This window comes from Chelatococcus caeni, from assembly GCF_014196925.1.
Lineage (GTDB): Bacteria > Pseudomonadota > Alphaproteobacteria > Rhizobiales > Beijerinckiaceae > Chelatococcus_A > Chelatococcus_A caeni.
The window spans coordinates 54,221-109,026 of sequence record NZ_JACIEN010000003.1 but is presented as its reverse complement, the minus strand read 5'-3'; the positions used below and the strand labels follow the sequence as shown (position 1 = coordinate 109,026).

Annotated in this window: 59 protein-coding genes and 1 tRNA gene (2 of these 60 running past the window's edge); 52 read left to right on the top strand and 8 right to left on the bottom strand. The window is 67.8% G+C overall.

Annotated features, from left to right (window positions below; translation table 11 throughout):
• The 38 genes from rpoC to GGR16_RS13205 all read left to right on the top strand — a co-directional run.
• Positions 1 to 3,241, top strand: the 3' portion of a protein-coding gene (gene rpoC, locus GGR16_RS13390) for a DNA-directed RNA polymerase subunit beta' (RefSeq protein WP_183316946.1). The gene continues 953 nt to the left of window position 1, outside the view; only the last 3,241 of its 4,194 coding nucleotides appear in the window; the start codon falls outside the window, past its left edge; its stop codon occupies positions 3,239 to 3,241.
• 538 nt (positions 3,242 to 3,779) lie between these two features.
• The gene (rpsL, locus tag GGR16_RS13385) at positions 3,780 to 4,151 is read left to right on the top strand and encodes a 30S ribosomal protein S12 (RefSeq protein WP_019400023.1); all 372 of its coding nucleotides are present in this window, start codon (positions 3,780 to 3,782) and stop codon (positions 4,149 to 4,151) included.
• Positions 4,152 to 4,190: 39 nt separating this feature from the next.
• Positions 4,191 to 4,661: a 30S ribosomal protein S7 gene (gene rpsG / locus GGR16_RS13380; RefSeq protein WP_019400022.1), complete on the top strand. Its 471-nt coding sequence runs from the start codon at positions 4,191 to 4,193 to the stop codon at positions 4,659 to 4,661.
• Between the two features lie 29 nt (positions 4,662 to 4,690).
• Complete coding sequence (gene fusA / locus GGR16_RS13375) at positions 4,691 to 6,766, top strand: elongation factor G (RefSeq protein ID WP_019400021.1); 2,076 nt, start codon at positions 4,691 to 4,693, stop codon at positions 6,764 to 6,766.
• Positions 6,767 to 6,822: 56 nt separating this feature from the next.
• Positions 6,823 to 8,013 (top strand): elongation factor Tu, encoded by a 1,191-nt coding sequence (gene tuf, locus GGR16_RS13370; RefSeq protein WP_053193117.1) that lies wholly within the window; start codon positions 6,823 to 6,825, stop codon positions 8,011 to 8,013.
• A 70-nt stretch (positions 8,014 to 8,083) separates the two neighbouring features.
• On the top strand, positions 8,084 to 8,392 hold the full coding sequence (gene rpsJ, locus GGR16_RS13365; protein ID WP_019403824.1) for a 30S ribosomal protein S10: 309 nt from the start codon (positions 8,084 to 8,086) through the stop codon (positions 8,390 to 8,392).
• A 46-nt stretch (positions 8,393 to 8,438) separates the two neighbouring features.
• The gene (gene rplC / locus GGR16_RS13360) at positions 8,439 to 9,161 is read left to right on the top strand and encodes a 50S ribosomal protein L3 (RefSeq protein ID WP_019403823.1); all 723 of its coding nucleotides are present in this window, start codon (positions 8,439 to 8,441) and stop codon (positions 9,159 to 9,161) included.
• Positions 9,161 to 9,781: a 50S ribosomal protein L4 gene (rplD, locus tag GGR16_RS13355; RefSeq protein ID WP_019403822.1), complete on the top strand. Its 621-nt coding sequence runs from the start codon at positions 9,161 to 9,163 to the stop codon at positions 9,779 to 9,781. Before rplC ends, rplD begins: the two co-directional genes overlap by 1 nt.
• The gene (locus tag GGR16_RS13350) at positions 9,778 to 10,074 is read left to right on the top strand and encodes a 50S ribosomal protein L23 (protein ID WP_019403821.1); all 297 of its coding nucleotides are present in this window, start codon (positions 9,778 to 9,780) and stop codon (positions 10,072 to 10,074) included. The genes rplD and GGR16_RS13350 overlap by 4 nt, the downstream gene beginning before the upstream one ends.
• A 20-nt stretch (positions 10,075 to 10,094) precedes the next feature.
• Positions 10,095 to 10,934 carry a 50S ribosomal protein L2 gene (rplB, locus tag GGR16_RS13345; RefSeq protein ID WP_183316945.1) on the top strand — a complete coding sequence of 280 codons (840 nt, stop codon included), beginning with the start codon at positions 10,095 to 10,097 and terminating at the stop codon, positions 10,932 to 10,934.
• 10 nt (positions 10,935 to 10,944) lie between these two features.
• The gene (gene rpsS / locus GGR16_RS13340) at positions 10,945 to 11,223 is read left to right on the top strand and encodes a 30S ribosomal protein S19 (protein ID WP_019403819.1); all 279 of its coding nucleotides are present in this window, start codon (positions 10,945 to 10,947) and stop codon (positions 11,221 to 11,223) included.
• Between the two features lie 3 nt (positions 11,224 to 11,226).
• Positions 11,227 to 11,607 carry a 50S ribosomal protein L22 gene (gene rplV / locus GGR16_RS13335; RefSeq protein ID WP_019403818.1) on the top strand — a complete coding sequence of 127 codons (381 nt, stop codon included), beginning with the start codon at positions 11,227 to 11,229 and terminating at the stop codon, positions 11,605 to 11,607.
• Between the two features lie 10 nt (positions 11,608 to 11,617).
• Complete coding sequence (rpsC, locus tag GGR16_RS13330; RefSeq protein ID WP_019403817.1) at positions 11,618 to 12,325, top strand: 30S ribosomal protein S3; 708 nt, start codon at positions 11,618 to 11,620, stop codon at positions 12,323 to 12,325.
• 27 nt (positions 12,326 to 12,352) lie between these two features.
• Entirely contained in the window at positions 12,353 to 12,766 is a 414-nt protein-coding gene (rplP, locus tag GGR16_RS13325) for a 50S ribosomal protein L16 (protein WP_019403816.1), read from the top strand.
• Between the two features lie 11 nt (positions 12,767 to 12,777).
• Complete coding sequence (gene rpmC / locus GGR16_RS13320) at positions 12,778 to 12,990, top strand: 50S ribosomal protein L29 (RefSeq protein WP_019403815.1); 213 nt, start codon at positions 12,778 to 12,780, stop codon at positions 12,988 to 12,990.
• A gap of 10 nt (positions 12,991 to 13,000) precedes the next feature.
• Entirely contained in the window at positions 13,001 to 13,243 is a 243-nt protein-coding gene (rpsQ, locus tag GGR16_RS13315; protein ID WP_019403814.1) for a 30S ribosomal protein S17, read from the top strand.
• Positions 13,244 to 13,462: 219 nt separating this feature from the next.
• Positions 13,463 to 13,831: a 50S ribosomal protein L14 gene (gene rplN / locus GGR16_RS13310; RefSeq protein WP_019403813.1), complete on the top strand. Its 369-nt coding sequence runs from the start codon at positions 13,463 to 13,465 to the stop codon at positions 13,829 to 13,831.
• Complete coding sequence (gene rplX / locus GGR16_RS13305; protein ID WP_019403812.1) at positions 13,831 to 14,148, top strand: 50S ribosomal protein L24; 318 nt, start codon at positions 13,831 to 13,833, stop codon at positions 14,146 to 14,148. The genes rplN and rplX overlap by 1 nt, the downstream gene beginning before the upstream one ends.
• Positions 14,141 to 14,713: a 50S ribosomal protein L5 gene (gene rplE, locus GGR16_RS13300; protein WP_019403811.1), complete on the top strand. Its 573-nt coding sequence runs from the start codon at positions 14,141 to 14,143 to the stop codon at positions 14,711 to 14,713. The genes rplX and rplE overlap by 8 nt, the downstream gene beginning before the upstream one ends.
• A 37-nt stretch (positions 14,714 to 14,750) precedes the next feature.
• Positions 14,751 to 15,056: a 30S ribosomal protein S14 gene (rpsN, locus tag GGR16_RS13295; RefSeq protein ID WP_019403810.1), complete on the top strand. Its 306-nt coding sequence runs from the start codon at positions 14,751 to 14,753 to the stop codon at positions 15,054 to 15,056.
• A 12-nt stretch (positions 15,057 to 15,068) separates the two neighbouring features.
• The gene (gene rpsH / locus GGR16_RS13290) at positions 15,069 to 15,467 is read left to right on the top strand and encodes a 30S ribosomal protein S8 (protein ID WP_019403809.1); all 399 of its coding nucleotides are present in this window, start codon (positions 15,069 to 15,071) and stop codon (positions 15,465 to 15,467) included.
• Between the two features lie 36 nt (positions 15,468 to 15,503).
• Positions 15,504 to 16,037, top strand: coding sequence for a 50S ribosomal protein L6 (gene rplF / locus GGR16_RS13285; protein ID WP_026015418.1), 534 nt, complete (start codon positions 15,504 to 15,506; stop codon positions 16,035 to 16,037).
• A 12-nt stretch (positions 16,038 to 16,049) separates the two neighbouring features.
• The gene (rplR, locus tag GGR16_RS13280; RefSeq protein WP_183316944.1) at positions 16,050 to 16,412 is read left to right on the top strand and encodes a 50S ribosomal protein L18; all 363 of its coding nucleotides are present in this window, start codon (positions 16,050 to 16,052) and stop codon (positions 16,410 to 16,412) included.
• Between the two features lie 233 nt (positions 16,413 to 16,645).
• Entirely contained in the window at positions 16,646 to 17,209 is a 564-nt protein-coding gene (gene rpsE / locus GGR16_RS13275; RefSeq protein ID WP_019403806.1) for a 30S ribosomal protein S5, read from the top strand.
• A 14-nt stretch (positions 17,210 to 17,223) separates the two neighbouring features.
• Entirely contained in the window at positions 17,224 to 17,424 is a 201-nt protein-coding gene (rpmD, locus tag GGR16_RS13270) for a 50S ribosomal protein L30 (protein ID WP_183316943.1), read from the top strand.
• Positions 17,425 to 17,437: 13 nt separating this feature from the next.
• Entirely contained in the window at positions 17,438 to 17,914 is a 477-nt protein-coding gene (gene rplO / locus GGR16_RS13265; RefSeq protein ID WP_183316942.1) for a 50S ribosomal protein L15, read from the top strand.
• A gap of 87 nt (positions 17,915 to 18,001) precedes the next feature.
• Positions 18,002 to 19,336, top strand: a complete 1,335-nt coding sequence (secY, locus tag GGR16_RS13260) for a preprotein translocase subunit SecY (protein ID WP_183316941.1) — start codon at positions 18,002 to 18,004, stop codon at positions 19,334 to 19,336.
• Entirely contained in the window at positions 19,333 to 19,917 is a 585-nt protein-coding gene (locus GGR16_RS13255) for an adenylate kinase (protein WP_019403802.1), read from the top strand. Before secY ends, GGR16_RS13255 begins: the two co-directional genes overlap by 4 nt.
• Positions 19,918 to 20,110: 193 nt before the next feature.
• Positions 20,111 to 20,479, top strand: coding sequence for a 30S ribosomal protein S13 (rpsM, locus tag GGR16_RS13250; protein ID WP_019403801.1), 369 nt, complete (start codon positions 20,111 to 20,113; stop codon positions 20,477 to 20,479).
• A 99-nt stretch (positions 20,480 to 20,578) separates the two neighbouring features.
• A complete protein-coding gene (gene rpsK, locus GGR16_RS13245; RefSeq protein ID WP_019403800.1) occupies positions 20,579 to 20,968 on the top strand; it encodes a 30S ribosomal protein S11 in 390 nt (129 codons plus the stop codon).
• A 95-nt stretch (positions 20,969 to 21,063) separates the two neighbouring features.
• Positions 21,064 to 22,080 carry a DNA-directed RNA polymerase subunit alpha gene (locus GGR16_RS13240; protein ID WP_019403799.1) on the top strand — a complete coding sequence of 339 codons (1,017 nt, stop codon included), beginning with the start codon at positions 21,064 to 21,066 and terminating at the stop codon, positions 22,078 to 22,080.
• 128 nt (positions 22,081 to 22,208) lie between these two features.
• Entirely contained in the window at positions 22,209 to 22,634 is a 426-nt protein-coding gene (gene rplQ / locus GGR16_RS13235; protein ID WP_019403798.1) for a 50S ribosomal protein L17, read from the top strand.
• Positions 22,635 to 22,827: 193 nt separating this feature from the next.
• Positions 22,828 to 24,231 (top strand): DegQ family serine endoprotease, encoded by a 1,404-nt coding sequence (locus GGR16_RS13230; protein WP_019403797.1) that lies wholly within the window; start codon positions 22,828 to 22,830, stop codon positions 24,229 to 24,231.
• A gap of 9 nt (positions 24,232 to 24,240) precedes the next feature.
• Entirely contained in the window at positions 24,241 to 25,548 is a 1,308-nt protein-coding gene (locus tag GGR16_RS13225; protein ID WP_183316940.1) for a replication-associated recombination protein A, read from the top strand.
• Between the two features lie 73 nt (positions 25,549 to 25,621).
• Positions 25,622 to 26,905 carry an RluA family pseudouridine synthase gene (locus GGR16_RS13220; protein WP_183316939.1) on the top strand — a complete coding sequence of 428 codons (1,284 nt, stop codon included), beginning with the start codon at positions 25,622 to 25,624 and terminating at the stop codon, positions 26,903 to 26,905.
• A gap of 2 nt (positions 26,906 to 26,907) precedes the next feature.
• Positions 26,908 to 27,588 carry an HAD-IA family hydrolase gene (locus GGR16_RS13215; protein ID WP_183316938.1) on the top strand — a complete coding sequence of 227 codons (681 nt, stop codon included), beginning with the start codon at positions 26,908 to 26,910 and terminating at the stop codon, positions 27,586 to 27,588.
• 98 nt (positions 27,589 to 27,686) lie between these two features.
• Positions 27,687 to 28,478 carry an ATP12 family chaperone protein gene (locus tag GGR16_RS13210; protein WP_183316937.1) on the top strand — a complete coding sequence of 264 codons (792 nt, stop codon included), beginning with the start codon at positions 27,687 to 27,689 and terminating at the stop codon, positions 28,476 to 28,478.
• A 381-nt stretch (positions 28,479 to 28,859) separates the two neighbouring features.
• The gene (locus GGR16_RS13205) at positions 28,860 to 30,392 is read left to right on the top strand and encodes an acyl-CoA carboxylase subunit beta (RefSeq protein ID WP_183316936.1); all 1,533 of its coding nucleotides are present in this window, start codon (positions 28,860 to 28,862) and stop codon (positions 30,390 to 30,392) included.
• A 155-nt stretch (positions 30,393 to 30,547) separates the two neighbouring features.
• On the opposite strand, the gene GGR16_RS13200 is transcribed toward GGR16_RS13205, so the two are convergent.
• The 3 genes from GGR16_RS13200 to GGR16_RS13190 all read right to left on the bottom strand — a co-directional run bounded on the left by GGR16_RS13200 (position 30,548) and on the right by GGR16_RS13190 (position 33,567).
• Positions 30,548 to 31,753, bottom strand: coding sequence for a dipeptidase (locus tag GGR16_RS13200; protein WP_183316935.1), 1,206 nt, complete (start codon positions 31,751 to 31,753; stop codon positions 30,548 to 30,550).
• Between the two features lie 216 nt (positions 31,754 to 31,969).
• Entirely contained in the window at positions 31,970 to 32,575 is a 606-nt protein-coding gene (locus GGR16_RS13195; protein ID WP_183316934.1) for an alpha/beta hydrolase, read from the bottom strand.
• A 62-nt stretch (positions 32,576 to 32,637) separates the two neighbouring features.
• On the bottom strand, positions 32,638 to 33,567 hold the full coding sequence (locus GGR16_RS13190; RefSeq protein ID WP_183316933.1) for a ring-cleaving dioxygenase: 930 nt from the start codon (positions 33,565 to 33,567) through the stop codon (positions 32,638 to 32,640).
• 291 nt (positions 33,568 to 33,858) lie between these two features.
• Between GGR16_RS13190 and GGR16_RS13185 the strand changes: the two genes are divergently transcribed.
• From GGR16_RS13185 to GGR16_RS13175, 3 genes are all read left to right on the top strand, one after another.
• On the top strand, positions 33,859 to 34,314 hold the full coding sequence (locus tag GGR16_RS13185; RefSeq protein WP_183316932.1) for a hypothetical protein: 456 nt from the start codon (positions 33,859 to 33,861) through the stop codon (positions 34,312 to 34,314).
• 59 nt (positions 34,315 to 34,373) lie between these two features.
• Positions 34,374 to 35,663, top strand: coding sequence for an MgtC/SapB family protein (locus GGR16_RS13180; protein ID WP_183316931.1), 1,290 nt, complete (start codon positions 34,374 to 34,376; stop codon positions 35,661 to 35,663).
• 82 nt (positions 35,664 to 35,745) lie between these two features.
• Positions 35,746 to 37,749 (top strand): acetyl-CoA carboxylase biotin carboxylase subunit, encoded by a 2,004-nt coding sequence (locus tag GGR16_RS13175; RefSeq protein WP_183316930.1) that lies wholly within the window; start codon positions 35,746 to 35,748, stop codon positions 37,747 to 37,749.
• Between the two features lie 39 nt (positions 37,750 to 37,788).
• On the opposite strand, the gene GGR16_RS13170 is transcribed toward GGR16_RS13175, so the two are convergent.
• Entirely contained in the window at positions 37,789 to 39,189 is a 1,401-nt protein-coding gene (locus GGR16_RS13170) for a TIGR03808 family TAT-translocated repetitive protein (protein ID WP_183316929.1), read from the bottom strand.
• A 155-nt stretch (positions 39,190 to 39,344) separates the two neighbouring features.
• On the opposite strand from GGR16_RS13170, the gene GGR16_RS13165 reads away from it, so the two are divergent.
• Entirely contained in the window at positions 39,345 to 39,647 is a 303-nt protein-coding gene (locus tag GGR16_RS13165) for an acylphosphatase (protein ID WP_055457984.1), read from the top strand.
• 12 nt (positions 39,648 to 39,659) lie between these two features.
• Here GGR16_RS13165 and GGR16_RS13160 read toward each other — a convergent pair whose 3' ends face one another.
• Positions 39,660 to 40,238, bottom strand: coding sequence for a TlpA family protein disulfide reductase (locus GGR16_RS13160; RefSeq protein ID WP_183316928.1), 579 nt, complete (start codon positions 40,236 to 40,238; stop codon positions 39,660 to 39,662).
• Positions 40,239 to 40,374: 136 nt separating this feature from the next.
• On the opposite strand from GGR16_RS13160, the gene speB reads away from it, so the two are divergent.
• Both speB and argC read left to right on the top strand, forming a co-directional pair.
• Positions 40,375 to 41,337, top strand: a complete 963-nt coding sequence (gene speB, locus GGR16_RS13155) for an agmatinase (RefSeq protein WP_063187961.1) — start codon at positions 40,375 to 40,377, stop codon at positions 41,335 to 41,337.
• 571 nt (positions 41,338 to 41,908) lie between these two features.
• Positions 41,909 to 42,886 (top strand): N-acetyl-gamma-glutamyl-phosphate reductase, encoded by a 978-nt coding sequence (gene argC / locus GGR16_RS13150; RefSeq protein ID WP_019402973.1) that lies wholly within the window; start codon positions 41,909 to 41,911, stop codon positions 42,884 to 42,886.
• A 61-nt stretch (positions 42,887 to 42,947) separates the two neighbouring features.
• Here argC and GGR16_RS13145 read toward each other — a convergent pair whose 3' ends face one another.
• On the bottom strand, positions 42,948 to 43,796 hold the full coding sequence (locus tag GGR16_RS13145; protein WP_183316926.1) for a fumarylacetoacetate hydrolase family protein: 849 nt from the start codon (positions 43,794 to 43,796) through the stop codon (positions 42,948 to 42,950).
• Positions 43,797 to 44,232: 436 nt separating this feature from the next.
• Here GGR16_RS13145 and GGR16_RS13140 point away from each other — a divergent pair, with 436 nt between their 5' ends.
• Positions 44,233 to 45,540: an OmpP1/FadL family transporter gene (locus GGR16_RS13140; RefSeq protein ID WP_246373069.1), complete on the top strand. Its 1,308-nt coding sequence runs from the start codon at positions 44,233 to 44,235 to the stop codon at positions 45,538 to 45,540.
• Between the two features lie 118 nt (positions 45,541 to 45,658).
• On the opposite strand, the gene GGR16_RS13135 is transcribed toward GGR16_RS13140, so the two are convergent.
• Positions 45,659 to 47,461: a PHA/PHB synthase family protein gene (locus tag GGR16_RS13135; protein WP_019402976.1), complete on the bottom strand. Its 1,803-nt coding sequence runs from the start codon at positions 47,459 to 47,461 to the stop codon at positions 45,659 to 45,661.
• Positions 47,462 to 47,632: 171 nt separating this feature from the next.
• Between GGR16_RS13135 and GGR16_RS13130 the strand changes: the two genes are divergently transcribed.
• The 7 genes from GGR16_RS13130 to GGR16_RS13100 all read left to right on the top strand — a co-directional run bounded on the left by GGR16_RS13130 (position 47,633) and on the right by GGR16_RS13100 (position 54,440).
• Positions 47,633 to 47,995 carry a hypothetical protein gene (locus GGR16_RS13130; RefSeq protein ID WP_156332651.1) on the top strand — a complete coding sequence of 121 codons (363 nt, stop codon included), beginning with the start codon at positions 47,633 to 47,635 and terminating at the stop codon, positions 47,993 to 47,995.
• A 120-nt stretch (positions 47,996 to 48,115) separates the two neighbouring features.
• Entirely contained in the window at positions 48,116 to 49,333 is a 1,218-nt protein-coding gene (locus GGR16_RS13125) for an LL-diaminopimelate aminotransferase (RefSeq protein WP_019402978.1), read from the top strand.
• A 54-nt stretch (positions 49,334 to 49,387) separates the two neighbouring features.
• On the top strand, positions 49,388 to 50,710 hold the full coding sequence (locus GGR16_RS13120; protein WP_019402979.1) for a homoserine dehydrogenase: 1,323 nt from the start codon (positions 49,388 to 49,390) through the stop codon (positions 50,708 to 50,710).
• A gap of 107 nt (positions 50,711 to 50,817) precedes the next feature.
• A complete protein-coding gene (glpX, locus tag GGR16_RS13115) occupies positions 50,818 to 51,813 on the top strand; it encodes a class II fructose-bisphosphatase (RefSeq protein WP_019402980.1) in 996 nt (331 codons plus the stop codon).
• A gap of 48 nt (positions 51,814 to 51,861) precedes the next feature.
• Positions 51,862 to 52,317, top strand: coding sequence for a GNAT family N-acetyltransferase (locus tag GGR16_RS13110; RefSeq protein WP_183316924.1), 456 nt, complete (start codon positions 51,862 to 51,864; stop codon positions 52,315 to 52,317).
• 194 nt (positions 52,318 to 52,511) lie between these two features.
• The gene (gene recJ, locus GGR16_RS13105; protein ID WP_246373103.1) at positions 52,512 to 54,278 is read left to right on the top strand and encodes a single-stranded-DNA-specific exonuclease RecJ; all 1,767 of its coding nucleotides are present in this window, start codon (positions 52,512 to 52,514) and stop codon (positions 54,276 to 54,278) included.
• A gap of 86 nt (positions 54,279 to 54,364) precedes the next feature.
• Positions 54,365 to 54,440 (top strand) — tRNA-Glu (locus GGR16_RS13100).
• Between the two features lie 294 nt (positions 54,441 to 54,734).
• Here the strand turns inward: GGR16_RS13100 and GGR16_RS13095 are convergent.
• On the bottom strand, positions 54,735 to 54,806 hold the 3' portion of the coding sequence (locus tag GGR16_RS13095; RefSeq protein ID WP_019402985.1) for a metallophosphoesterase family protein. Its footprint extends 1,224 nt past the window's final position; the window shows 72 of its 1,296 coding nt (coding positions 1,225-1,296); the start codon falls outside the window, past its right edge — the gene reads right to left on this strand; it ends in the stop codon at positions 54,735 to 54,737.

Here is a 54,806-nt window from a genome sequence, read left to right as displayed (position 1 = left end):
CACGGGTGCCAACAAGCGCCCGCTGAAGTCGCTCGCCGACATGCTGAAGGGCAAGCAGGGCCGCTTCCGCCAGAACCTGCTCGGCAAGCGCGTCGACTATTCCGGCCGCTCGGTGATCGTCGTCGGTCCGGAGCTCAAGCTGCACCAGTGCGGCCTGCCGAAGAAGATGGCGCTCGAACTGTTCAAGCCGTTCATCTATGCGCGGCTCGACGCCAAGGGCCTCTCGGCCACGGTGAAGCAGGCGAAGAAGCTCGTCGAGAAGGAGAAGCCCGAGGTCTGGGACATCCTCGACGAGGTGATCCGCGAGCATCCCGTGATGCTCAACCGCGCGCCGACGCTGCACCGCCTCGGCATCCAGGCCTTCGAGCCGACCCTCATCGAGGGCAAGGCCATCCAGCTGCATCCGCTCGTCTGCGCGGCGTTCAACGCCGACTTCGACGGTGACCAGATGGCGGTGCACGTGCCTCTCTCGCTGGAAGCCCAGCTCGAGGCGCGCGTGCTGATGATGTCGACGAACAACATCCTGCACCCGGCCAACGGTCAGCCGATCATCGTGCCGTCGCAGGACATCGTTCTCGGCCTCTACTACCTCTCGATCCTGGCCGAGGGCGAGCCGGGCGAGGGCAAGGTGTTCGCCGACATGGGCGAGCTCGAGCACGCGCTCGCGGCCAAGGTCGTCACCCTGCACTCGAAGATCAAGTACCGCTGGACGGGCGTGGCCGAGGACGGCTCCACCTATTCCAAGGTCTACGAGACGACGCCGGGCCGCGTGATCCTGTCGCGCGTCCTGCCCAGGCACCCCGCCGTTCCCTTCGACGTCGTGAACAAGCTCATGACGAAGAAGGAGATCTCGAACATGATCGACACCGTCTACCGCAACTGCGGGCAGAAGGAATCGGTCATCTTCTGCGATCGCATCATGGGCCTCGGCTTCTACCACGCGTTCAAGGCCGGCATCTCGTTCGGCAAGGACGACATGGTGGTGCCCGAGAACAAGTGGTCGATCGTCGACGAGACGCGCGCGCTCGTGAAGGACTACGAGCAGCAGTATCAGGACGGTCTCATCACCCAGGGCGAGAAGTACAACAAGGTGGTCGACGCCTGGGCCAAGTGCTCGGATCGCCTCGCCGGCGAGATGATGGCGCGCATCTCGGCCGTGCAGAAGGACGAGAGCGGCCGCGACAAGCCGGTGAACTCCATCTACATGATGGCCCACTCCGGCGCCCGCGGCTCGCCGGCGCAGATGAAGCAGCTCGCGGCCATGCGCGGCCTGATGGCCAAGCCCTCCGGCGAGATCATCGAGAGCCCGATCATCTCGAACTTCAAGGAAGGCCTCGACGTGCTCGAGTACTTCAACTCGACGCACGGCGCCCGCAAGGGCCTTGCCGACACGGCGCTCAAGACGGCGAACTCGGGTTATCTCACTCGCCGTCTCGTCGACGTGGCGCAGGATGCGGTCATCCGCGAGCCGGACTGCGGCACCGACAAGGGCATCCGCATGCGGGCCATCGTCGATGCCGGCCAGATCGTCGCTTCGCTCGCCTCGCGCATCCTCGGCCGCACGGCGGCGGAGGATCTCGTGGACACGGACGGCAAGGTCATCGTGCCGGCCGGCACCATGATCGAGGAATGGCACATCGAGCCGATCACCGCCGCCGGCATCCAGGAGGTGAAGATCCGCTCGGTGCTGACCTGCGAGGCCAAGAACGGCGTCTGCGCCACCTGCTACGGGCGTGACCTCGCGCGCGGCACGCCGGTGAACTACGGCGAGGCCGTCGGCGTCATCGCGGCGCAGTCGATCGGCGAGCCGGGCACGCAGCTCACGATGCGCACGTTCCACATCGGCGGCGCCGCGCAGATCGCCGACCAGTCCTTCGTCGAGTCCAACTTCGAGGGCACGGTCAAGATCCGCAACCGCAACGTGGCGCGCAACTCGGACGGCGACCTCATCGCCATGGGCCGCAACCTCGCCGTGCTCATCGTCGGGCCGGACGGGCAGGAGCGGGCGGTGCACCGCATCCAGTACGGCGCGCGCCTCAAGGTCGACGAGGGCGACACCATCAAGCGCGGCCAGCGCATCGCCGAGTGGGATCCCTACACCCGGCCGATCCTGACCGAGGTCGATGGTGTGGTCGGCTTCGAGGACCTCGTCGAGGGCGCCTCGATGTCGGAGCAGATCGACGAGTCGACCGGCATCGCCAAGCGCGTCGTCATCGACTGGCGCGGCTCGGCCCGCACGTCGGACCTCCGGCCCGCCATCGTCATCCACGACGAGAACGGCAAGATCGCCAAGCTCGCCCGTGGCGGCGAGGCCCGTTCGCTGCTCGCGGTCGAGGCCATCATCGGCGTCGACCCGGGGGCGAAGGTCAAGGCCGGCGACGTGCTCGCCCGTATCCCGATGGAGAGCGCCAAGACGCGCGACATCACCGGCGGTCTGCCGCGGGTGGCGGAGCTGTTCGAGGCGCGCCGGCCGAAGGATGCGGCGATCATCGCCGAGAAGTCCGGCACGATCCAGTTCGGGCGCGACTACAAGAACAAGCGCCGCCTGACGCTGATCCCGCATGACGGCTCGGATTCGGTCGAGTACCTCATCCCGAAGGGCAAGCACATCCACCTTCAGGATGGCGACGTGGTGGAGGTCGGCGACTTCATCGTCGACGGCAACCCGGCGCCGCACGACATCCTCGCCATCAAGGGCGTCGAGGAACTGGCCGCCTATCTCGTCAACGAGATCCAGGAGGTGTACCGCCTGCAGGGCGTGAACATCAACGACAAGCACATCGAGGTGATCGTTCGCCAGATGCTGCAGAAGGTCGAGATCCAGGAGGCGGGCGACAGCGAGTTCCTGCAGGGCGAGCAGGTCGACCGGCTGGAGATGGAGGAGGCGAACGAGACGCTCGTCGCCGAAGGCAAGAAGCCGGCTTCTGGCACGCCGGTCCTGCTCGGCATCACCAAGGCGAGCCTGCAGACCCGCTCGTTCATCTCCGCCGCCTCCTTCCAGGAGACGACGCGCGTCCTCACGGAGGCCGCCGTCAACGGCAAGACGGACACGCTCGAGGGTCTCAAGGAGAACGTCATCGTCGGCTCGCTCATCCCGGCCGGCACCGGGGCGGTGGCCGCCCGCCTGCGCGAGATCGCGCAGCGTCGCGACGAGCTGATCCTGGCGCAGAAGGCGAACGAATCCGGCCAGGCCGCCGCGGCGGCCGTGGGCGGGGAGTTGCCGCCGGCTGCGGCCGAGTAAGGCGCTTCGCCAACGACAAGGAAAGGGCCGCCCCGCCGGGCGGCCCTTTCGCTTTTTCGGATATGTCGCGGATGCCCGCCTCCGGTTCCCGAATGTTGCCGGGGGAGGGCGCCGCCTTGGCAGATCGTGCGAGGCAGCCGCAGCGGGCGCTCGCCAGCCGGAAATCGAAGGCTGCAAACGAGAAAGACATTGACGAAGGGCGACTCAAAGGTTAAAACCCGCCCACTTCCGGCAGGCCGTAGGTCTCTCTGTCGGGGCAACAGCCCTGACCTTTAGGTCCTAAACGCTGTCGAATTCAGCACCGACTGGCAGCAAGTCAGGCTTGTAGAGTCAGATCAGGAGCATGACCGCGGCCCGCCGTGGTCCTCTGCGGGCTAACGCGCCGGAGGCATTCCGCCGAAGGCGCGGATTTGTTTTGCTTGCGGCCGAGCGTTCGCGCTTGCCGCATCAACGGGAAGGTCGCACGGCTTCTTTCGGTGCTGTGCGGTTGGAGCAGTCTAGGCAAGCGGCCGGAAGGCCGAAGCGAAGAGAGCGAAGCATGCCGACGATCAGCCAGCTGATCCGCAAGCCGCGGACGGCGCAGAAGAGCCGGAACAAGGTTCCTGCACTCGAGGCCTGCCCGCAGAAGCGGGGTGTGTGCACGCGCGTCTACACGACGACGCCGAAGAAGCCGAACTCGGCTCTGCGTAAGGTTGCCAAGGTGCGCCTGACGAACGGTTTCGAGGTCATCGGCTACATCCCGGGCGAGGGTCACAACCTCCAGGAGCACTCCGTGGTCATGATCCGCGGCGGCCGCGTCAAGGATCTTCCGGGTGTGCGCTACCACGTTCTGCGCGGTGTCCTCGACACCCAGGGCGTCAAGAACCGTAAGCAGCGCCGTTCGAAGTACGGTGCCAAGCGTCCGAAGTAATTCGGGCGCTTTCCGAAATTTCAAGGCGGAGCGGAGCATATGTCCCGTCGTCACAGTGCCGAGAAGCGCGAGATCATCCCGGACGCCAAGTTCGGTGACGTGGTCCTCACGAAGTTCATGAACTCCGTGATGCGCGATGGCAAGAAATCGGCTGCCGAGGCCATCGTCTACGGCGCGTTCGACATCATCGAGCAGAAGATGAAGGCTGATCCTCTCGAGGTCTTCCGTCAGGCGCTCGACAACGTGTCGCCGGCCATCGAGGTGCGGTCCCGCCGCGTCGGCGGCGCCACCTACCAGGTGCCCGTCGAGGTGCGTTCGGAGCGCCGTCAGGCGCTCGCCATCCGCTGGCTGATCCAGGCCGCGCGTTCGCGCAACGACCGCACCATGGTCGACCGCCTGTCGGCCGAACTCATCGATGCCGCGAACAACCGCGGCAGCGCAGTGAAGAAGCGCGAAGACACGCACCGCATGGCGGAAGCGAACCGCGCCTTCTCGCACTACCGCTGGTAATCGGCGCAAGATCGGACGGAGCTCGTACAATGCCCCGCAGTCATGCCATCGAGAACTACCGCAATTTCGGCATCATGGCCCACATCGATGCCGGAAAGACGACGACGACCGAGCGGATTCTCTACTACACCGGCAAGAGCCACAAGATCGGCGAAGTCCATGACGGCGCAGCCACCATGGACTGGATGACGCAGGAGCAGGAGCGCGGCATCACCATCACGTCGGCCGCGACGACCTGCTTCTGGCGCGAGAACCGTCTGAACATCATCGACACGCCCGGCCACGTCGACTTCACCATCGAGGTGGAGCGTTCGCTGCGCGTGCTCGACGGCGCTGTGTGCGTGCTCGACGGCAGCCAGGGCGTGGAGCCGCAGACCGAGACGGTGTGGCGCCAGGCCGACAAGTACGACGTGCCGCGCATCGTGTTCGTCAACAAGATGGACAAGGTGGGCGCCGACCTCTACCGCTGCGTCGATTCCATCATCGACCGCGTCGCCGGCAAGCCGGTCTGCCTGCAGCTGCCGATCGGCTCCGAGGGCGGCTTCAAGGGCGTCGTCGACCTCGTCGCCATGAAGGCTCTCGTCTGGGAAGACGACGTCCTCGGCGCGAAGTTCAACGTCACCGACATCCCGGCCGATCTCGCCGACAAGGCTGCCGAGTACCGCACCAAGCTGGTCGAGGCCGCCGTCGAGCTCGACGACGACGCCATGGGCGCCTATCTCGAGGGGCAGGAGCCGGACGAGGCCACCCTGCGCAAGCTGATCCGCATGGCGGTGCAGCAGCGCGCCTTCCACCCGGTGCTGTGCGGCACGGCCTTCAAGAACAAGGGCGTGCAGCCCCTGCTCGACGCGGTCGTCGACTACCTGCCGTCGCCGCTCGACCGCGGCGCGATCAAGGGCATCGACGTCAACACGGAAGAGCCGATCGAGCGCAAGCCGTCGGACGACGAGCCGTTCTCCATGCTCGCCTTCAAGATCATGGACGACCCCTTCGTCGGCACCATCACCTTCTGCCGCGTCTATTCGGGCAAGGTGGAATCGGGCTCCTCGATCGTCAACTCGACGCGCGAGAAGAAGGAGCGCGTCGGCCGCATGCTCCTGATGCACGCGAACAACCGCGAGGACATCAAGGAAGCCTATGCCGGTGACATCGTGGCGCTCGCGGGCCTCAAGGAAGTCCGCACCGGCGACACGCTGTGCGACCCGCTGAAGCCCGTCATCCTCGAGAAGATGGAATTCCCGGCGCCGGTCATCGAGATCGCCATCGAGCCGAAGTCGAAGGCTGATCAGGAGAAGCTCGGCATCGCGCTGTCCAAGCTCGCCGCCGAGGACCCGTCCTTCCAGGTGTCGACGGACCAGGAGTCCGGCCAGACCATCCTCAAGGGCATGGGCGAGCTCCACCTCGACATCAAGGTCGACATCCTGCGCCGCACCTACAAGGTCGACGCCAATGTCGGCGCGCCGCAGGTGGCCTATCGCGAGCGCATCTCCAAGCGCGTCGAGGTGGACTACACGCACAAGAAGCAGACCGGCGGTTCGGGCCAGTTCGCGCGCGTCAAGATCGTCGCCGAGCCGACCGAGGCGGGCACGGGCTACGCGTTCGAGTCCAAGATCATCGGCGGCGTGGTGCCGAAGGAGTACATCCCGGGTGTCGAGAAGGGCCTCGAGTCCGTCCTCGGCGCGGGCGTGCTCGCCGGCTTCCCGGTCGTCGACCTCAAGGTCGAGCTGATCGACGGCGCCTACCACGAGGTCGACTCCTCGGCGCTCGCCTTCGAGATCGCGGCCCGCGCCGCGCTGCGCGAGGCGCTGCAGAAGGGCGGTGCCGTCCTCCTCGAGCCGATCATGAAGGTCGAGGTGGTGACGCCGGAGGACTACACCGGTTCGGTCATCGGCGACCTCAACTCCCGCCGTGGCCAGATCCAGGGCCAGGACATGCGCGGCAACGCCGTTGTCGTGAATGCCATGGTGCCGCTGGCCAACATGTTCGGTTACGTGAACACGCTGCGCTCGATGAGCCAGGGTCGCGCGACCTACACGATGCAGTTCGACCACTACGAGCAAGTGCCGCAAGCGGTCGCCGCCGAGGTTCAGGCCAAGTACGCCTGAACCTGAAACGAGAACGAGACACGACTGACGTCGAGTTCCTTTGAAGGAGCCCTACGATGGCGAAGGAAAAGTTTGAGCGCACGAAGCCGCACTGCAACATCGGGACGATTGGTCACGTTGACCATGGCAAGACGTCTCTGACGGCGGCGATCACGAAGGTTCTTGCGGAGAAGGGCGGGGCGTCGTTCACGGCGTACGACCAGATCGACAAGGCGCCGGAGGAGAAGGCGCGCGGCATCACGATCTCGACGTCGCACGTCGAGTACGAGACGGACAAGCGCCACTACGCGCACGTGGACTGCCCCGGCCACGCGGACTACGTGAAGAACATGATCACGGGCGCGGCGCAGATGGACGGCGCGATCCTGGTGGTGTCTTCGGCGGACGGCCCGATGCCGCAGACGCGCGAGCACATCCTGCTTGCGCGCCAGGTGGGCGTGCCGGCGCTCGTCGTGTTCATGAACAAGGTCGACATGGTGGACGACCCCGAGCTTCTCGACCTTGTCGAGCTCGAGGTGCGCGAGCTTCTGTCGAAGTACGACTTCCCCGGCGACGACATTCCGATCGTCAAGGGCTCGGCGCTGTGCGCGCTCGAGGACCGCAGCCCGGAGATCGGGCGCGACGCGGTGCTGCAGCTGATGGACGCGGTTGACGCGTACATTCCGCAGCCGGAGCGTCCGAAGGACCAGCCGTTCCTGATGCCGGTCGAGGACGTGTTCTCGATCTCGGGCCGCGGCACGGTGGTGACGGGTCGCGTCGAGCGCGGCGTGGTCAAGGTCGGCGAGGAAGTCGAGATCGTTGGTCTGCGTCCGACGCAGAAGACGACGGTGACGGGCGTCGAGATGTTCCGCAAGCTGCTCGACCAGGGCGAGGCGGGCGACAACATCGGCGCGCTGCTGCGCGGCACGAAGCGCGAGGACGTCGAGCGCGGCCAGGTGCTGTGCAAGCCGGGCTCGGTGAAGCCGCACACGAAGTTCAAGGCCGAGGCGTACATCCTGACGAAGGAAGAGGGTGGCCGCCACACGCCGTTCTTCAACAACTACCGTCCGCAGTTCTACTTCCGCACGACGGACGTGACGGGGATGGTGAAGCTGCCCGAGGGCACCGAGATGGTGATGCCGGGCGACAACGTGGCGATGGAGGTCGAGCTGATCGTCCCGATCGCCATGGAGGAGAAGCTGCGCTTCGCCATCCGCGAGGGTGGCCGCACGGTCGGCGCCGGCGTCGTCGCCTCCATCATCGAGTAAGCAAGGCACAAGGCCGCGCGCCGCATCACGCGGCGCCGGTCTTCTTCGGGGTCGGCCCAAGGGGTCTGTTATGAACGGTCAGAATATTCGAATCCGCCTGAAGGCGTTCGACCATGGCATTCTCGACGCGTCGACGCGCGAGATCGTGTCGACCGCGAAGCGGACGGGCGCGGAGGTCCGGGGCCCTATCCCGCTGCCGACGCGCATCAAGAAGTTCACGGTCAACCGCTCGCCGCACATCGACAAGAAGTCGCGCGAGCAGTTCGAGATGCGCACGCACATGCGTGTCCTCGACATCGTTGAGCCGACTCCGCAGACGGTCGATGCGCTGATGAAGCTCGACCTCGCCGCGGGCGTCGATGTGGAAATCAGGCTCTGATGGGCTTTTGCCCATCAGCCTCGGGAACGCCTTAGAGGATACGCTCATGCGCTCTGGCGTCATTGCAAAGAAGGTCGGCATGACCCGCGTCTTCACGGACGCCGGGGAACATGTTCCGGTCACGGTCCTGAAGGTCGACAATTGCCAGGTTGTCGCGCACCGGACGATGGAAAAGAACGGCTACACCGCGCTGCAGGTCGGCGTCGGCACGGCCAAGGTCAAGAACGTGTCGAAGGCCGAGCGCGGCCGTTTCGCGGCTGCCGAAGTGGAGCCGAAGAAGCGTCTCGCCGAGTTCCGGGTCGACCCGCAGCACGTCATCCCCGTGGGCGCCGAGATCACGGCTGACCACTTCGTCGTCGGCCAGTTCGTAGACGTGACGGGCGTGACGACCGGCAAGGGCTTCGCCGGCGGCATGAAGCGCTGGAACTTCGGTGGTCTGCGCGCCTCGCACGGCGTGTCGATCTCGCACCGCTCCATCGGTTCGACCGGCGGCCGCCAGGATCCGGGCAAGACCTTCAAGAACAAGAAGATGCCCGGCCATCTCGGCAGCGAGCGCGTCACGACCCAGAACCTGCGCGTCGTCCAGACGGACGTCGAGCGCGGTCTGATCCTGGTGCAGGGCGCGGTCCCCGGCGTTGCCGGCGGCTGGATCATGGTTCGCGACGCGGTCAAGCGCGCGCTGCCGAAGGACGCCCCGGTTCCGGGCGCGTTCCGCGAGCGCGGCAACGGCGAGGCCGCTGCGGCGATCGAAGGTGAGGAGCGCGCGTGATGAAGCTCGACGTGACGACGCTCGACGGCGGCAAGGCCGGCTCGATCGAGCTCAACGAGGCGATCTTCGGCCTTGAGCCGCGGGCCGACCTCATCCACCGTTACGTGCGCTGGCAGCTGGCGAAGCGCCAGGCCGGCACGCACAAGACGCTCGGCCGCTCCGAGATCAGCCGGACGACCAAGAAGCTCTACCGTCAGAAGGGCACGGGCAACGCCCGTCACGGCGCGGCTTCCGCGCCCCAGTTCCGCGGCGGTGGCAAGGCCTTCGGCCCGGTCGTGCGCGATCACGACCACGACCTGCCGAAGCGGGTGCGGCAGCTCGCGCTGCGCCACGCCCTCTCGGCGAAGGCCAAGGACGGATCGATCGTCGTTCTCGACGCTGCGGCGGTGAACGAGCCGAAGACCAAGGCGCTCAAGGAGCGTTTCGGCAAGCTCGGCCTGACCAACGCGCTGATCGTCGACGGCGCGGCGGTGGACGGCAATTTCGGTCTGGCGGCCCGCAACATCCCGAATGTGGACGTGCTGCCGGTCCAGGGCATCAACGTCTACGACATCCTGCGGCGGGACAAGCTGGTCCTGACCAAGGCCGCCGTGGACGCGCTGGAGGCACGCTTCAAATGAGCATCGATCCGCGCCATTACGACGTCATCGTCGCTCCGGTGATCACCGAGAAGGCGACCTCTGCCTCCGAGCAGAACAAGGTCGTGTTCAAGGTCGCAAAGACGGCGACGAAGCCGCAGATCAAGGCGGCCGTCGAGAAACTGTTCGACGTGAAGGTGACGGGTGTCAACACGCTCGTCACGAAGGGCAAGGTCAAGCGCTTCCGCGGCATGGTCGGTCAGCGCTCCGACGTCAAGAAGGCGGTCGTCACCCTCGCCGAGGGCCAGACGATCGACGTGACGACGGGTCTTTGAGCAGGTGAGGGAGTGAGCCGATGGCTCTGAAGACATTCAAACCGGTCACGCCGGGCCTGCGCCAGCTCGTCATCGTCGACCGTTCGGAGCTCTACAAGGGCAAGCCGATCAAGACGCTGACCGAGGGCAAGTCCGGTTCGGGTGGCCGCAACAACAACGGTCGCGTGACCGTGCGGTTCCGTGGCGGTGGCCACAAGCAGAGCTACCGGCTCGTCGACTTCAAGCGTCGCGAGAAGCTGGGCGTGCCCGCCACCGTCGAGCGCATCGAGTACGATCCGAACCGCTCGGCCTTCATCGCGCTGGTGAAGTACGAGGACGGCGCGCTGTCGTACATCCTCGCGCCGCAGCGCCTGTCGGTGGGCGACGTGGTGATGTCCGGCGAGCAGGCCGATATCAAGCCCGGCAACGCGATGCCGCTCGGCAACATCCCGGTCGGCACGATCGTGCACAACGTCGAGCTGAAGATCGGCAAGGGTGGCGCGCTGGCCCGTTCGGCCGGCACCTACGCGCAGATCGTCGGCCGTGACCAGGGCTACGTCATCCTGCGTCTCAACTCGGGCGAGCAGCGCCTGGTCCATGGCCAGTGCTTCGCGACCGTGGGCGCGGTGTCGAACCCGGACCACATGAACACCTCGATCGGCAAGGCGGGCCGCTCGCGCTGGCTCGGCCGCCGGCCGCACAACCGCGGCGTGACGATGAACCCGATCGACCACCCGCACGGTGGTGGTGAGGGTCGCACCTCCGGTGGTCGCCATCCGGTGACCCCGTGGGGCAAGCCGACGAAGGGCAAGAGGACCCGCTCGAACAAGCGGACGGACGATTTCATCGTCACGAGCCGCCACCAGCGGAAGAAGAAGTAAGGGGCGCGCGATGGCACGTTCGGTTTGGAAGGGCCCGTTCGTCGACGGCTACCTCCTCAAGAAGGCCGAGGCCGCTCGCGGTTCCGGTCGCTCTGAGGTGATCAAGATCTGGAGCCGCCGCTCCACGATCCTGCCGCAGTTCGTCGGCCTGACGTTTGGCGTCTACAACGGTCAGAAGCATGTCCCGGTCCTGGTGACCGAGGAGATGGTCGGCCACAAGTTTGGCGAATTCTCTCCGACGCGGACCTTCTACGGGCACGCGGCGGACAAGAAGTCGAAGAGGAGGTGAGCCATGGGTAAGCAGTCCGCTACCCGCGCGCTCAACGACAACGAGGCCAAGGCGGTGGCGCGCAACCTGCGCGTCTCCCCGCAGAAGCTCAACCTCGTTGCCGCTTTGATCCGCGGCAAGAAGGTCTCGACCGCGCTCGCCGACCTCGAGTTCAGCCGCAAGCGCATTGCCATCGACGTGAAGAAGGCGCTCGAGAGCGCCATCGCCAACGCCGAGAACAACCATGACCTCGACGTCGACGACCTCGTCGTCGCCGAGGCCCATGTCGGCAAGTCGCTTGTCATGAAGCGCTTCCATGCCCGCGCCCGCGGCCGCGGGGCGCGCATCGAGAAGCCGTTCTCGAACCTGACCATCGTGGTTCGGGAAGTCGCTGCGGAAGCGTGAGGAGCAACTGATGGGACAGAAAGTCAACCCGATCGGTCTGCGGCTCGGCATCAACCGGACCTGGGATTCGCGCTGGTTCGCCGACAAGGGCGAGTACGGCAAGCTCCTGCACGAGGACATCGCGATCCGCGAAGCCCTGATGAAGCAGCTCAAGCAGGCGGCGGTGTCGAAGATCGTCATCGAGCGTCCGCACAAGAAGTGCCGGGTCACGATCTACTCCGCCCGCCCGGGCGTGGTGATCGGCAAGAAGGGCGCCGACATCGACAAGCTGCGCAAGACCGTGGCCAAGATGACGGACGCGGACGTCGCGATCAACATCGTCGAGGTGCGCAAGCCGGAGATCGACGCGACGCTCGTCGCCGAGTCGATCGCCCAGCAGCTCGAGCGTCGCGTCGCCTTCCGCCGCGCGATGAAGCGCGCCGTGCAGTCAGCGATGCGTCTCGGGGCCGAGGGCATCCGCATCAACTGCTCGGGCCGCCTCGGCGGCGCCGAGATCGCCCGGATGGAATGGTACCGCGAGGGCCGCGTGCCGCTGCACACGCTGCGCGCCGATGTCGACTACGGCACGGCCACGGCGTTCACCACGTACGGCACGTGCGGCATCAAGGTGTGGATCTTCAAGGGCGAGATCCTCGAACACGATCCGATGGCGCAGGACAAGCGGCTTGCCGATGAAGGCGGGCAGCGCTCCGGCGGCCGTCGCGAGGCCGCGGCGTAAGGCCGCCGGCGGTCAGGAGGCAGGATAATGCTGCAGCCCAAGAAGACGAAATTCCGTAAGCAGTTCAAGGGGCGCATCCATGGCGTCGCCAAGGGCGGCACGGACCTGAATTTCGGCCAGTTCGGCCTCAAGGCCCTCGAGCCGGAGCGCATCACCGCGCGCCAGATCGAGGCCGCGCGCCGCGCCATCACGCGTCACATGAAGCGTGCCGGCCGCGTGTGGATCCGGATCTTCCCGGACGTGCCCGTGACCGACAAGCCGACCGAAGTGCGTATGGGTAAGGGCAAGGGCGCGCCGGAATACTGGGCGTGCCGCGTGAAGCCCGGCCGCATCATGTTCGAGCTCGACGGCGTCGCCGAGGACATCGCCCGCGAGGCGCTGCGTCTCGGTGCGGCCAAGCTGCCGATCAAGACGCGCTTCATCCAGCGCATTGCCGAGTGAGGGAGCGGGAGATGAAGACCAAGCAGCGGCTCTCCGACCTCAAGACCATGACGGTCGATCAGCTCCAGGACGAGCTCGTGAAGTTGAAGAAAGAGCAGTTCAATCTTCGCTTCCAGCGTGCTACGGGGCAGCTTGAGAACACCGCCCGCGTCGATGAGGTCCGCAAGGACATCGCGCGCGTGCGCACGTTGCAGCGGGCCAAGCTCGCTGAAGCGAAGGCTTGAGGAGGCGACTATGCCGAAACGTGTATTGCAGGGCGTCGTCGTCAGCGACAAGCAGGACAAGACCGTCGTGGTCAAGGTCGAGCGCCGGTTCACGCATCCGCTCTTCAAGAAGACGGTGCGCCGGACGAAGAACTACCACGCCCACGACGAGAACAACCAGTTCAAGGTCGGCGACATCGTCTGGATCGAGGAGTCGCGGCCGTTGTCGAAGCTCAAGTCCTGGATTGTCCTCGAAGAGGCGACCAAGGGCTGAGGATCTGGACGGGCCGCGCGGGCGAAAATCCGCCGGCCGTTCCACGATTATCTGGTTGCACGAGCATTTCCGAGCGTCCGCCCCCTTTCCCCGGGGCGGACATTCGGTTATGGAGCGTGCGCTAATGCGTAGGCGAGGGGACGGGAGATCCCCGTCAGGCGTAGTCCGGCAGGCAGGGCCGAGCCGGAAACCGCTTGAGACAGAGAAAGGATCGTTGCCATGATCCAGATGCAAACCAATCTCGACGTCGCCGACAATTCCGGCGCCCGTCGCGTGATGTGCATCAAGGTATTGGGTGGTTCGAAGCGTAAGTATGCCGGCGTCGGCGACATCATCGTCGTCTCCGTGAAGGAAGCCATCCCGCGCGGGCGCGTGAAGAAGGGCGACGTCATGAAGGCGGTCGTCGTGCGCACCGCCAAGGACATCCGCCGGGCCGACGGCTCGGTCATCCGCTTCGACCGCAATGCGGCCGTTCTGATCAACAATCAGAAGGAGCCCGTCGGCACCCGCATCTTCGGGCCCGTGCCGCGTGAGCTGCGCGCGAAGAACCACATGAAGATCATTTCGCTGGCGCCCGAGGTGCTGTGATGGCTGCGAAGATCAAGAAGGGCGACAAGGTCGTCGTGCTGACCGGTCGCGACAAGGGCCGTTCCGGCGAGGTCGTCCAGGTCATGCCGAAGGAGGAGCGTGCGCTCGTCCGCGGCGTCAACATCGTCAAGCGCCACCAGCGCCAGACGGCGAACCAGGAAGGCGGCATCATCTCCAAGGAGCTGCCGGTGCACCTGTCCAACCTCGCCGTTGCCGACCCCAAGGACGGCAAGCCGACCCGCGTCGGTTTCAAGGTGCTCGAGGACGGGCGCAAGGTTCGGTTCGCCAAGCGCTCGGGAGATCTGATCGATGGCTGAGACGGCGAAGATGGACGCGGCCTACACGCCGCGCATGAAGAAGCATTACGACGAGGTCGTGCGGCCGAAGCTCATCGAGGAGTTCGGCTACAAGAACCCCATGCAGGTTCCGGCCATCGAGAAGATCGTGATCAACATGGGCGTCGGCGAGTCGGTCAACGATTCCAAGAAGGCGTCCGTGGCGGCCGAGGATCTCGGCCTCATCGCCGGCCAGAAGCCGGTGATCACGCGTGCCCGCAAGGCCATCGCCGGCTTCAAGGTGCGCGAGAACATGCCGATCGGCACGAAGGTCACGCTGCGCAAGACACGCATGTACGAGTTCGTCGACCGTCTCATCACGGTGGCGCTCCCGCGCGTGCGCGACTTCCGCGGCCTCAACCCGAAGTCGTTCGACGGGCGTGGCAACTTTGCTCTCGGGATCAAGGAACACCTGGTGTTCCCCGAGATCAACTACGACAAGGCCGAGGCGATCTGGGGCATGGACATCATCGTCTGCACCACCGCCAAGACCGACGAGGAGGCGCGTGCTCTCCTCAAGCACTTCAACTTCCCGTTCCGGCAGTGAGAGCCTTCTCTCTCAAACGCGGACACCGGAGATAGACATGGCGAAGAAGAGTTCAGTCGAGAAGAACAAGCGGCGCGAGCGGCTTGTGAAGAAGTATGCGGGCCGGCGCGAGCGTCTGCTCGCCATCGCCAACGACGAGTCGATGTCGATGGAGGAGCGCTTCGAGGCGCGCCTGAAGCTGGCGGAAGTTCCGCGCAACGCGAACCCCACGCGCATCCGCAACCGGTGCGAGGTGACGGGCCGTCCGCGCGCCTACTACCGCAAGCTGAAGATGTCGCGTGTCGCGCTGCGCGAGCTCGGGTCGAAGGGTCTCATCCCCGGCCTTGTGAAGTCGAGCTGGTAAGGAGGATCCCCCATGGCGATCAATGATCCGCTCGGCGATATGCTGACCCGCATCCGCAACGCGCAGATGCGCCGTCGCGGCAAGGTTTCCACCCCCGGCTCGAAGCTGCGTGCGCGCGTCCTCGACGTGCTGCAGTCCGAAGGCTACATCCGCGGCTATTCGACGACCGAGTACGGCAACGGCCGCACCGAGTTCGAGATCGAGCTGAAGTACTACGACGGCGAGCCGGTCATCCGCTCGATCGAGCGTGTATCGAAGCCCGGCCGTCGCGTGTACGCCTCGGTCGACACCATGCCGCGCGTGGCCGACGGCCTCGGCATCACCATTCTCTCGACGCCGCGTGGGGTCATGGCCGACCACCTGGCGCGCGAGACGAACGTGGGCGGCGAAGTGCTCTGCAAGGTCTTCTGATCTTCAGGGCACGGACTAGAACCACGGAGAGGCCAAATGTCTCGTATCGGTAAGAAGCCTGTTGCGGTGCCGTCCGGCGTGACGGCCAACCTCGACGGCCAGACGGTCAAGGTGAAGGGCGCCAAGGGCGAGCTGTCCTTCGTCGTTCCCGACGACGTTGCCGTCGTCCTGGAAGATGGGGCGATCAAGGTCGACCCGCGCGATGAGACGAAGCGTGCGCGTGCCCTGTGGGGCATGTCGCGCTCGCAGGTGTCGAACATCGTCGAGGGCGTGTCGAAGGGCTTCGAGAAGAAGCTCGAGATCAGCGGCGTCGGCTACAAGGCCGCCGTTGCCGGCAAGGTGCTGAAGCTGTCGCTCGGCTACAGCCACGACATCGACTTCGAGATCCCGCAGGGGATCACGATCACGACCCCCAAGCCGACGGAAATCATCGTCGCTGGCATCGACAAGCAGCAGGTCGGCCAGACGGCGTCGGAGATCCGCAGGTTCCGCGGTCCCGAGCCCTACAAGGGCAAGGGTGTGAAGTACGCGGACGAGTTCATCTTCCGCAAGGAAGGCAAGAAGAAGTAAGGAGCGGATGAGATGGGCAAGCACCTCAACGCGACGGAACGCCGCACGGCGCGCGTGCGTCGCGCGATCCGCGCCGCCGCCAATGGCCGCCCGCGGCTGAGCGTTTTCCGGTCGTCGAAGCAGATCTACGCGCAGATCATCGATGACACCGCCGGCCGTACGCTGGCTGCGGCCTCGACGATGGAGAAGGACATGCGCGAGCAGCTCAAGACGGGCGCGACGGTCGAGGCCGCCGCCGCCGTCGGCAAGCTGATCGCCGAGCGCGCCGTCAAGGCGGGCGTGAAGGAAGTCGTGTTCGACCGCGGACCGTTCATCTATCACGGCCGCGTGAAGGCCCTGGCTGACGCGGCCCGCGAGGGCGGCCTCAGCTTCTGAGGCTCGAGGATTGGGGGCGGGCGGAGTGCCGGAGACGGCACTTCGCCCGTTTCCGTCGCCGGAACGGCCTGTGAAACGCAAAGGCGCGCAACCGCTTTTGCGTTTCAGAGTCTGGTTGGGCTCTTGTCATCGGCGCTCGTGCGTTGCATGTGTGTCCCACATTGCAGGCACGAGTCTGCCACAGGCGGCATGTTTTGCGAGCGGAGCCGCCCCGCGTCAGTCGAGAAGAAGATATGGCTAGAGAACGTCAACCGCGTGAGCGCGAGGAGCGCGACAGCGAGTTCGTGGATCGCCTGGTCCACATCAACCGCGTCGCCAAGGTCGTGAAGGGTGGCCGTCGCTTCGGCTTCGCCGCCCTCGTCGTCGTCGGCGACCAGAAGGGCCGCGTCGGCTTCGGCCACGGCAAGGCCCGCGAGGTGCCGGAGGCCATCCGCAAGGCCACCGATGCCGCCAAGCGCGGCATGGTCCGCGTGCCGCTGAAGGAAGGCCGCACGCTGCATCACGACGTCGCCGGGCGCTGGGGCGCCGGTCGCGTCGTCCTGCGCGCCGCGCCGGCCGGTACCGGCATCATCGCCGGCGGCCCGATGCGCGCCGTGTTCGAGACGCTTGGCATGCACGACGTCGTGGCGAAGTCGCTCGGCTCGTCGAACCCGTACAACCTCGTGCGGGCCACCTTCGACGCGCTGAAGCGCGAGGACAGCCCGCGTTCGGTGGCTGCCCGCCGCGGCCTCAAGGTCTCCACTCTCCAGGCCCGTCGTCGCGATGGCGACGCCGAGGCCGCCGGCGCCGACGCGTGAGGGGAGGGCTGGTGATGACTGACAAGAAGTCCGCCAAGACCGTCACGGTCGTGCAGACCGGCAGCCCGCTGCGCCGCCCCGGCGTGCAGCGCCAGACGCTGATCGGCCTCGGCCTCAACAAGCTCCATCGCCGCTCGACCCTCGAGGACACGCCCGCCGTGCGCGGCATGATCGCGAGCGTCAAGCACCTCGTGCGCGTCGTCGACGAGCAGTGAGGAGGGAAGACCCATGAAACTCACTGACATTCGCGATAACGAAGGCGCGACCAAGAAGCGCATGCGCGTCGGCCGGGGCATCGGCTCCGGCAAGGGCAAGACCGGCGGGCGTGGCGTCAAGGGCCAGACCTCCCGCTCGGGCGTGCGCATCAAGGGCTTCGAGGGTGGCCAGATGCCGCTCTACCGGCGCCTGCCGAAGCGCGGCTTCTGGAACCCCTTCTCGCGTGACCTCAACGAGGTCAACGTGGGCCGCGTCCAGGAGGCGATCGATGCCGGCAAGCTCGACGCCGCGGCTCCGGTCACGGTCGAGGCGCTCGTCGCCGCCGGCATCTGCGCCCGTGCGCGCGACGGCGTGAAGATCCTCGGCCAGGGCGAGCTCACCGCCAAGCTCGTGTTCGAGGTTGCCGGCGCGTCCAAGAACGCGGTCTCGGCCATCGAGAAGGCCGGCGGTTCGGTGAAGATTCTCGCGCAGCCCGTGGTGGAAGCGTGAGCTAGATCCCACTTGAGCAACGGTGCGGCGGCTGGGGCCTTCTCCGGCCGCCGCGTCCATGCGGGGGATCGTAAGGGATGAAGCGATATGGCATCGGCAGCTGAACAGCTCGCAGCGAATCTGAATTTCGGGGCCTTGGCCAAGGCCGAGGAACTCAAGAAGCGGATCTGGTTCACGCTCGCCGCCCTCGTCGTCTATCGCGTCGGCACCTACATTCCCCTGCCGGGGATCGATCCCAACGCCGTGGCGGACATCTTCCGCCAGGCGCAGGCCGGCGTGCTCGGCCTCTTCAACATGTTCGCGGGTGGCGCGGTCGGCCGCATGGCCATCTTCGCCCTCAACATCATGCCGTACATCTCGGCATCGATCATCGTGCAGCTGCTGACCAGCGTCGTGCCGACGCTCGAGGCCCTCAAGAAGGAGGGCGAGCAGGGCCGCAAGGTGATCAACCAGTACACGCGCTATCTGACCGTGCTCCTGGCCGTGTTCCAGGCCTATGGCATCGCGATCGGGCTCGAGAGCTCGGGCAACGTGGTGCAGGACCCGGGCATGTTCTTCCGCATCTCGACGGTGATCACGCTCACGGGTGGCACCATGTTCCTGATGTGGCTCGGCGAGCAGATCACCTCGCGCGGCATCGGCAACGGCATTTCGCTCATCATCTTCGCCGGCATCGTGGCGGAGCTGCCGTCGGCGGTCGCCGGCACGCTCGAGCTCGGCCGGCAGGGCGCGGTCTCGACCGGCCTCATTCTCGGCGTGATCGTGATGGCGATCGGCGTCATCGCCTTCATCGTCTTCATGGAGCGCGCCCAGCGCCGGCTCCTGATCAACTATCCCAAGCGCCAGGTCGGCAACCGCATGTACGAGGGGCAGACATCGTTCCTGCCGCTCAAGCTCAACACGGCCGGCGTCATCCCGCCGATCTTCGCTTCCTCGCTGCTGCTCCTGCCGACGACCATCGCCACCTTCTCGCAGGACCAGGGCACCGGCCTCCTGTCGACGATCTCGGCCTATATCGGCCACGGCCGGCCGGCGTACATGATCCTCTACGTGGCGCTGATCGTCTTCTTCGCGTTCTTCTACACGGCCATCGTCTTCAACCCGACGGAGACCGCGGACAACCTCAAGAAGCACGGCGGCTTCATTCCGGGCATCCGGCCCGGCGAGCGCACCGCTGACTATATCGACACGGTCCTGACGCGCATCACGGTGATCGGCGCGGCCTATCTGGCGCTGATCTGCCTCATTCCGGAGATTCTCATCTCCTATGCCGCATTGCCGTTCTATTTCGGTGGCACATCGCTCCTGATTGTCGTGAGCGTGACCATGGATACGGTCGCGCAGGTACATGGGCATCTTCTCGCCCATCAGTACGAAGGGTTGGTGAAGAAGGCCAAGTTGCGGGGGGCAAGGCGCAAATGAGGCTCATTCTGTTGGGGCCGCCGGGAGCGGGCAAGGGCACGCAGGCCAAGCGGCTGGTCGCCCGCTACGGCATTCCGCAGCTTTCGACGGGCGACATGCTGCGCGCCGCGGTGGCCGCGGGCACGCCGATCGGCCTGAAGGCCCGGGCGGTCATGGATGCCGGACAGCTCGTCTCCGACGACATCGTGATCGGCATCGTCGCCGAGCGGCTGGACGAGCCGGACGCGCGCAAGGGCTTCATCCTCGACGGCTTTCCGCGGACCGTCGCCCAGGCGAAGGCGCTCGACGGCCTGCTCGAGAGCAAGGGCCTCAAGCTCGACGCCGTGGTCGAGCTCAAGGTTGACCAGGACGAACTCGTCGGCCGCATCGTGAAGCGGGCCGAGGAGACGAAGGCCCGGGGCGAAGCCGTGCGCAAGGACGACGATCCGGAGGTCTTCAAGACCCGGCTCGCGGCCTACAACCGCGATACGGCGGTCGTCGCGCCCTATTATGCGGAGCGGGGCCAGCTCGCCGTGATCGACGGCATGCAGGACATCGACAAGGTCTCGGCGGACATCGAGCGCGTGCTCGTCGCGGCCTGACGGATTTTCCCGGGTGGGTTGACTTTGCCTCGACAAGGCGTTAGTGGACGCGCCCTACGTTCATGAGCGATGCTGCTTCCTCCGCGAGAGGAGGCGGTGTCGCTCGTCTTATTGACGCCTGCAGGGGCCGGGCTCCACCGGACGCAGGCCACAACGCCCGGTCGGGTTGTCCGACCGGCACATGGAGACGGCAATGGCCCGTATCGCTGGTGTAAACATTCCGACGAGCAAGCGCGTCGTCATCGCGCTGCAGTACATCCACGGCATCGGCCCGAAGAATGCGGGCGAGATCTGCGAGAAGGTCGGCATCCCGGCCGAGCGCCGCGTCAACGAGCTGACCGACCAGGAAGTGCTGCAGATCCGCGAGACGATCGACCGCGACTACCTCGTCGAAGGCGACCTGCGCCGCGAAGTGTCGATGAACATCAAGCGGCTCATGGACCTCGGCAGCTACCGCGGCCTGCGTCACCGCCGCAACCTGCCGGTCCGCGGCCAGCGCACGCATACGAATGCGCGCACCCGCAAGGGCAAGTCCAAGCCGATCGCCGGCAAGAAGAAGTGATCTCGCGGGCCCGCCATGTGCGGGCTCGTGTCGTACGTCCCCTCGGGGACATCATCCCGAGCGCCTGGTGTGACGGGCGCGCTTGAAGGATCCTGAAGAATGGCAAGAGAAGCCACCCGCGTTCGCCGCCGTGAACGCAAGAACATCGTGTCGGGCGTCGCCCACGTGAACGCCTCGTTCAACAACACGATGATCACCATCACCGACGCGCAGGGCAACACGATCTCCTGGTCGTCCGCCGGCGCCATGGGCTTCAAGGGCTCGCGCAAGTCGACCCCCTATGCGGCCCAGGTCGCGGCCGAGGATGCCGCGCGCAAGGCGGCCGAGCACGGTATGCGCACGCTCGAGGTCGAGGTGTCCGGCCCGGGTTCGGGTCGTGAATCGGCCCTGCGCGCGCTTCAGGCGGCGGGTTTCACGGTGACGTCGATCCGCGACGTGACGCCGATCCCGCACAACGGCTGCCGCCCGCGCAAGCGCCGGCGCGTCTGATGCCTTGCCGGCACGGCTTAGCCGCCGTGCCGCGCCTGTAGCGGGCGAGGCTGTCGTGCCCCGCCCGACGTTTGAGACACGCATGAGGTGCGGTCGTGATCCAGAAGAACTGGCAAGAGCTCATCAAGCCGAACAAGCTCGAGGTGTCGCCGGGTGACGATGCCAGGCGCGTGGCGACGGTCGTCGCCGAGCCGCTGGAGCGCGGGTTCGGCCTGACGCTCGGCAACGCGCTGAGGCGCGTGCTGCTGTCGTCGCTGCAGGGCGCGGCGGTGACGGCCGTGCACATCGACGGCGTCCTGCACGAGTTCTCGTCCATTCCCGGCGTGCGGGAGGACGTGACGGACATCGTGCTCAACATCAAGACCATCGCGGTCAAGATGCAGGGCGACGGCCCCAAGCGCATGACGCTGCGCAAGCAGGGCCCGGGCGTCGTCACCGCGGGCGATATCGCCACGGTCGGCGATGTGGAGATCCTCAACCCGGAGCTGGCCCTGTGCACGCTCGACGAGGGCGCGGAGATCCGCATGGAGTTCACGGTCAACACGGGCAAGGGCTACGTGGCGGCCGAGCACAACCGTCCCGAGGATGCGCCGATCGGCCTCATCGCCGTCGACAGCCTCTACAGCCCGGTCAAGAAGGTCTCCTACCGCGTGGAGAACACGCGTGAAGGCCAGATCCTCGACTACGACAAGCTGACGATGACGGTCGAGACGAACGGGGCCGTCAGCCCGGAGGACGCGGTGGCCTATGCCGCGCGCATCCTGCAGGACCAGCTCGCCGTGTTCGTCAACTTCGAGGAGCCCCGCCGCGAGGAGGCTGCCGTCTCGACGCCGCAGCTGCCCTTCAACCCGGCGCTGCTCAAGAAGGTGGACGAGCTCGAGCTCTCGGTGCGTTCGGCCAACTGCCTCAAGAACGACAACATCGTCTACATCGGCGACCTCATCCAGAAGACGGAAGCCGAGATGCTGCGCACGCCGAACTTCGGCCGCAAGTCGCTCAACGAGATCAAGGAAGTGCTCGCCTCCATGGGCCTGCACCTCGGCATGGAAGTGAGCGGCTGGCCGCCGGACAACATCGACGAGCTCGCCAAGCGCTTCGAGGAACACTACTGAGTGGCAATAGGCAGTTGGCATTAGGCAGTCGGAGTTGGGTTCCGATTGCCGACTGCCCACTGCCGACTGCCTCAAGAACAATGGACGGCCGTACCTTGGCACGGCGGCCGTGAGACAAGGAGAGAGCCATGCGTCACGGTTTCGCGCATCGTCGTTTCAACCGCTCGTCCGAGCACCGCAAGGCGATGTTCGCCAATATGGCCGGTGCGCTGATCAAGCACGAGCAGATCGTCACCACGCTGCCCAAGGCGAAGGACCTGCGCCCGGTGGTCGAGAAGCTCGTCACCCTCGGCAAGCGCGGCGACCTGCACGCCCGCCGCCAGGCGATCGCCCAGATCCGCGACGTCGCCCTCGTCAAGAAGCTCTTCGACGTGCTCGGCCCGCGCTACAAGGAGCGCAATGGCGGCTACACGCGCGTGCTGAAGGCGGGCTTCCGCTACGGCGACAACGCGCCGATGGCCGTGATCGAGTTCGTCGACCGCGACGTCGATGCCAAGGGCCAGGATTCGGGCCCGACGCAGAAGGAAGAGGTCGTCGAGGCCAGCGAGAGCTGAGCCTTCGCCTCGTCTGCGTTGAAGGAGGGCGGCTTCGGCCGCCCTTTTGTTTTGCGCCGCTGCGGTCCAGCTCCCTGAAGGAAAGGCGGGGCGCGGGGGACGCGCCCCGCTTTGCGCGCAATCGCGCGGGAAACTATATCTGCCGGTGAGAACTTTCCGGATCTGTCCACGGCAGCACAGCGAGACACCATCGATGCATCGTTCGCTTGTCCTTCCTGCCCTCGTCGCGGCCCTCATCGCAGCAGGGCCGGCGCCGGCGCAGGAGCGCCAGGTGCCCGCCGACAGGGCGCAGGTACAGCTCTCGCTCGCGCCGGTCGTCAAAAAGACGGCGCCGAGCGTCGTCAACGTCTATGGCGCGCGCGTCGAGAAGCGGCCGTCAAATCCCTTCTTCGAAGATCCTTTCTTCCGCCGCTTCTTCGGGGACGGCGGCTTCGGCGTGCCGCGCGAGCGGGTGCAGCGCTCGCTCGGCTCGGGCGTCATCGTCGACCCGTCCGGCCTCGTCGTCACCAACAACCACGTAATCGAGGGCATGACGGAGGTGAAGGTGGCGCTCGCCGACCGGCGCGAATTCGCCGCCGACATCGTGCTGCGCGACCCGCGGACGGACCTCGCCGTTCTCCGCCTTGCGGAGAAGGGGCCGTTCCCGGCGCTCGCCTTCGGGGATTCCGAAGGGCTCGAGGTCGGCGATTTCGTCATCGCCATCGGCAATCCGTTCGGGGTGGGGCAGACGGTGACGCAGGGCATCGTGTCGGCGCTCGCCCGCACCCAGGTCGGCATCAGCGACTTCCAGTCCTTCATCCAGACGGATGCGGCCATCAACCCTGGTAACTCCGGCGGGGCGCTCGTCAACATGCGCGGCGAGGTCGTGGGCATCAACACGGCCATCTTCTCGCGTTCCGGCGGCAGCCACGGCATCGGCTTCGCCATTCCCTCGGCCATGGTGCGCGTCGTCGTCGAATCGGCGCGCAACGGCGGCGCCGCCGTGCGCCGGCCATGGTTCGGCGCACGGCTGCAGCAGGTCACCAGCGACATCGCGGAAAGCCTCGGCCTGCCGCGGCCGGCGGGGGCGCTGGTCGCCTCGGTCGACGAGCGCGGGCCGGCGGCCAAGGCCGGGCTCAGGCGCGGCGACCTCATCACCGCCGTCGGCGGGCAGCCGATCGACGACCCGGACGGCTTCGGCTACCGCTTCGCGACCCGGCCGATCGGCGGCACCCTGCCGCTGACGGTGCTGCGCGGCGGCAAGGAGGAGGTGCTCTCGGTTTCGCTCGTCGCCGCGCCGGAGGATCCGCCGCGCGATCCGGTCACGGTCGGCGGGCGTACGCCGCTGACGGGCATCACGGCGGTCAACCTGTCGCCCGCCGTGGTCGAGGAGCTGTATCTCGAGCAGGCGGAGAACGGCGCCGTCGTCTCGGAGCTCGCGGAGGGCAGCCCGGCGGCGCAGTTCGGCTTCCAGAAGGGCGACGTCATCATGGCGATCAATGGCGCGAAGATCGCCTCTTCGCGGGATCTCGCCCGCGCGACGAGCCAGCGCGCCCGCTACTGGGAGCTGACCATCAACCGCAAGGGCCAGGTCTTCACCACGGTGCTCGGGGGCTGAGCGGGCGCGATGAGCGATCTTTTCGGGGCTGCGGGGCTGGACAAGGAGGCGCCGCGACCGCTCGCCGACCGGCTGCGGCCGCAGCGCCTCGCCGAGGTCGTGGGGCAGGACCATCTCGTCGGGCCGGACGGGGCGCTGACGCGCCTGTTGCGCTCCGGGTCGGTGGGCTCGCTCGTCTTCTGGGGACCGCCGGGAACCGGCAAGACGACCGTCGCGCGGCTGCTCGCCGGCGAGACGAAGCTCGTCTTCGAGCCGATGTCGGCCATCTTCTCCGGCGTCGCCGACCTCAAGAAGGCCTTCGAGACGGCCCGCGGCCGCCGCGCCGCGGGGCAGGGCACCCTGCTCTTCGTCGACGAGATCCACCGCTTCAACCGGGCGCAGCTCGATGCCTTCCTGCCGGTGATGGAGGACGGCACCATCACGCTCGTCGGCGCGACGACGGAGAACCCGTCCTTCTCGCTCAACGCCGCGCTCCTCTCCCGCGCCCGGGTGATGACCTTCAAGGCCCTCGATGAGGAAGCGATTCAGAAGCTCCTCGCAAGGGCCGAGGAAATCGAGGGAAAACCGCTGCCGCTCGATGCGGAGGCGCGGCTGTCGCTCGTGCGCATGGCCGACGGGGACGGGCGCGCCTCACTGACGCTCGCGGAAGAGATCTGGCGTGCCGCGGGCGAGGGCGAGGTCTTCGACACGGCCAAGCTGCAGGACATCGTGCAGCGGCGGGCGCCGATCTACGACAAGGCGCAGGACGGGCACTACAACCTCATCTCGGCCCTGCACAAGACGATCCGCGGCTCCGATCCCGACGCCGCGCTCTATTATCTCGCCCGCATGCTGGACGCGGGCGAGGACCCGCTGTTCCTCGCCCGCCGCCTCGTGCGCATGGCGGTGGAGGACATCGGCCTCGCCGACCCGCAGGCCCTCGTCGTCGCCAATGCGGCGAAGGAGGCCTACGACTTCCTCGGCACGCCGGAAGGGGAACTGGCACTGGCGCAGGCGGTGATCTATCTCGCCACCGCGCCGAAGTCGAACGCGGCCTACGTCGCCTTCAAGGCAGCGAGCCGCGCGGCCAAGGAGGGTGGCTCCCTCATGCCGCCGATGACCATCCTCAACGCGCCGACGCGCTTCATGAAGAACGAGGGCTACGGCGCCGGCTACGCCTACGACCACGACGAGCCGGACGCCTTCTCGGGGCAGGATTACTGGCCGGAGAAGCTCGGGCGCCAGCATTTCTACGAGCCGGTGGAACGCGGCTTCGAGCGCGAGATCCGCAAGCGGCTGGAGTGGTGGGAAAAGCTGAGGGCCGAGCGGCGGCGGTGACTTTGCCCGCTGAAGAGGCTATCGACGGGGCAGGGCGCGACGACGCCAGGCCCGGCTGCATTCGGAGCATCGCATGAAGAACACGAGAACCGGCTCCGGCGGCTCAGGCCCGCGCTCCGGCCCGTCGACGCGCAACGGCCGCGGGCAGGCGCGCGCGGGCCGGCCGGCGGCTCAGGGCGCCGGCAAGGCGCCGGGCACAGCGAAGGGTGCGGGCAAGGGGCCTGCGCGCGGCACGCGCGGTCTCGAGCGCGCGAAGGCGGCGACCCCCGCCAAGACGCCCCGCGCAGGGCAGGCGCCGGCATCTTCGGTCAAGGCGGGCACCAAGGCGGCGGCCAAGGCGGCAGCGACCGAGACGCTCGTTACCGGCGTGCAGACCCTGACGGTCGCGCCGGATGAAGCGGGCATGCGCCTCGACCGCTTCCTCGTCGCCCGTTTCCCGCAGCTCGCCTTCACCCATATCCAGCGCATCGTGCGCAAGGGCGAGTTGCGCATCGACATGAAGCGCGCCAAGCCGAACGAGCGGCTCGAGGCGGGCCAGAGCGTGCGCGTGCCGCCGCTCAAGCTCGAGGAGAAGAAGCCCGCCGCCCGCACCCCGGCGAAGGACGAGAGCGACGCCACCTTCCTCAAGTCCATCACGCTCTACGAGGACAAGGACGTCCTCGTGCTCAACAAGCCCATGGGCCTTGCGGTGCAGGGCGGCTCGGGCACGACGCGCCATGTCGACGGCATGCTGGAGGCGCTGCGCGATGCCGAGGGCCAGAAGCCGCGCCTGGTGCACCGGCTCGACAAGGACACGGCCGGCTGCCTCGTCATCGCCAAGACGCGCTTTGCCGCGACGACGCTCGCCAAGTCCTTCCGCTCGCGCTCGGCGCGCAAGATCTACTGGGCGCTGGTCGCCGGCGTGCCGCGCGTGCGGCAGGGCCGCGTCTCGACCTATCTCGCCAAGGAGGAGGCGCTCGACGGCGATGCCCGCATGCGCGTCGCCCTGCACGGCGACGAGGGGGCGAGCCATGCCGTCACCTATTACGCCGTCGTGGACACGGCGGCGCAGAAGCTCTCGTGGCTGTCGCTGAAGCCGGTGACCGGGCGCACGCACCAATTGCGCGCACATACGGCCCATATCGGCCACCCGATCGTCGGCGACCCGAAATATTTCAACGTCGAGAACTGGGAACTGCCGGGCGGCATCCAGAACCGGCTGCATCTGCTGGCGCGGCGCATCGTCATCCCGCATCCGCGCACGGGCAAGCCCATCGACGTGACGGCGCCGCTGCCGCCGCACATGCAGCAGTCGTGGAACCTGCTGGGCTTCGATACGGGCGGCTACGATCCGATCGTCGAGGCGCCGGAGGAGTAGCCGTGCGCTTCCTCGTCTTCGACATCGACGGCACGCTGGTCGACAGCCAGAACCTGCTCGTGGCCGCGCAGGAGGCGACCTTTGCCGCGCATGGCCTGCCGGCGCCGAGCCGGGAGCAGGTGCTCTCGGCCGTCGGCCTGTCGCTCGCCGAGACCTTTCGCGCGCTTGCGGGGCCGGATGGGCCGCATGCGGCGCTGGAGGCGACCTATCGGGTGGCCTTCCCGCGGCTTCTCGCCGAGCCGGCGCTCGCGTCACCGCTCTTTGCCGGGGCCGATGCGCTGGTGCGCGACCTTGCGGGGCGGCAGGATCATCTCCTCGGCATCGCCACCGGCAAGTCGCAGCGCGGGGTGCGCCGGCTGTTCGATGCCCACGGCTGGCACAGGCTCTTCGCCAGCGTGCAGACGGCGGACGATGCGCCATCAAAACCCCATCCCGCCATGCTCGAACAGGCGATGGGGGAGGTGGGTGCTCTGCCGGGCGAGACCGTCATGATCGGCGACAGCACCTATGACATGCAGATGGCGCGGGCCGCCGGTTGCCGCGCCGTCGGTGTCGGCTGGGGCTATTGCCGGGTCGATGCCCTGCGGGAGGCGGGGGCGCAGGTGATTGTGGAGTCGATTGAAGAACTTGCGGCCGTTCTTGCCCATTCTGATTCAGCCCGGGCCCTCGGCGCGGCGGTGTGACCGGCGGCTCGGTCGCAGATTCCGCTTTTGCCTGCAAGTCATTGGCGTGGAATCGCTTCCGCGTCGCCGCGCCGGCTTCTTCGTGTTAAGGACGCATCATGCGTGACGAACTGACCAGCGACTGGTTTCCCACGGACGGCGAGACCGTGCGCGATCCGATGCGGGTGGCCCAGCAGTCGATGAAGGCGAACCTGCCGCGCCGCTTCTACAAGGAGGCGGCGGTGGAGGAGCGCGCGGAGGGTTTCGTCCTCGTGCTCGACGGGCGTCCGGCTCGCACGCCCGGCAGGGCGCTCCTGGCGCTGCCGACGCGGGCGGCCGGCGAAGCCGTGGCGGCCGAATGGGCGGCGCAGGGCGAGCAGATCGACCCCGCGACGATGCCGCTGACGCGGCTCGCCAATTCCGCCATCGACGGCGTGGCGCGCGAGATGGCGGCGGTGGCGGCCGATGTCGTCAAATATGCCGGCTCGGACCTCCTGTGCTACCGCGCCGAGGGGCCGGAGCGGCTCGTCGCGCGCCAAAGGGAGATCTGGGACCCGATCCTCGCCTGGGCGCGGGAAGCGCTCGGCGCGCGCTTCGTGCTCGTCGAGGGGGTGATGTTCGTGGCCCAGCCCGAGGCATCGCTTTCCGCCACGGCCGCCGCGGTGGCCCGGTTCGACATTCCCCTGGCGCTCGCCGCGCTCCATGTGCTGACGACGCTCAGCGGCTCCGCCGTCATTGCGCTCGCCGTCGCCCGCGGTCACCTGACGGCGGAGGCGGGCTGGCGGGCCGCGCATCTCGACGAAGAGGTGCAGATGGAGATCTGGGGTGAGGACGAGGAGGCGCTCGCCCGCCGGGCCGTGCGCTGGCGCGACTTCGCCGCGGCGGCGCGTATGCTCGAGGCGATCCACTGAAATCCCGCATGGCAGCCCTCACCCACGTCAGGGCGAGCTGATCCCTCCCCTTCAGGGGAGGGTGGATCGGTCCACAGGACCGAGACGGGTGGGGTCAAGGCTGGGAGCGGGGCTTGCAATCTGAGCCCCGCGGCCCCCTCCGTCGCTGCTGCGCAGCGCCACCTCCCCCATGCGGGGGAGGATCAAGGTACCGGGTTCTTCTGCGATAATGCCGCCATCGGCGGGGAGAGGAAGGTTCGGCCGTCCCCGCGCCGGTGCTTCGGACGTCCCGAGCCTCTCGCCTAAGCGGCCTTGCACTTATCCGCCTACCGTATCGGTTCCTGCGGCTTTGCCGGCGTGCTAATCACGCAGGCGACAAGGAACCGACCGTGGGGGAGGCGCATGAAGGACATCCTCGAGAGGCTCGAAGAACGGCGCGCCGGGGCGCGCCTCGGCGGCGGCGAGAAGCGCATCGCCGCCCAGCATGCGCGCGGCAAGCTCACGGCGCGCGAGCGCATCGCCCTGCTGCTCGACACGGGCTCGTTCGAGGAGTTCGACATGTTCGTCGAGCACCGCTGCGTCGACTTCGGCATGGAGGGGACGAAGTTCCCGGGCGACGGCGTCGTCACCGGCTGGGGCACCATCAACGGCCGCACCGTCTTCGTCTTCGCCAAGGACTTCACCGTCTTCGGCGGCTCGCTCTCCGAGACGCACGCGCAGAAGATCACCAAGATCCAGGACATGGCGGTGAAGATGCGCGCGCCGGTCATCGGCCTGTTCGATGCCGGCGGCGCCCGCATCCAGGAGGGGGTCGCGGCGCTCGGCGGCTATGGCGAGGTCTTCAAGCGCAACGTGGTCGCCTCGGGCGTCATCCCGCAGATCTCGGTGATCATGGGTCCCTGCGCCGGCGGCGACGTCTATTCCCCGGCGATGACCGACTTCATCTTCATGGTGCGCGACACGAGCTACATGTTCGTGACCGGGCCGGACGTGGTGAAGACCGTGACCAACGAGACGGTCACGTCGGAGGAGCTCGGCGGCGCCAAGGTGCACACGACGAAGTCCTCCGTCGCCGACGGGGCCTGGGACAACGACGTCGAGGCGCTCTTGCAGATCCGCAGGCTGATGGACTTCCTGCCCGCCAACAACACCGAGGGCGTGCCGGAATGGCCGACCGAGGACGAGGCGGACCGGGTGGAGATGTCGCTCGACACGCTCGTGCCGGACAACCCGAACAAGCCCTACGACATGAAGGAACTCGTCCTGAAGATTGCGGACGAGGGCGATTTCTTCGAGATCCAAGAGGCTTACGCCAGGAACATCATCACCGGATTCATCCGGCTCGAGGGGCGCACCGTCGGCGTCGTGGCCAACCAGCCGATGGTGCTCGCCGGCGTGCTCGACGCGGATGCCTCGCGCAAGGCGGCGCGGTTCGTGCGCTTCTGCGACGCCTTCGAGATCCCGATCCTGACCCTTGTCGACGTGCCCGGCTTCCTGCCCGGCACGGCGCAGGAATACGGCGGGCTCATCAAGCACGGGGCGAAGCTGCTCTATGCCTATTCCGAGGCGACCGTGCCGCTCGTCACCGTCATCACGCGCAAGGCCTTCGGCGGCGCCTATGACGTCATGGCCTCGAAGCATGTGGGCGGGGACGTGAACTACGCCTGGCCGACGGCGCAGATCGCGGTGATGGGCGCCAAGGGCGCGGTCGAGATCATCTTCCGCCAGGACATCGGTGATGCGGAGAAGATCGCGGCGCGCACGAAGCAATACGAGGACCGCTTCATGTCGCCCTTCGTCGCGGCCGAGCGCGGCTATATCGACGAGGTGATCATGCCGCATTCGACGCGCCGGCGCGTGGCCCGCGCCCTCGCCATGCTGCGCGCCAAGAAGGCCGAGCAGCCCTGGCGCAAGCACGACAATATTCCGCTTTAAGGGGGATCGTACAGTTCCCGTCGTCATGCCCGCGCTTGTCGCGGGCATCCACGCCGCGACGCTCGCGCTCGGCTGAAAAGGCGTGGATGGCCGGGACAAGCCCGGCCACGACGGGCGGAAAGGGTTCGCGTGAACCGGTTATCTGGGGCCGGCGCCTACCGTCCGTCAAAATCCTCCACCGTCCCCAGCGCCGGTTTCTCGCTCTTGCGCAATTCGCGTCCGATGCGCTCCACCGTGCGGAAGACGCGCAGGAAATTGCGCGAGGCGATGCCGGCGATGGCGTCGTCCGACCAGCCGCGGCGGATGAGCTCGGCGAGGAGGTGCGGGAAGCGGCTCGCGTCCTCCAGGCCCGGCGGCGTCGGGCCGCCGAAGAAGTCGGAGCCGATGCCCACGTGCCGGAGGCCGGCCTTGTCGGCGATATATTCGGTGTGATCGCAGAGCTGCTCGAGCGTGCCGCGCGGCCACGGGCCCGCGTCACGCGCGCGGGCCGCGACCGCCGCTCCCATGTCGATGTCGTGGCGGCTCTTGCCGTACTCGTCCTTCAGCGGACGCATCCAGTCGCGCGACTGCTGGCCGATGAAGTCGGGCACGAAGGTCGCCATGACGATGCCGCCGTTGCCTTTGACGCGGGCGAGCACGTCGTCGGGCACATTGCGCGGGTGGTCGCACAGGGCGAAGGCATTCGAGTGGGAGAAGACGACCGGCGCGCGCGAGACGTCGAGCACCTGGCGCATGACGTCGTGCGAGACATGGGCGCAGTCGACGATCATGCCGAGGCGGTTGAGCTCCCGCACCACGGCGCGGCCGAAGGCAGTGAGGCCGCCGTGGCGCGGCGCATCGGTGGCGGAATCGACCCAGTCCAGCGTCTCGTTGTGGCAGAGCGTCATCAGCCGCGCGCCGGCGGCGTGCCAGACGCGCAGCGGCGCCAGGCTGTTCTCGAGGCCGACGCCGCCCTCCACGGCGATGAAGGAGGCGATCTTGCCGAGCTTCTTGGCCTTCGCGATGTCGCTCGCCTTCGTCGCCGGCATGAAGACGTCGGGATGCGCCTCCTGCAAGCGCAGGATGACGTCGATCTGCTCCAGCGTGGTGCGGCCGGGATGGGGCACATAGGTCGGGATGAAGGCAGCCCAGAACTGGGCGCTGACGCGGCCGGCGAGGAGGCGGGGGATGTCGGTGTCGCCGTCCTGATGCTCGCGGGTCAGGTCGTAGGCGAGGACGTCGCCGCGGGCTCGGGCGTCCTCGCGAATCACCCATGGCAGGTCGTTGTGGCCGTCGACCAGCGGCAGTGTTTCGAGAAGCCGGAGTGCCTTGTCGAGCGCATCGTCGCGCGCCGGCGACCTGCGTGCCGCAACCTGTGCCAATTCTTGTTCCCCCTCGGTGGAGCGCCCGGCCGTCGGGGCCGACGCCACACACTCCGTTGCTCTTCGGTGATTGGCAAGCGGCTGCGGGTCAGGGCTGCCGGGCGAGCCTTGCAGGGGACGCGAGGCTGCGGGTGACGGAGGCGGCGAGGGCGCAAAAAGGAAGACCCGAAGCGGGGCGATCCGCGCTTCGGGCCTTGCCTATCCTTCGAGGGCTCTTCAAGCGGCCTCGGCCAGCCAGCGTGCGGAGAGATTGACGTCCGCCTGCGTCAGGCCGTGCCCGGCCGGCAGCACCTGGTGCTGCACCGTCGCGCCCGCCTCGCGCAGCAGGCCGGCGAGCCGCGCCGCATCGTCGGCCGGGACGATCGGATCGGCCGAACCCGACAGCATCAGCACGGGCTTGCCGGCAAGGTCCGGCAGCACGTCCGGCACCAGCGGCGTCATGACCCTGAGGAGGACGGCCCCGGCAAGCGCCTCCGGCGCGAGCAGCAGCATCGCCGCGGCGATGTTGGCGCCGTTGGAGAAGCCGAGCGCGATTGGCTGCGCGATGCCGTAGCGCTCGCGGGCCTCCTCGACGAAGGCGGCGAGCTCGGCCGCGCGGAGCTTGATGTCCTCGACGTCGAACCGCCCCTCGCCGAAGCGGCGGAAGAAGCGCGGCATGCCGTTCTCCAGCACCTTGCCGCGCGGCGACAGGAGCGCCGCCCCGGGGGCGAGCGTGCGGCCAAGCGGCACGAGGTCATGCTCGTCGCCGCCCGTGCCGTGCAGCAGGAGGAGCGGCGGGCGCTCGGCGCCGCCGGCTTCGTAGTGATGGATGAAGTCGCTCATCGCAATTGTTCCTGCCGTGCCCGCGCGAGGGCGGGCACGGCTCACGGGGTTGATGGTCCGGCTCAGTCGAGCGCGGGCAGGACGGCCTCGATCCGCTCCCGGTCCTTCTCGTAGAAGGGCGGCAGCTTGAGGGAGGTGCCGAGCGCCTCGAGGCTCTCGTCGATGGCAAAGCCCGGATCGTCGGTGGCGATCTCGAAGATGACGCCGCCGGGCTCCCGGAAATAGACGGAGCGGAAATAGTTGCGCTCCTTCTGCTCCGTCGCGGCGATGCCGAGCTTCTCGCGCAGCGCCTTCGCCATCGCCGCCTGGTCCGCGTCGCCCGCGGCCCGGAAGGCGACATGGTGCACCGAGCCGGCGCCCATGGTGCCGGGCAGGAAGCCGCCGGCGATGCGCAGGTCCACATAGCCGCCGACCTCGGCCTCGCCCCGGTAGCGGACGAGGTTCTCCGTGCGGCCGGCTTCCACGAAGCCGAAGACCTCGGTCAAGACCGCCGCCGTCGGCTCCGGCCGGTCGACGAGCAGCGTCACGCCCGCGAAGCCGCGGATGGCGACCTCGGCCGGGATGTCGCCCGTCGTCCAGGCCTTCCCGACGAGGCCAGGCGTCGCGACGAGCGCCAGGCGCATGCCGTCGGGATCCCGGAACGGCAGGACCGTGCGGTCGAAGCGCCTCGTGGGCGCCTCGTGCGTGACGCCGAGGGTAATGAGCCGCTCCGTCCAGAAGCCGAGCGCCTCCTCGGGGATGAGGAAGGCGGTTTCCAGCGTCTGGCCGACGCCCGGCCGTCCCGGCGCCACGTGCGACCACGGGAAGAAGGTGAGGATGGTGCCGGGGTTGCCCTCCTCGTCGCCGAAATAGAAGTGGTAGGTGCTGGGATCGTCGAAATTCACCGTCTTCTTGACGAAGCGCAGCCCGAGAACGCGGGTGTAGAAGTCGAGGTTGCGCCGCGGGTCGCTCGCGATCGCGGTGACGTGGTGAATGCCTGCCGAACGTGCCATGGCTCTGCTCCCTGGCTGCTGTTGCCGCTCTTGCTGCCAGATGGCGACGGCAGCGCAAATCCCTAGCCGCGCAAATGCCTCTTGCACCGCTGCAAGACGGGAACCTCGGCATGATGGCGACAGTTGCACCGATGACGGTGATTTTCCGTCAACCACGGGCCGTCAACAACGCTTAACCTGAACAAAGATTCACGATTGGCCGTTAAGAACTTGGCGAGTGGTTGGGCGCAGGATCGTTCGTGACAGGAAGCAATCACACCGGCGCAAAGAATGCCGGGGAGGCGTCAAACAATGCTCAACAAGAACTTCTTCCGTTTCGTCGACGAGATCCTCGACCGTCAGCGCATTACTGCGAAGGACGTGGCGCATCTGCAGCGTGAGATCTTGCCGGATGGCATCGCATTTCGCGAAGAAGCCGATGTGCTGATCGCGCTCGACCGCGCGGTGAAGGATCAGGATGCATCCTTCGCCGATTGCCTCGTGGCGATGGTGGTCGATTTCGTCGTTTGGGGCGAGCGTCCCACCGGCATCGTGCGCGGCGAGGATGCGCACTGGCTGGTCACCTCGCTCGGCGCCGGCGGCGGACCGACGGTCAACGCGCTGCGCATCGGCATGGAGGTGGTGCGCGAGGCCCAGCAGGTGGACGAGGTGCTGCTCGCCTTCCTGCTGCGCGGCCAGGGCAACCGCCTGCGCCGGGCTGTGGGCGAGCCGGCGAAGGCCATGCCGCGCCGCTTCGCCGCGGCCTGAACGGCAGCGTGCGCATCATTTCCCTTTACAAGCCATGCGCGCAATGACGCAGTCTGCGCATGGACCTCAACGATCTCTTCTACAGGCTCGCGGTGTCCCTCGCCGTGGGCCTTCTCGTTGGCATCGAGCGCCACTGGCGCGAGCGTGACGCGCCGGCCGGCAGCCGCACCGCAGGCGTGCGCACCTTCGCGCTGTTCGGCTTCTTCGGCGGTATCGCGGCGATCATGGCGCAGGCGCTGGCGCCGCAGAACGCGCCGGTGGCGGCGATCGTCCTCATGGCCGCGCTCGCCGTACTGTCGGCCGCGCTCATCACGTTCAAGCGCCGCGAGGCCGAGGCCGACGCCAATTTCAGCGTCACGGGCGTCGTCGCGGGGCAGGCGACCTTCGCGCTCGGGGCACTCGCCGTCCTCGGCGATCCCGCCTTCGCAGGGGCCGCGGCCGTCGTCATGACGGCGCTTCTCGCCAGCCGCGAGGTGCTGCACGCGCTGCTGCGGCGCATGCGCTGGAGCGAGCTGCGCTCCGCCATCGTGCTCGCCGTCATGACCTTCGTGGCGCTGCCGCTCATCCCCGACGAGCCGCTGCCGCAGCTCATGGGGCTCAACCCGGCGCGGGTCTGGCTGCTCGCCATCATCCTCGCCGGCGTGTCCTTTCTCGGCTATGTCGCGGTGCAGCTCTTCGGCGCTGAACGTGGCCGGCTCGTCGCCGGTGCCACCGGCGGGCTCGTATCCTCCACGGCGGTGACGCTCGCCAATGCCCGGCTCGCCCGGGCGGGGGAGGCGGCGCTGCCGCTTGCCGCCGGCGCGCTCGCGGCGGGGGCGGTGTCCTTCATCCGCACGGCCGTCATCGTCACGGTGGTGGCGCCTGAACTCGGCCGGCTGCTGGTGCCGGGCCTCGGGCTCGGAGCCGCCGTGCTCGTCGCCGGCGCCTGGCTGCTCGCCCGCCGGGAGGGGGCGCCGGCGCCATCGGCCGCCCCCGAAGGCGGCAACCCGTTCGAGCTCGGCGAGGTGCTGAAGCTCGCCGCGCTGCTCGCCTTCGTGCGCGTGGTGGGCGATCTGGCGGCCGAGCATCTCGGTGCCGTCGGTGTCTATGCCGTTGCCGCCGTCTCGGGCCTTGCCGATGTCGATGCGGTGTCGCTCGGCGTCTCCGGCCTCGTGCCCGACCGGCTCGCCCTCAGCGCGGGGGCAATCGCCATCGCCATCGCCGTCGGCAGCAACACGATCGCCAAGTGCGTCTATGCCGCGACGCTGGGCGGGGCGGCCTATGCCGGGCGCTTCAGCCTCGTATCCCTCCTCGCGCTTGCCGCGCTCGCCGCCGGGCTTCTCGCCGCCTCTGCACAAATGCCCGGATGAGCATCCGTCTTTCGCCGCAATTGTCGCCCCCGACGCTCTCGTCTAGAAGCGGAGAGGGGAAACGATCATCAGGGAAGCGTCCATGTTCTCGAAGATCCTGATTGCCAATCGCGGCGAGATCGCCTGCCGGGTCATCAAGACGGCGCGTCGCATGGGCATCGGGACGGTGGCGGTGTTCTCCGAAGCGGACAGGGACGCGCTGCATGTGGAGATGGCCGACGAGGCCGTCTTCGTCGGGCCGGCGCCCGCTGCCCAGTCCTATCTCGTCATCGAGAAGATCGTCGAGGCGTGCCGGCAGACCGGAGCCGAGGCCGTGCATCCGGGCTACGGCTTCCTGTCCGAGCGGGCGGCCTTCGCCGAGGCGCTGGCAAGCGCCGGCATCACCTTCATCGGGCCCAATCCCAAGGCCATCGAGGCCATGGGCGACAAGATCGAATCGAAGAAGTTCGCCAATGCCGCGAAGGTCTCGACCGTGCCGGGCTTCCTCGGCGTCATCGAGAGCCCGGAGGAGGCGGTGAGGATCGCCGACGACATCGGCTATCCGGTCATGATCAAGGCCTCTGCCGGTGGCGGCGGCAAGGGCATGCGCATCGCCTATTCGGCGGCCGAGGTGGCGGAGGGCTTCGCCCGCGCCCGCTCGGAGGCGGCGTCCTCCTTCGGCGACGACCGGGTGTTCGTGGAAAAGTTCATCACCGATCCGCGCCACGTCGAGATCCAGGTCATCGGCGACAAGCACGGCAACGTCGTCTATCTCGGCGAGCGCGAGTGCTCCATCCAGCGCCGCAACCAGAAGGTCATCGAGGAGGCGCCCTCGCCGCTGCTCGACGAGGCGACGCGCCGCAGGATGGGCGAGCAGGCGGTGGCGCTCGCCAAGGCGGTGAACTACGACTCGGCCGGCACGGTCGAGTTCGTGGCGGGCCAGGACCGCTCCTTCTACTTCCTCGAGATGAACACCCGCCTGCAGGTGGAGCATCCGGTGACCGAGATGGTCACCGGCATCGACCTCGTCGAGGAGATGATCCGCATCGCCGCCGGCGAGAAGCTGCGCTTTTCGCAGGAAGACATCCGGCTCGACGGCTGGGCCGTCGAGAGCCGCGTCTATGCCGAGGACCCGACGCGCGGCTTCCTGCCCTCGACGGGCCGGCTCGTCACCTATCGCCCGCCGGCCGAGGGCGAGGCGGACGGGGCGCGGGTGCGCAACGACACGGGCGTCGTGGAGGGGGGTGAGATCTCCATCTACTACGACCCGATGATCGCCAAGCTGATCACCCACGCGCCGACGCGCGCGGCCGCCATCGCGGCCCAGCAGCGGGCGCTCGATGCCTTCGCCATCGACGGCATCCGCCACAACATCCCCTTCCTCTCGGCGCTGATGGCCCATCCGCGCTGGCAGGAGGGGCACCTGTCGACAGGCTTCATCGCCGAGGAGTTTCCCGAGGGTTTCGCCATGCCGAAGCCGGAAGGGGAGGTCGCCATCCATCTTGCGGCGGTGGCGGCGGCCATTGACCATCTGTTCAACGAGCGCAAGCGCCGCATCTCGGGCCAGCTGCGCTCGGCCAAGCCCGTCAGGTTCGAGCGCGAGCGGGTGGTGATGCTGGGCCGCGAGGCCGTCCCGCTCACCATCGACGACAGGGACGGAGCTCTCGTTCTCGCCTTCGCCGACGGGCGCACGGTTGCCGTCGCCTCGTCCTGGCGCCCCGGCGAGCCGGTGTGGCAGGGCCGCGTCGACGGCAAGGCGATCGCGGTGCAGGTGCGGCCGATCCTCAACGGCGTGGCGCTCGCCCATGCGGGCACGGCGACGGAGGCGCGCGTCTATACCCGGCGCGAGGCCGAGCTTGCCGCCCTGATGCCGGAAAAGGTGGCGGCCGACACCTCGAAGCAGCTGCTCTGCCCCATGCCCGGCCTCGTCAAGGCCATCGCCGTCGCCGAGGGCCAGGAGGTCAAGGCCGGCGAGACGCTCGCCATCGTCGAGGCGATGAAGATGGAGAACGTGCTCAAGGCCGAGCGCGACGGCACCGTCGCGAAGATCCACGCCAAGGAGGGCGACAGCCTCGCGGTGGATGCGGTGATTCTGGAGTTTTCGTGAGGGGCGCATGGGCTGCAGAGCAGCCCATGCGCAAGTCCATCAGTTGAAGGCGTAGTTGCGGTAAAGGACGACGTTGCTCAAGCTCGACGTCGTGTCATTTCCGAGATCCGGCGAACCGGGAACCCGCTGCACGCTGTCCGTCGCGCCATTATAGGTAGCCCGAACGATGGCGCCGGACACACCACTGCCGTCGGTCTTGTAATCGTTGATGATATTGCCGCCGACCAGAATGCGTCCATGGTTGGCATCGCTGTTGACCAGTGCAATGCCACCGCCGCACTTCTTGACCGTATTGCCCGTGACCGAATCGAAGATCTTCTGGTTGCCGAGCTTCCCGCTGTTGACGTTGGTCGGGAACACCGAGATTCCGAAGGCCTCCACATCCTCGACCATATTGCCGGTGATCAGTACGTCGCCTTGGCCGCCGATGCCTTTTCCATAGGTCTGATATGAACCGCCCGGATAGGTAATCGTGTTGTTGCGCGCCCGGGTCACCTGATTGTTGGCGACGACGGCACGGCGGCCGCCGGCATCCACATTGGTGACGGAAATGCCGACCCCGCAGAGATCGACGATATTGCCCGACACGATGCCTCCGTCATAGACGATGGCGGGATTGCTGGAGCCGTTCGGTGCCTCGACATAGATCGCGACCTCCGGTGCATCGAAGCACTGGTTGTTGATCACCTGGCTGGCGCTGCAGCTGTTCAGCCGGATGGCGGAAAAAGCGGAGGAGGTGATTTCGTTTTCCGCGACGATTAGATTGTTGGCGCGGTAGGATGAGAATCCGTTCCCATACTGACCGGTGCCGCCCGAGACGTTGCCGGTGTTGCGGATCCGATTGCCGCGCACGATGGTGCCGTCCCGACCGATGCTGTACCGCCAGACGGCGATGCCATTGTCCTGATTGCCGTCGAGGCGGTTGGACAGAATGCTGAGCCCCGTGGCATCGACGGAGAAAATGCCGCGCGAAGCGTTGCCGTTGGCTTCACAGCCTTGGACGCGTCCGCCGCATTGCCAGAGGAAGAGGCCACTGGCACCGGAGTTGACGACCTGGCAATCAATGATCTGCAGGCGATCGCACTTGCTTGCGTTGATCAGGCCGGGAGTGCCGTATCCGTTCGGAAATGGTGCGTGCTGGCCGTCGATCCGCAGGCCTCGCAGCGTTACATCGGCGAGCCGGCCGGATGCGGGTGCGATGGCAAAGCGGCAGGTCTCGCTCCCGCTGACCGGGATGAAGGCCGCGCTGCCCGATTGGGCATAGATCTCGACCGCCTTGTCGACCACAGCTTCGGTGATCCGATAGGTGCCGGCCGGGATGAACAGCGGTAGCCGCTGCGTGGCAGCTGCATCAATGGCTGTGTTCAGAATATTCGACTGATCGGAGGAGGCGCCGGGCGTGAGGCCGAAATCGGCAGCGTTCAAGGACGTGGCGGTCATGAAGCAACTCCTGTTTGGATGGCGATAGGAACATATAGGGAACAAATTTGGCCGGTCAATGAAAAAAATCCTACGCTGCGAGGTGATGGCGGGATTGGTGCCGCAAGGAGCGCCTGCTACGCTGTGACGATGCAGACGAGATCGAGCCGAGAGCCATGACCTCCCGCGTCATCGTCCATGCCGTTATCAAGGGTCGCGTGCAGGGCGTCGGCTATCGGGCTTGGACGGCGCGCGAGGCGGGGGCGCGGGGGCTTGCGGGCTGGGTGCGCAACCGGCGCGAGGGCTTCGTCGAGGCGGTCTTCGCCGGGCCGGCCGATGCCGTGGAGGCGATGCTCGCGGCTTGCCGCGCGGGGCCGCTCGGTGCGCGGGTCGAGGCCATCGAGCGCTATGACGAAACGGGGAGCGCGCTCGCGCCGGGGAGCGCGGCGGATGGGTTCACGGTGCTGCCGACGGTGTAGGCGCGGCGCAGGTCAGGCCATGAAGGCGGCGAGGAAGGCCTCGGCGTCGGGCTGCAGCCAGTCCACCGCGCCGGAGATGTAGCCGACGATGTCGCCGTTGCGGTCGACGAGGTAGGTGATGGGCATGCCGTAGAGGGCGAATGGTGCGCCCTTGCGGTTGCCGGCGTCCGAATAGGCGACGTCCCCCTCGGGATCGACGAAGACGGGGAGCTTCTCGATGCCGTGGCGCTTCAGGAAGGGCGCGACCACTTTGGTGCCCTCCCGGTCGAAGGAGATGGCGGCGACGTTGAGGCGCTGCGCATCGATCGTCCGCACGAAGGCCTCGAGGCGCGGCATCTCCTCCCGGCACGGCGGGCACCAGCTCGCCCAGAAATTGAGGAGATGGACGCGCCCATCCGGCGCGAGCGTGTGCCGGCGGCCCCGGACATCGGTCAGGGCGAGCGCCGGCATCTGCCGGCGCGGCTCCAGCCAGACGAACTGGCTGCCGCCCTGCCGGAGCGAGGGGGCGGCGCGGGCGGGCAGAGCAGGGGCGGCGAGGGCTGCGAGGCCGCCGATGAGGGAGCGGCGGGAGAGGGAGCGTGCGCGCGTCATCGCACCGCCCATAGCTCGACGGGGCGGGCCTGCCAATGGCGTCTCGCGCCGATGTGAGGCGCTGCGTGTCGCCGCCCCACGCTTGATGCGGCGCGGGTGCCGGCTATCCTTCGGCAAAATGCTGCGAGGAGACGCCGTGAGCCGCAACGATTCGATCCGCCCGCGCCCGACGGACAACGCCTTTCTCGGTCCGCTCGACGGCGGCTCGCTCGAGCCGACCTATTCGGGGGCGCTGTCCTTCATGCGCCGGCGCTACAGCCGCGATCTGTCGGCGGCGGATGTCGTCGTGTGGGGCGTGCCGTTCGATTGCGCCACGTCCAACCGGCCGGGCGCGCGCTTCGGGCCGCAGGCGCTGCGCCGCGCCTCCGCGATCTTCGACGGCGATCCGCAGTTTCCCTCCGGGCTCGATCCCTTCGAGGCGCTCACGGTGATCGACTGGGGCGACTGCTCGTTCGACTATCGCCGGCTCGACCAGGTGCACGGCCTCGTCGAGGCGCAGGCGGCGGAGATCGTCGCGGCCGGATGCCATCTGGTGACGCTCGGCGGTGATCATTCCATCACGCTGCCGCTGCTGCGCGCCCATGTGGCCGAGCATGGGCCGCTGGCGCTGGTGCAGTTCGACGCCCACCAGGACACCTGGGAGGACGACGGCGAGGGTACCTCGCACGGCACCTTCGTCACCCGCGCCGAGATGGAGGGGCTGATCGACTGCTCGCGCTCCATCCAGATCGGCATCCGCACCGTCGCGCCGGACGATTTCGGCATCGCCATCGTCGATGCCTACGAGGCGCGCGGGCTCGGCGTCGCCGGCATCGCCCAGCGCATCCGCGAGCGGGTGGGCGAGGGGCCGGCGTACCTGTCGTTCGATATCGATGCGCTCGATCCCGCCTTCGCACCCGGCACGGGCACCCCGGTCGCCGGCGGCCTTTCGAGCGCCGAGGCGCTGATGGTGCTGTGGAGCCTGCGCGACATCGACTGGCGCGGCATGGACCTCGTCGAGGTGGCGCCGCCCTACGACCATGCCGACATCACCGCCATCGCCGGCGCGACGGTGGTGCAGCACTACCTGCAGATCCTCGCCGAGCGGGCGCGCGGGTGAGTGGTTTCCCTCCCCCTTGCGGGGAGGGATAGGGGGGGTGCCGCATGCGGGAGGCCGTGTTCTTGCGTCACGACCCCGCCCCGACCCCCTCCCTGCAAGGGAAGGGGAATTGATGTGGACGAGCGATGTTGATCCCTCCCCTTCCAGGGGAGGGTGGATCGGTCCGCAGGACCGAGACGGGTGGGGTCAAGACCGGAGACGGTGTTCCCAATCTGAGCCCCGCGGCCCCCTCCGTCGCTGCTGCGCAGCGCCACCCCCCCATGCGGGGGAGGATCATGACCTCGAGCTTGATGTGCGATAACCCTCCCCGCGAACGGGAGAGACTGGCCGGGTCGTCATTGACACCGGCGCCGCTTTCCCGGATAAGCGTGCCCCATGATCACCGTCGCGCACACCACGCTGAACCGACGCCGCCGCGCCGCCCTTGCGCGCGTGCGATGACGCGACCTCGCGTGTCGTGATCGGAGCCGCGCTTGAAGCGCGGCTTTTTTGTTGCAATTTCGTCCCCATCTTCTGTTACCACCAGCAAACGCTCGAAAACCGTCGCCCGGACAATCGTCAGGAGCCGTCCATGAACGACACCTCGCTTCTCAATCCCGCCCGGGCCAAGGCTGCGGGTGCGCGGGCGCCGCGCGTCTTCATCGACGGCGAGGCCGGCACCACGGGCCTCGGCATCCGCGAGCGGCTCTCGGCGCTGCCGCAGGTCGAGCTCAGGTCCATCGCGCCGGAGCTGCGCAAGGACGTGGAGGCGAAGAAGGCGCTGCTCGCCGACGTCGACCTCGTCGTGCTCTGCCTGCCGGACGCGGCCGCCAAGGAGACGGTGGCGCTCGTCGAGGCCCTGGGAGAGGCCGGTCCGCGCGTGCTCGATGCGAGCACCGCCCACCGGGTGGCGCCGGGCTGGGTCTACGGCTTCGCCGAAATGACGCCGGGCCAGCGCGCGGCGATCGCCGGGGCGCGCATGGTGTCCAATCCGGGCTGCTATCCGACGGGGGCGATCGCGCTTCTGAGGCCGCTCGTCGACGCCGGGCTCGTGCCGGCGGACTATCCCGTCACCGTCAATGCGGTCAGCGGCTATTCCGGCGGCGGCCGCACGATGATCGAGGCCTACGAGGCGGGCACGGCGCCGTCCTTCGAGCTCTACGGCCTCGGCCTCGAGCACAAGCACCTGCCGGAGCTGCAGGCCTATTGCGGCCTCTCGCGGCGGCCGATCTTCGTGCCTTCGGTCGGCAACTTCCGCCAGGGCATGCTGGTGTCGATCCCGCTGCACCTCGACACCCTGCCGGAGCGGCCGACGGGAGCCGACCTGCAGGCGGTGCTCGCCACGCGCTATGCGGTGAGCGAGCTCGTCTCGGTGGCCCGGCAGGACGATGCGAGCGTCACGGGCGGCAAGATCGAGCCCGAGGCGCTCAACGACACCGACCGGCTGGAGCTCAGGGTCTATGCCAACGAGGCGCGGCGGCAGGCGGTGCTCGTCGCCCGGCTCGACAATCTCGGCAAGGGCGCCTCGGGCGCGGCGGTGCAGAACATCCGGTTGATGCTGGGAGTCTAGGCCGTCGGCAGATCGGCAGTCGACACATCTCACGACTGCCGACGGCCTACTGCCGATTGCCTTAGCCCTCGTAAGCCCGCACCTGCTGCTTCTGCGTGCCGAGGCCCTCGATGCCGAGCGCCACGACCTCGCCGCCCTTGAGGAAGCGCGGCGGCTTCATGCCCATGCCGACGCCGGGAGGCGTGCCGGTGGTGATGACGTCGCCCGGCTCGAGCTTCATGAACTGCGAGATGTAGGACACGAGGAAGGGAACGGCGAAGATCATGGTCTTCGTCGAGCCGTCCTGCACGCGCTCGCCGTTCACCTCGAGCCACATGGAAAGGTTCTGCACGTCCTTGATCTCGTCGGTGGTGACGAGCCAGGGGCCGAGCGGTCCGAAGGTGGGGCAGCCCTTGCCCTTGGCCCACTGGCCACCGCGCTCGATCTGGTATTCGCGCTCCGACACGTCGTTGCAGACGCAGTAGCCGGCCACGTAGTTGAGCGCGTCCTTCTCCTCGACGTAGGACGCCTCCTCGCCGATGACGATGGCGAGCTCGACCTCCCAGTCGGTCTTCTGCGAGCCGCGCGGCACGATCACGTCGTCATTGGGGCCGACGATGCAGGACGGGGCCTTGTTGAAGAGGATCGGCTCCTTCGGGATCGGCGAGTTCGTCTCCGCCGCGTGGTCGGCATAGTTGAGGCCCACCGCGATGAAGTTGCGCACGTTGCCGACGCAGGGGCCGAGGCGCGTGCCGGCCGGCACGGCGGGAAGGGTCTTCGGGTCGACGGCGGCGATGCGCGCCAGCGAGGCCTTGGTGAGAGCCTTGCCGGCGAGGTCGGGGACGATGCCGGAGATGTCGCGGACCGTGCCCTCGGCGTCGACGATGCCCGGCTTTTCCGCGCCCGGATTGCCGTAGCGCACCAACTTCATGGGGTATCCTCCAATTGAAACGTTTCAAGCGGGGCGGAGTGTGCTGCGCCCGGGCGTCGATCGCAAGCCGGATCGGTGCAGGTCCGATGCGCGCGGCGCGTAACCGATGCTTGTTGCGGTAATGTCACATCGGGCGAAAAGTCGCCAGCCGCACGCTTTTTCCGCAGGCGAGAAGGACCTGTGGGCGGACGGAAAAACCATTATGGTTTCCATGTGAACTATATCGGGGGCGGCCGAGTTCGTGTTGTGCGCTGCAGCAATCGGCGCATTTCGGCATGGTTTTCCCGGGCCTCTCACTGAAATGTCAGTTTGCAAACAAACTGTCCGGGAGCTTGTCACTATATTGATTGTCCAAGTTGGCCTTGGCAGCATGCGAATCAAGGGCGCTCGCAAGTAACAGACGCCTCCGTGGGACGTATGGGTCAGGGGAACATCCATGAGGGATTCTCAGAAATTTCTTGCGTGGACGGCCATTTGTTCAGTTTCATTGATCGTTGCTGCGGCCGAAGCGCAGGCCGGCTCGTTCGCCATCCGTGAGCAGAGCGCCACCGGGCAGGGCATGTCATTCTCCGGCGTTGCGGCCGGTTCTGCCGGTCTCTCGTCGATGTTCTGGAACCCGGCGACGATCACCATGAGCCCTGGCTTCCGCTTCGAGGGCCATGCGTCGGTGATCTTCCCCGAGGCGAAGATCAATCCGGACCTGCCGACCCTCGGCCTCGTCGGCGCGCTCGGAGGCACCCCCGTCGGGTCCGGCAATATCGGCCAGACGGCCGTCGTGCCGGCCACCTATGCGAGCTATCAGGTCAACGACCGGCTCTGGCTCGGCGTGTCGATCAATTCGCCCTACGGCTTCATCACCAAGCCGGACCAGAACTGGGCCGGCCAGACCTATGGGCGTTCGTCGAAGGCCTTCTCCATCAACGTCACGCCGACGATCGGCTACAAGGTCACCGACTGGCTGTCGATCGGTGTCGGGCTGCAGGTGCAGTATCTCGACGTGACGTTGAAGCGCGCGCTCGGCCTGTCGCCGCTTGCGCCGGCCGCCATCCTCGAGGGCGATGCCTATGGCGTCGGCTATACGCTCGGCCTCACCCTCACGCCGCTCGAGGGCACCGAGATCGGCCTCGGCTTCCGATCCTCGATCCGCCACCAGCTCGATGGCAACATGCGGCTGGGGCCGACCACGGTCGCCCCCATCAAGGCCAACGTGAACCTGCCCGAAGTGCTGACCTTCGGCGTTTCGCAGCGCCTGTCGCCACAGTGGAAGGTGATGGCGGGCGTCGAGTGGACCAACTGGAGCCGGCTCAACATCGTTCCCGTCACCAGCGCGATCACCGGTACCGCCGTGACGGCGCTCCCCTTCAGCTACCGGGATGGCTGGTTCTTCTCGGTCGGCGCCGAATACCAGATGACGGAGCAGCTCGCCCTCAGGGCCGGCCTCGGCTACGAGCTCTCGCCGATCACCGACCGCACGCGTGACGTGCGCATCCCGGACAACGACCGCCTGTGGGCCTCGATCGGCGCCACCTACCAGTGGAACGAGCAGCTGTCGTTCGACATCGGCTACACGCATATCTTCGTCAAGGACACGGACATCCGCCTGGTGCCGGGCAATCCGCAGTTCGCGGCGCTGCCCTTCGTCGCGGAGGTCAAGCCGTCGGTCGATATCGTCTCCGTGGCGCTCAAGTACCGCTGGGACGAGCCGGCCAAGCCGATCCCCGCGCCGATCGTGCGCAAGTACTGATCGCTTTTCCCGGATTGCCCATGCGAAGGCCCGGGCCGGTCGCCGGCTCGGGCAAGAAGCTCGGGCAAGAGGAAAGGCCGGCGGGCGACCGCCGGCCTTTGCGCGTCGGCGTCCCGCCTCAGTCCCGCATCTTCACATAGGTGCCGGGGGCGTCGCACAGGGGCTCGAGCGGCCCCTCGGCGGGGTCGCGCGCCTTGACCCGTTCGGGGCTCTGGGCGGCGATCCAGTCGATCCAGTCCGGCCACCAGGAGCCGGGCACCTCCTGCGCCTCCTTCAGCCAGTCGTCGAGCTCGCCGCGCGGCTTGCCGTTGACCCAGTGCTGGTACTTGGGCTTGGCCGGCGGATTGACGACACCGGCGATGTGGCCTGAGCCGGCAAGCACGAAGCGGATGCGCCCGCCGAAGAGCTGCGAGCCGAGGAAGACCGACCGGGCAGGGGCGATGTGGTCCTCGCGCGTGGCGAGGTGATAGGTCGGAATGGTGACGTCCGACAATTCCAGCCGCGTGTTGCCGAAGTTCATCCGGCCCTTGGCAAGGTTGTTCCTCAGATAGCACTCGCGCATGTAGAACGAGTGGTTGGCTGCCGGCATGCGCGTGGAATCGGAGTTCCAGTAGAGCAGGTCGAACGGCAGCGGGGAGACGCCGCGCACGTAGTTGTTGACGATATAGGGCCAGATCAGGTCGTTCGGCCGCAGCATGTTGAAGGCGGTGGCCATGCGCGAGCCCTCGAGATAGCCGCGCTTGGCCATCTCCTGCTCGATGGCCTTGATCTGGTCCTCGTCGACGAAGACCTTGAGATCGCCGGCATGGGTGAAGTCCACCTGGGTGGTCAGGAAGGTGGCGCCCGCGATGCGCGTGTCGCCGTTCGCCGCCATGAAGGCGAGCGTCGCCGCGAGCAGGGTGCCGCCGACGCAATAGCCGACGGCCGAGACCTCCTCCTCGCCCGTGTTGCGGGCGACGGCGTCGAGGGCGGCGAAGATGCCCTCGCGCATGTAGTCCTCGAAGCTCTTCTCGGCCAGCTGCTCGTTCGGGTTGACCCAGGAGATGCAGAAGACGGTGAGCCCCTGCGCCACCGCCCAGCGGATGAAGGACTTATCGGGGTTGAGATCGAGGATGTAGTACTTGTTGATCCACGGCGGCACGATGAGAAGCGGCCGGCGCAGCACCTTCTCGGTCGTCGGGCTGTACTGGATGAGCTCCATGAGCTCGTTGCGGAAGACGACCTTGCCCGGCGTGTTGGCGAGGTTGGTGCCGACCTCGAACCGGTGCGGGTCCGACTGGCGCACCTTGAGCTGGCCGCCGCCGGCCTCCACGTCCTCGGCCAGCATCTGCATGCCGCGCACAAGGTTGGCGCCGCTCTCGCGCAAGGTGGTGCGGATGAGCTCCGGATTGGTCGCGATGAAGTTCGACGGGGCGAGCGCGCTCGCGATCTGGCGCACGTAGAACTGCGCCTTGTGCCGCGTGTGGTCGTCGAGGCCCTCCGCATCGGCGGCGAGTCGGTCGGCCCAGTCGGTCGTCAAGAGGTAGGCCTGCTTGATGAAATCGAAGAGCGGGTTCTCCTCCCATTCGGGGTCGGCGAAGCGCCGGTCCTTGGGATCGGGCGCGATGACCGGCTCGGCCTGTTCCCCCTGCATGCGCCTCAGGGTCGACGCCCACAGGTCGAGGAAGCGCGAGGTGAGGGCGGACTGGGCCTCGATCGCCTTCTGCGGATCGGACATCCACTTCTCGGCGACATTGCCGAGCGTCTTGACGATGTCGCCCACCTCGTCGGCGGCTCCGCCCTTTGCGCGGCCTTCCTCGTATGGCTTGAGATAGGCGGCCGCCACCCGGCCGGCCTCCTCCACGAACTGGGCCATGTTGCGCGACAGGGCCTCGAAATCCGGCATCGGCGTGCCGGGTCGCTGGTCGCCCTTATCAGTCATGCGCCCTCCGCCTCTTTCCTCGACGGCATGTCTCGATCCGTTCCCTTTTTCCTCATATTAACCGACAATCTGTGACATGGGCATCATCGACGGGCATCATTGCCGGCATGGGCATCGCGCATGTGGATGAGAGACTTGTCGCAGATGGTCCTTTCACAAGAGTTCATACCGATGAGACGTTCTTTGCGAGGCCTTTTCCAGTCTGCGCCCGCGAGCCGCGCCTGCCGGGCGCTGCCCGTGCTGCTGCCGCTCGTCCTTGCCGCCTGCACGAGCGGCGGCGAGGCGGTGCGGGGCGTCGCCGTCGCCACCGGGCTTCGCGCCGAGGCGCCGCAGTCGGCCGAATTCGTCACGCAGTCGCGCCCCGAGGACCTCAGCTACATGCCCATCGGCGTACAGCCGCCGGCCCGCGCGATACGGCCGCGGACCGCCGACGAGGCCGAACGGCTGAAGCAGGAGCTGGAGGCGCGGCGGCGGGCGAACGAGGCGGCCGCCTCGGAGGCCAAGGCGCTGTCGGCGACGCCGGGAGCGCAATAGCGCGGCGGCCATGCCGCAGGCGCGAAAAAACATTCTGCCTTTGGCCGGCCGGGTGCTAAATCAAAGCTGCCGCGCCGGAAGGATTGTGATGCGCGGCCCGATCCAGGGACTCGAGTAGCCATGACCGATTTTCACCGCATCAAGCGTCTGCCGCCCTATGTTTTCGAGCAGGTGAACCGGATCAAGGCCGCCGCCCGAGCTAACGGGGCCGACATCATCGACCTCGGCATGGGCAATCCCGATCTGCCGGCGCCGCGCCACGTCATCGAGAAGCTGGTCGAGACCGCCGGCAAGCCGCGCACCGACCGCTATTCGGCCTCCAAGGGCATCGGCGGGCTGCGCCGGGCCCAGGCGGGCTATTACGAGCGCCGCTTCGGCGTGAAGCTCGATCCCGACACCCAGGTGGTCGCCACGCTCGGCTCGAAGGAGGGCTTCGCCAACATGGCGCAGGCCATCACCGGGCCCGGCGACGTCGTGCTCGTGCCCAATCCGAGCTATCCGATCCACGCCTTCGGCTTCCTGATGGCCGGCGGCGCCATCCGCTCCGTGCCGGCCGAGCCGACGCCGGCCTTCTTCCCCGCGCTCGAGCGGGCGGTGGTGCATTCGATCCCCAAGCCCATCGCGGTCGTCGTCTGCTATCCGTCGAACCCCACGGCCTATGTGGCCTCGCTCGACTTCTACAAGGACCTCGTGGCCTTTGCGAAGAAGCACGAGCTCATCGTCCTGTCCGACCTCGCCTATGCCGAGGTCTATTTCGACGGCGAGCCGCCGCCGTCGGTGCTGCAGGTGCCGGGCGCCATGGACGTCACGGTCGAGTTCACCTCGATGTCGAAGACCTATTCCATGGCCGGCTGGCGCATGGGCTTTGCCGTGGGCAACGAGCGGCTGCTGGCGGCGCTCGCCCGCGTGAAGTCCTATCTCGACTACGGCGCCTATACGCCCGTGCAGGTGGCGGCCACGGCCGCCCTCAACGGGCCGGACGACTGTATCGTCGAGATGCGCGACATCTATCGCCGGCGCCGCGACGCGCTGGTCGATTCCTTCGGCCGCGCCGGCTGGCAGATCCCGGCGCCGAGCGCCTCGATGTTCGCCTGGGTGCCCATTCCGGAGCCCTTCCGCGGCCTCGGCAGCCTCGAATTCTCGAAGCTGCTCGTCGAGAAGGCGGATGTCGCGGTCGCGCCGGGCATCGGCTTCGGCGAGCACGGCGACGAATATGTGCGGATCGCCATTGTGGAGAACGAGCAGCGCATCCGCCAGGCCGCCCGCAATATCCGCCGCTTCCTTGAAACGGCGGACAAAACGTTGCACAACGTGGTCCCGCTCGCGGCCCGGCGCTGAGGCGCCGGCCGCGCCGGATCTCGTTGCCTTTCGTTCCCGCGAGTCTGGTTCACCATGTCGCATGATTTCAGGGTCGGCATCGCCGGCCTCGGCACGGTCGGCGCTTCCGCCGTGCGCATGCTTGCCCGTCAGGACGAGCAGCTTACCGCCCGTCTCGGACGCCGGGTGAGGGTGACCGCCGTGACCGCGCGCGACCGCACGCGCGAGCGTGGCTTCGATCTCGCGACGCTCACGTGGTTCGACGATCCGGTCGCGCTCGCCCGCAGCGGCGACATCGACTGTTTCGTCGAGCTCATCGGCGGGGAGGACGGCCCGGCGCTCGAGGCCGTCACCGCGGCGTTGGAGACCGGCAAGCACGTCGTCACCGCCAACAAGGCGCTGCTCGCCCGGCACGGCGTGACGCTCGCCGCGCTCGCCGAGAAGAAGGGCGTGTCGCTCGCCTTCGAGGCTTCGGTCGCCGGCGGCATTCCCGTCATCAAGACGCTGCGCGAGGCGCTCGGCGGCAACAGCGTCAGCCGCGTCTACGGCATCCTCAACGGCACCTGCAACTACATCCTCTCGCGCATGGAGGCGGAGGGCCTGTCCTTCGACGAATGCCTCAAGGACGCGCAGCGGCTCGGCTATGCCGAGGCGGATCCGACCTTCGATATCGGCGGCTTCGACACGGCGCACAAGCTGTCGATCCTCACGAGCCTCGCCTTCGGCACCGAGATCGACGCCGAGGCGATCTATGTCGAGGGCATCTCCTCGATCAGCCCCATCGACATTCGCATGGCCGACGAGCTCGGCTACCGCATCAAGCTGCTCGGCGTCGCCGAGCGGACGAAGACGGGCATCGAGCAGCGCGTCCACCCCACGATGGTGCCGAAATCCTCCGCCATCGCGCAGGTGATGGGCGTGACCAATGCCGTCACCATCGACGCCGATGCGGTGCGCGAGGTCACGCTCGTCGGCCCGGGGGCGGGGGGCGACGCGACCGCCTCGGCCGTCGTCGCCGACATCTGCGACCTTGCCGCGGGCGGTGCAGGGCCGGCCTTCGGCGTGCCCGTCGGCGCGCTGCGCAAGCCCGAGCGCGCGGCGATGCGCATGCATACCGGCGGCTATTACGTGCGCCTCACCGCCTATGACAGGCCGGGCGCCGCGGCTTCCATCGTCACCCGCATGGCGGAGGCGGACATCTCGCTGGAGAGCATCGTCCAGCACCGGTCGGAAGATGCCGCCCAGCGGGATCCCTCCGGGCGCTCCGGCGCGCCGGTGCCGGTAGTGCTCATCACCTATGCGACGACGGAAGCAGCCATCCGCAAGGCGGTGGACAAGGTGATCGGCGACGGGCATGTCGCCGAGGCGCCACAAGTTATCCGTATTGAACGGGAGTGAGCTGCGGCTGATCGTGCCGCGCCAGCGAACAGGCTCGCACCTTGAATGATCCAGACGGCCGTTCCGGCCCCGCTGATCTGAACGGCCTTTAGGGAGATCCGACCGCGATGAGCGAGATTACCGTCAAGCCGAACCAGCTGATCGAACGCATCCTCACGCTGGAGCTCGTGCGCGTGACCGAGCGTGCCGCCGTCGCCGCGGCGCGGCTGCGCGGGCGCGGCAACGAGAAGGCGGCCGACCAGGCCGCGGTCGATGCCATGCGCCGGGAGCTCAACCGCCTGCCGATCGACGGCACCGTCGTCATCGGCGAGGGCGAGCGCGACGAGGCGCCGATGCTGTTCATCGGCGAGAAGGTCGGCAACACCAAGGGGCCGAAGGTCGACATCGCGGTCGATCCGCTCGAGGGCACGACGCTCTGCGCCAAGGACATGCCGGGTGCCATCACCGTCATGGCCATGGCCGAGGCGGGCACGCTGCTCGGCGCGCCCGACGTCTACATGCAGAAGATCGCCGTCGGTCCCGGCTATCCGGACGGGGTGATCGACCTCGACGCCTCGCCGGTGGACAACATCAACGCCCTCGCCAAGGCCAAGGGCGTCAAGCCGAACGAGATCAACGTGATGATGCTCGACCGGCCGCGCCACGCCGACATGATCGCGGCCGTGCGCAAGACGGGCGCCGGCATCCGCCTCATCACCGACGGCGACGTCGCCGGCGTCATCTTCACGGCGAACCCGGAAGAGACCGGCATCGACATGTATCTCGGCATCGGCGCCGCCCCGGAGGGCGTGCTCGCGGCCGGGGCGCTGCGCTGCGTCGGCGGCCAGATGCAGGCCCGCCTCATCCTCGACACGGCCGAGAAGCTCGACCGCGCGGCCAAGATGGGCGTCGACGACCCGAACCGGAAGTACCATCTGCTCGACCTCGCCTCGGGTGACGTCATCGTCGCCGCCACGGGCGTTACCAACGGCGCCCTTCTCTCGGGCGTGCGCTTCCGCAAGGACGTGATCGAGACGGAGACGGTGGTCTACCGCTCGGCCACGGGCACCGTGCGCCGCATCAAGGCCGAGCACCGGGAACTCGCCAAGTTCCATCTGGATTGATCGTTCTCCGGATCGGCTCACACGGCAGCCGCCGGGAGGGGAGGCACGATGTCGGAGGATGGCATTGTCGTGCGGCCGCTCGCGGCCGCGGACCGGGCGGCGTGGGACCCGCTGTGGCAGGGCTACCAGGCCTTCTACGGCATCTCCCTGCCGCCGGCGGTGACGGACGGCACCTTCGCGCGCATGCTCGATCCCGCCGAGCCGATCCATGGCCTCGGCGCCTTCGTCGACGGCGAGCTCGCGGCCATCGCGCATTACGTCTTCCATGCCACGACGTGGAGCCTCGCGCCGCGCTGCTACCTCAACGACCTCTTCACGGCCGAGGCGCAGCGGGGGCGCGGCCTGGGGCGGCGGCTCATCGAGGCGGTCTATGACGCGGCGCGCGCCGCCGGGGCGGAGCGCGTCTACTGGCTGACGCACAAGGACAACGCAGCGGGCCGGGCGCTTTATGACCGCGTGGCGGAAGATGCCGGCTTCATCCAGTACCGCAAGTCGCTGCCCTGATGCGCTCTTCCCTGATGCTTTCTTCCCCGGTGCTTCTACCCTGAGGCGGTTGGCCCCGCGGTGGCGCCGTGAATAATCGGGCCATGAGCGAATCATCCCTCGCGCGGGCCCCCATCGATTCCGTAGACAGTCCCGCGGCGGCGTCCCACGCGCCGCGCCCCTTTCTCGGTGTCCAACGCTCGGCCCTCGGCCGCATGTGGCGCGACCGGTGCGACGAGACGCAGGCGCTGCAGGCTCTCGCCATGGTGCAGCAGCACGGCCTGCCGGACATGGTGGCGCGCGTGCTCGCCGCACGCGGCGTCGCCGCGGGCGATGCCGTGCCGTTCCTCGAGCCGCGCCTGCGCGATCTCCTGCCAGACCCTTCCGTGCTGCGCGACATGAATGCCGCCGTCGCGCGGCTCGTCGCCGCGGCGGAGCGGGGCGAGCAGGTCGCGATCTTCGGCGACTACGACGTCGACGGCGCCTGTTCGGCCGCCCTCATCGGCGGCTTTCTCGGCCGCTGCGGCGTTCCCTACGTCATTCACATCCCGGACCGGCTGACGGAGGGCTACGGGCCCAACACGGCGGCCGTCACGGCGCTGCGGGAGGCGGGGGCGCGCCTTCTCGTCACCGTTGACTGCGGCACCGCGAGCCATGCGGTCTTCGCCCATGCGCGCGAGCTCGGCATGGATGTGGTCGTCATCGACCACCATCAGGCGCCGGCGGACCTGCCGCGCGTCGAGGCTCTCGTCAATCCGAACCGGCAGGACGATCTCTCCGGCCTCGGCCATCTCGCTGCGGCCGGGGTGGTCTTCCTCGTACTCGTCGCGCTCAATCGCGCGCTGCGGGAGGCCGGCTTCTGGCGGGCGGACCGGCCGCAGCCCGATCTTCTCGCCGAGCTCGACCTCGTGGCGCTGGCGACCGTGGCCGACGTCGTGCCGCTCAAGGGCCTCAACCGCGCCTTCGTGCGCCAGGGGCTCGCCGTCATGCGCCGGCGCGGCCGGGCGGGACTGACGGCGCTGATGGACACGGCCGCCCTGTCCGGACCGCCCGAGGCCTGGCACCTCGGTTTCCTGCTCGGGCCACGCATCAATGCCGGCGGGCGCATCGGCGATGCGGCGCTCGGCGCCCGGCTGCTCCTGACGCTGGACGATGCGGTGGCGCGGGGGACCGCGGCGGAGCTCGACCGGCTCAACAAGGAGCGCCAGGCCATCGAGCTCATCGCCGTCGAGGAGGCGATGGCGCAGGCGGACATGGCGCTCACGGCCGATCCCGACCGGGCGGTGCTCGTGGTGCACGCGCCGGACTGGCACCCGGGCGTCGTCGGCCTCGTCGCCGCGCGGGTGAAGGAGCGTTTCCAGAAACCCGCCTTCGCCTTTGCGGCGAACGGCGACGGCGGCCTCACCGGCTCCGGCCGCTCGATCGCCGGGGTCGATCTCGGCGCTGCGGTGCGCCGGCTGGTCGAGGCGGGGCAGGTGGCGAAGGGCGGCGGCCATGCCATGGCGGCCGGCGTGACGCTCGCCAATGACAGCCTGCCGGCCTTCACCGAGGCCATCGACGCCCTGCTGCGCGACAGCGTCGCGGTGGCGGGAGCGGACACGGCCCTCCTGGTCGACGGGGCGATGACGGCCGCCTCCGCCACGGCGGAGCTGATGGCGCGGCTTGCCGGGGCAGGGCCCTTCGGCTCCGGCCACCCGGAGCCGGTCTTCGCCTTCCCGCATCACATCCTCACGGAGGCGGCCGTCGTCGGTAACGGCCATGTGCGCCTCAAGCTGCGGGCCGGCGACGGCAGCCAGGTCGGCGGCATCGCCTTCCGCGCCGCCGACCAGCCGCTCGGCCGCGCGCTCCTTGCGGCGCGCGGCGAGCGTATCCACGCTGCCGGCAGCCTCGCCATCGACCGCTGGGGCGGGGCGGAGCGCGTCGACCTGCGGGTCACGGACGTGGCGCCCGCCACGCCCGGCAAGGCTGTGGATGGGGCCTGATCCACCGTTCTTCCCCGGCGGTTGTGCTTGCCGCGGCCGGCGAACCGCTCTATATGTCGCGCCGCTACCTCGCCTCGCGAGGCCGCGCGCCCATCGTCTAGCGGTCTAGGACGTCGCCCTTTCACGGCGAAAACAGGGGTTCGAGTCCCCTTGGGCGCGCCACCTAAATTCCCATAAAAATCAATATCTTAGGGTTGCGGGCGGGCTGCAAAATCGCAGAACACAACGCGAACTGGCCAGTTAAACTGGCCAGTTAAAACCGGCCAGCGGCCCACCAAGGCACCCGGTCCTCGGCCACCCACCGACGAATCGTCGAGACGTCGACGCGAAGAAGCGCGGCCAGCTCCTTCTGCCAGCCGCGCCTCCCGAAGCGGGCGATCGCCCGCGCTTTGAACTCAGCCCCGCTCATTCTGCGCGGAATGTCAACTGTCGATTTTTCGTATTTTTCGCAACTCGCTACACGCCGCCCACGCTGCGAGGCACCTGGGCCACCGGCCCGTGGTGCGACCACTGATCCCGGCCGGCGTA

Bases quoted from the DNA above. Each gene is read 5' to 3' on its own strand.
- GGR16_RS13185 (WP_183316932.1), top strand. From the start codon at position 33,859: ATGCTCAACAAGAACTTCTTCCGTTTCGTCGACGAGATCCTCGACCGT.
- rplR (WP_183316944.1), top strand. From the start codon at position 16,050: ATGGGCAAGCACCTCAACGCGACGGAACGCCGCACGGCGCGCGTGCGT.
- tuf (WP_053193117.1), top strand. From the start codon at position 6,823: ATGGCGAAGGAAAAGTTTGAGCGCACGAAGCCGCACTGCAACATCGGG.
- glpX (WP_019402980.1), top strand. From the start codon at position 50,818: ATGAGCGAGATTACCGTCAAGCCGAACCAGCTGATCGAACGCATCCTC.
- GGR16_RS13140 (WP_246373069.1), top strand. From the start codon at position 44,233: ATGAGGGATTCTCAGAAATTTCTTGCGTGGACGGCCATTTGTTCAGTT.
- rpsG (WP_019400022.1), top strand. From the start codon at position 4,191: ATGTCCCGTCGTCACAGTGCCGAGAAGCGCGAGATCATCCCGGACGCC.
- rplQ (WP_019403798.1), top strand. From the start codon at position 22,209: ATGCGTCACGGTTTCGCGCATCGTCGTTTCAACCGCTCGTCCGAGCAC.
- secY (WP_183316941.1), top strand. From the start codon at position 18,002: ATGGCATCGGCAGCTGAACAGCTCGCAGCGAATCTGAATTTCGGGGCC.
- GGR16_RS13230 (WP_019403797.1), top strand. From the start codon at position 22,828: ATGCATCGTTCGCTTGTCCTTCCTGCCCTCGTCGCGGCCCTCATCGCA.
- rplN (WP_019403813.1), top strand. From the start codon at position 13,463: ATGATCCAGATGCAAACCAATCTCGACGTCGCCGACAATTCCGGCGCC.
- GGR16_RS13180 (WP_183316931.1), top strand. From the start codon at position 34,374: ATGGACCTCAACGATCTCTTCTACAGGCTCGCGGTGTCCCTCGCCGTG.
- GGR16_RS13205 (WP_183316936.1), top strand. From the start codon at position 28,860: ATGAAGGACATCCTCGAGAGGCTCGAAGAACGGCGCGCCGGGGCGCGC.
- rplX (WP_019403812.1), top strand. From the start codon at position 13,831: ATGGCTGCGAAGATCAAGAAGGGCGACAAGGTCGTCGTGCTGACCGGT.
- GGR16_RS13170 (WP_183316929.1), bottom strand. From the start codon at position 39,189: ATGACCGCCACGTCCTTGAACGCTGCCGATTTCGGCCTCACGCCCGGC.
- rpsE (WP_019403806.1), top strand. From the start codon at position 16,646: ATGGCTAGAGAACGTCAACCGCGTGAGCGCGAGGAGCGCGACAGCGAG.
- rplO (WP_183316942.1), top strand. From the start codon at position 17,438: ATGAAACTCACTGACATTCGCGATAACGAAGGCGCGACCAAGAAGCGC.
- rplD (WP_019403822.1), top strand. From the start codon at position 9,161: ATGAAGCTCGACGTGACGACGCTCGACGGCGGCAAGGCCGGCTCGATC.
- GGR16_RS13175 (WP_183316930.1), top strand. From the start codon at position 35,746: ATGTTCTCGAAGATCCTGATTGCCAATCGCGGCGAGATCGCCTGCCGG.
- rpmD (WP_183316943.1), top strand. From the start codon at position 17,224: ATGACTGACAAGAAGTCCGCCAAGACCGTCACGGTCGTGCAGACCGGC.
- rpsC (WP_019403817.1), top strand. From the start codon at position 11,618: ATGGGACAGAAAGTCAACCCGATCGGTCTGCGGCTCGGCATCAACCGG.
- rpmC (WP_019403815.1), top strand. From the start codon at position 12,778: ATGAAGACCAAGCAGCGGCTCTCCGACCTCAAGACCATGACGGTCGAT.
- rpsK (WP_019403800.1), top strand. From the start codon at position 20,579: ATGGCAAGAGAAGCCACCCGCGTTCGCCGCCGTGAACGCAAGAACATC.
- GGR16_RS13165 (WP_055457984.1), top strand. From the start codon at position 39,345: ATGACCTCCCGCGTCATCGTCCATGCCGTTATCAAGGGTCGCGTGCAG.
- rplE (WP_019403811.1), top strand. From the start codon at position 14,141: ATGGCTGAGACGGCGAAGATGGACGCGGCCTACACGCCGCGCATGAAG.
- rpsL (WP_019400023.1), top strand. From the start codon at position 3,780: ATGCCGACGATCAGCCAGCTGATCCGCAAGCCGCGGACGGCGCAGAAG.
- rplB (WP_183316945.1), top strand. From the start codon at position 10,095: ATGGCTCTGAAGACATTCAAACCGGTCACGCCGGGCCTGCGCCAGCTC.
- rpsN (WP_019403810.1), top strand. From the start codon at position 14,751: ATGGCGAAGAAGAGTTCAGTCGAGAAGAACAAGCGGCGCGAGCGGCTT.
- rplC (WP_019403823.1), top strand. From the start codon at position 8,439: ATGCGCTCTGGCGTCATTGCAAAGAAGGTCGGCATGACCCGCGTCTTC.
- GGR16_RS13135 (WP_019402976.1), bottom strand. From the start codon at position 47,461: ATGACTGATAAGGGCGACCAGCGACCCGGCACGCCGATGCCGGATTTC.
- rpsQ (WP_019403814.1), top strand. From the start codon at position 13,001: ATGCCGAAACGTGTATTGCAGGGCGTCGTCGTCAGCGACAAGCAGGAC.
- fusA (WP_019400021.1), top strand. From the start codon at position 4,691: ATGCCCCGCAGTCATGCCATCGAGAACTACCGCAATTTCGGCATCATG.
- GGR16_RS13120 (WP_019402979.1), top strand. From the start codon at position 49,388: ATGTCGCATGATTTCAGGGTCGGCATCGCCGGCCTCGGCACGGTCGGC.
- rpsJ (WP_019403824.1), top strand. From the start codon at position 8,084: ATGAACGGTCAGAATATTCGAATCCGCCTGAAGGCGTTCGACCATGGC.
- rpsM (WP_019403801.1), top strand. From the start codon at position 20,111: ATGGCCCGTATCGCTGGTGTAAACATTCCGACGAGCAAGCGCGTCGTC.
- argC (WP_019402973.1), top strand. From the start codon at position 41,909: ATGAACGACACCTCGCTTCTCAATCCCGCCCGGGCCAAGGCTGCGGGT.
- rpsH (WP_019403809.1), top strand. From the start codon at position 15,069: ATGGCGATCAATGATCCGCTCGGCGATATGCTGACCCGCATCCGCAAC.
- GGR16_RS13190 (WP_183316933.1), bottom strand. From the start codon at position 33,567: ATGGCACGTTCGGCAGGCATTCACCACGTCACCGCGATCGCGAGCGAC.
- GGR16_RS13220 (WP_183316939.1), top strand. From the start codon at position 25,622: ATGAAGAACACGAGAACCGGCTCCGGCGGCTCAGGCCCGCGCTCCGGC.
- GGR16_RS13210 (WP_183316937.1), top strand. From the start codon at position 27,687: ATGCGTGACGAACTGACCAGCGACTGGTTTCCCACGGACGGCGAGACC.
- GGR16_RS13255 (WP_019403802.1), top strand. From the start codon at position 19,333: ATGAGGCTCATTCTGTTGGGGCCGCCGGGAGCGGGCAAGGGCACGCAG.
- rplV (WP_019403818.1), top strand. From the start codon at position 11,227: ATGGGTAAGCAGTCCGCTACCCGCGCGCTCAACGACAACGAGGCCAAG.
- rpsS (WP_019403819.1), top strand. From the start codon at position 10,945: ATGGCACGTTCGGTTTGGAAGGGCCCGTTCGTCGACGGCTACCTCCTC.
- GGR16_RS13350 (WP_019403821.1), top strand. From the start codon at position 9,778: ATGAGCATCGATCCGCGCCATTACGACGTCATCGTCGCTCCGGTGATC.
- GGR16_RS13225 (WP_183316940.1), top strand. From the start codon at position 24,241: ATGAGCGATCTTTTCGGGGCTGCGGGGCTGGACAAGGAGGCGCCGCGA.
- recJ (WP_246373103.1), top strand. From the start codon at position 52,512: ATGTGGCGCGACCGGTGCGACGAGACGCAGGCGCTGCAGGCTCTCGCC.
- GGR16_RS13130 (WP_156332651.1), top strand. From the start codon at position 47,633: ATGAGACGTTCTTTGCGAGGCCTTTTCCAGTCTGCGCCCGCGAGCCGC.
- rplP (WP_019403816.1), top strand. From the start codon at position 12,353: ATGCTGCAGCCCAAGAAGACGAAATTCCGTAAGCAGTTCAAGGGGCGC.
- GGR16_RS13195 (WP_183316934.1), bottom strand. From the start codon at position 32,575: ATGAGCGACTTCATCCATCACTACGAAGCCGGCGGCGCCGAGCGCCCG.
- rplF (WP_026015418.1), top strand. From the start codon at position 15,504: ATGTCTCGTATCGGTAAGAAGCCTGTTGCGGTGCCGTCCGGCGTGACG.
- GGR16_RS13110 (WP_183316924.1), top strand. From the start codon at position 51,862: ATGTCGGAGGATGGCATTGTCGTGCGGCCGCTCGCGGCCGCGGACCGG.
- GGR16_RS13125 (WP_019402978.1), top strand. From the start codon at position 48,116: ATGACCGATTTTCACCGCATCAAGCGTCTGCCGCCCTATGTTTTCGAG.
- GGR16_RS13145 (WP_183316926.1), bottom strand. From the start codon at position 43,796: ATGAAGTTGGTGCGCTACGGCAATCCGGGCGCGGAAAAGCCGGGCATC.
- GGR16_RS13160 (WP_183316928.1), bottom strand. From the start codon at position 40,238: ATGACGCGCGCACGCTCCCTCTCCCGCCGCTCCCTCATCGGCGGCCTC.